This is a genomic window from Pseudonocardia sp. Ae717_Ps2 (assembly GCF_001932475.1).
Lineage (GTDB): Bacteria > Actinomycetota > Actinomycetes > Mycobacteriales > Pseudonocardiaceae > Pseudonocardia.
The window spans coordinates 1,683,224-1,739,677 of sequence record NZ_MCIS01000001.1; the positions used below are offsets into that span (position 1 = coordinate 1,683,224).

General features: G+C 74.8%; 51 protein-coding genes (2 of these 51 only partly in view). 22 read left to right on the top strand and 29 right to left on the bottom strand.

All coding sequences use genetic code 11. The annotated features are described in order from the left end of the window. Positions 1 to 949 carry the 5' portion of an amidohydrolase family protein gene (locus tag Ae717Ps2_RS08105; protein WP_233147487.1) on the bottom strand. 47 nt of this gene lie to the left of the window's left edge, so only the first 949 of its 996 coding nucleotides appear in the window; the start codon lies at positions 947 to 949; its stop codon lies off the left edge, out of view. Next, a complete protein-coding gene (locus tag Ae717Ps2_RS08110) occupies positions 946 to 1,839 on the bottom strand; it encodes an alpha/beta hydrolase (protein WP_139318670.1) in 894 nt (297 codons plus the stop codon). The genes Ae717Ps2_RS08105 and Ae717Ps2_RS08110 overlap by 4 nt, the downstream gene beginning before the upstream one ends. Before the next feature lie 90 nt (positions 1,840 to 1,929). Between Ae717Ps2_RS08110 and Ae717Ps2_RS08115 the strand changes: the two genes are divergently transcribed. The 3 genes from Ae717Ps2_RS08115 (at position 1,930) to Ae717Ps2_RS08125 (ending at position 3,929) form a co-directional block, all read left to right on the top strand. Further along, positions 1,930 to 2,496 (top strand): TetR/AcrR family transcriptional regulator, encoded by a 567-nt coding sequence (locus tag Ae717Ps2_RS08115; RefSeq protein WP_075305594.1) that lies wholly within the window; start codon positions 1,930 to 1,932, stop codon positions 2,494 to 2,496. 142 nt (positions 2,497 to 2,638) lie between these two features. Next, on the top strand, positions 2,639 to 3,433 hold the full coding sequence (locus Ae717Ps2_RS08120; RefSeq protein WP_083702296.1) for an MBL fold metallo-hydrolase: 795 nt from the start codon (positions 2,639 to 2,641) through the stop codon (positions 3,431 to 3,433). A gap of 10 nt (positions 3,434 to 3,443) precedes the next feature. Next, positions 3,444 to 3,929: a MarR family winged helix-turn-helix transcriptional regulator gene (locus Ae717Ps2_RS08125; protein ID WP_075311537.1), complete on the top strand. Its 486-nt coding sequence runs from the start codon at positions 3,444 to 3,446 to the stop codon at positions 3,927 to 3,929. A 42-nt stretch (positions 3,930 to 3,971) separates the two neighbouring features. On the opposite strand, the gene Ae717Ps2_RS08130 is transcribed toward Ae717Ps2_RS08125, so the two are convergent. Next, complete coding sequence (locus Ae717Ps2_RS08130; RefSeq protein ID WP_075305596.1) at positions 3,972 to 4,637, bottom strand: TetR/AcrR family transcriptional regulator; 666 nt, start codon at positions 4,635 to 4,637, stop codon at positions 3,972 to 3,974. Positions 4,638 to 4,734: 97 nt separating this feature from the next. On the opposite strand from Ae717Ps2_RS08130, the gene Ae717Ps2_RS08135 reads away from it, so the two are divergent. Both Ae717Ps2_RS08135 and Ae717Ps2_RS08140 read left to right on the top strand, forming a co-directional pair. Beyond that, a complete protein-coding gene (locus tag Ae717Ps2_RS08135; protein WP_075305597.1) occupies positions 4,735 to 5,649 on the top strand; it encodes an SDR family NAD(P)-dependent oxidoreductase in 915 nt (304 codons plus the stop codon). A gap of 48 nt (positions 5,650 to 5,697) precedes the next feature. Beyond that, positions 5,698 to 5,901: a hypothetical protein gene (locus Ae717Ps2_RS08140; protein WP_060712618.1), complete on the top strand. Its 204-nt coding sequence runs from the start codon at positions 5,698 to 5,700 to the stop codon at positions 5,899 to 5,901. Between the two features lie 66 nt (positions 5,902 to 5,967). Here the strand turns inward: Ae717Ps2_RS08140 and Ae717Ps2_RS08145 are convergent, their stop codons facing one another. The 4 genes from Ae717Ps2_RS08145 to Ae717Ps2_RS08160 are packed head-to-tail and all read right to left on the bottom strand — an operon-like array spanning position 5,968 to position 10,021. Beyond that, entirely contained in the window at positions 5,968 to 6,954 is a 987-nt protein-coding gene (locus Ae717Ps2_RS08145) for a cyclase family protein (protein WP_143510340.1), read from the bottom strand. Beyond that, a complete protein-coding gene (locus Ae717Ps2_RS08150) occupies positions 6,947 to 7,231 on the bottom strand; it encodes a hypothetical protein (protein WP_075305599.1) in 285 nt (94 codons plus the stop codon). The genes Ae717Ps2_RS08145 and Ae717Ps2_RS08150 overlap by 8 nt, the downstream gene beginning before the upstream one ends. A gap of 22 nt (positions 7,232 to 7,253) precedes the next feature. After that, on the bottom strand, positions 7,254 to 8,675 hold the full coding sequence (locus Ae717Ps2_RS08155; protein WP_075333189.1) for a TRAP transporter large permease subunit: 1,422 nt from the start codon (positions 8,673 to 8,675) through the stop codon (positions 7,254 to 7,256). Further along, positions 8,672 to 10,021, bottom strand: a complete 1,350-nt coding sequence (locus Ae717Ps2_RS08160; RefSeq protein WP_043280465.1) for an NAD(P)-binding domain-containing protein — start codon at positions 10,019 to 10,021, stop codon at positions 8,672 to 8,674. The genes Ae717Ps2_RS08155 and Ae717Ps2_RS08160 overlap by 4 nt, the downstream gene beginning before the upstream one ends. Before the next feature lie 139 nt (positions 10,022 to 10,160). Between Ae717Ps2_RS08160 and Ae717Ps2_RS08165 the strand changes: the two genes are divergently transcribed. Then, positions 10,161 to 10,931: an IclR family transcriptional regulator gene (locus Ae717Ps2_RS08165; RefSeq protein WP_158071475.1), complete on the top strand. Its 771-nt coding sequence runs from the start codon at positions 10,161 to 10,163 to the stop codon at positions 10,929 to 10,931. Between the two features lie 10 nt (positions 10,932 to 10,941). On the opposite strand, the gene Ae717Ps2_RS08170 is transcribed toward Ae717Ps2_RS08165, so the two are convergent. The 6 genes from Ae717Ps2_RS08170 to Ae717Ps2_RS08195 form a co-directional block, all read right to left on the bottom strand. After that, positions 10,942 to 15,048, bottom strand: a complete 4,107-nt coding sequence (locus Ae717Ps2_RS08170) for a Pls/PosA family non-ribosomal peptide synthetase (protein WP_075333190.1) — start codon at positions 15,046 to 15,048, stop codon at positions 10,942 to 10,944. A 399-nt stretch (positions 15,049 to 15,447) separates the two neighbouring features. Then, positions 15,448 to 15,732: a muconolactone Delta-isomerase family protein gene (locus Ae717Ps2_RS08175; protein WP_020628467.1), complete on the bottom strand. Its 285-nt coding sequence runs from the start codon at positions 15,730 to 15,732 to the stop codon at positions 15,448 to 15,450. After that, the gene (gene catA, locus Ae717Ps2_RS08180; RefSeq protein WP_075305603.1) at positions 15,732 to 16,571 is read right to left on the bottom strand and encodes a catechol 1,2-dioxygenase; all 840 of its coding nucleotides are present in this window, start codon (positions 16,569 to 16,571) and stop codon (positions 15,732 to 15,734) included. The genes Ae717Ps2_RS08175 and catA overlap by 1 nt, the downstream gene beginning before the upstream one ends. A 50-nt stretch (positions 16,572 to 16,621) precedes the next feature. Next, positions 16,622 to 17,725: a mandelate racemase/muconate lactonizing enzyme family protein gene (locus tag Ae717Ps2_RS08185; protein ID WP_020628465.1), complete on the bottom strand. Its 1,104-nt coding sequence runs from the start codon at positions 17,723 to 17,725 to the stop codon at positions 16,622 to 16,624. After that, positions 17,722 to 18,642, bottom strand: a complete 921-nt coding sequence (locus tag Ae717Ps2_RS08190) for a LysR family transcriptional regulator (protein ID WP_075333191.1) — start codon at positions 18,640 to 18,642, stop codon at positions 17,722 to 17,724. The genes Ae717Ps2_RS08185 and Ae717Ps2_RS08190 overlap by 4 nt, the downstream gene beginning before the upstream one ends. A 108-nt stretch (positions 18,643 to 18,750) precedes the next feature. Then, positions 18,751 to 19,941: an FAD-dependent monooxygenase gene (locus Ae717Ps2_RS08195; protein ID WP_043282996.1), complete on the bottom strand. Its 1,191-nt coding sequence runs from the start codon at positions 19,939 to 19,941 to the stop codon at positions 18,751 to 18,753. A gap of 167 nt (positions 19,942 to 20,108) precedes the next feature. On the opposite strand from Ae717Ps2_RS08195, the gene Ae717Ps2_RS08200 reads away from it, so the two are divergent. Next, positions 20,109 to 20,825 carry an alpha/beta fold hydrolase gene (locus Ae717Ps2_RS08200; protein WP_075333192.1) on the top strand — a complete coding sequence of 239 codons (717 nt, stop codon included), beginning with the start codon at positions 20,109 to 20,111 and terminating at the stop codon, positions 20,823 to 20,825. Positions 20,826 to 20,939: 114 nt separating this feature from the next. Here the strand turns inward: Ae717Ps2_RS08200 and Ae717Ps2_RS08205 are convergent, their stop codons facing one another. Then, positions 20,940 to 21,326: a hypothetical protein gene (locus tag Ae717Ps2_RS08205; protein WP_075333193.1), complete on the bottom strand. Its 387-nt coding sequence runs from the start codon at positions 21,324 to 21,326 to the stop codon at positions 20,940 to 20,942. Beyond that, a complete protein-coding gene (locus Ae717Ps2_RS08210; RefSeq protein ID WP_075333194.1) occupies positions 21,269 to 23,443 on the bottom strand; it encodes a hypothetical protein in 2,175 nt (724 codons plus the stop codon). Before Ae717Ps2_RS08210 ends, Ae717Ps2_RS08205 begins: the two co-directional genes overlap by 58 nt. Before the next feature lie 213 nt (positions 23,444 to 23,656). Between Ae717Ps2_RS08210 and Ae717Ps2_RS36010 the strand changes: the two genes are divergently transcribed. The 4 genes from Ae717Ps2_RS36010 to Ae717Ps2_RS08240 all read left to right on the top strand — a co-directional run bounded on the left by Ae717Ps2_RS36010 (position 23,657) and on the right by Ae717Ps2_RS08240 (position 29,198). Further along, complete coding sequence (locus Ae717Ps2_RS36010; RefSeq protein WP_143510341.1) at positions 23,657 to 24,964, top strand: MarR family transcriptional regulator; 1,308 nt, start codon at positions 23,657 to 23,659, stop codon at positions 24,962 to 24,964. Positions 24,965 to 25,138: 174 nt separating this feature from the next. Continuing rightward, positions 25,139 to 26,098 (top strand): MBL fold metallo-hydrolase, encoded by a 960-nt coding sequence (locus Ae717Ps2_RS08225; RefSeq protein WP_198932153.1) that lies wholly within the window; start codon positions 25,139 to 25,141, stop codon positions 26,096 to 26,098. A gap of 24 nt (positions 26,099 to 26,122) precedes the next feature. Further along, positions 26,123 to 28,024, top strand: a complete 1,902-nt coding sequence (locus Ae717Ps2_RS08230) for an FAD-dependent monooxygenase (RefSeq protein ID WP_233147488.1) — start codon at positions 26,123 to 26,125, stop codon at positions 28,022 to 28,024. Further along, complete coding sequence (locus Ae717Ps2_RS08240; protein ID WP_075305607.1) at positions 27,999 to 29,198, top strand: homogentisate 1,2-dioxygenase; 1,200 nt, start codon at positions 27,999 to 28,001, stop codon at positions 29,196 to 29,198. The genes Ae717Ps2_RS08230 and Ae717Ps2_RS08240 overlap by 26 nt, the downstream gene beginning before the upstream one ends. A gap of 13 nt (positions 29,199 to 29,211) precedes the next feature. Here Ae717Ps2_RS08240 and Ae717Ps2_RS08245 read toward each other — a convergent pair whose 3' ends face one another. Together Ae717Ps2_RS08245 and Ae717Ps2_RS08250 are read right to left on the bottom strand one after the other, a co-directional pair. Continuing rightward, positions 29,212 to 30,051 (bottom strand): arsenic resistance protein, encoded by an 840-nt coding sequence (locus Ae717Ps2_RS08245; RefSeq protein WP_233147489.1) that lies wholly within the window; start codon positions 30,049 to 30,051, stop codon positions 29,212 to 29,214. A 125-nt stretch (positions 30,052 to 30,176) separates the two neighbouring features. Continuing rightward, positions 30,177 to 31,142 carry a serine protease gene (locus tag Ae717Ps2_RS08250; RefSeq protein ID WP_139319293.1) on the bottom strand — a complete coding sequence of 322 codons (966 nt, stop codon included), beginning with the start codon at positions 31,140 to 31,142 and terminating at the stop codon, positions 30,177 to 30,179. A 215-nt stretch (positions 31,143 to 31,357) separates the two neighbouring features. On the opposite strand from Ae717Ps2_RS08250, the gene Ae717Ps2_RS08255 reads away from it, so the two are divergent. From Ae717Ps2_RS08255 to Ae717Ps2_RS08270, 4 genes are read left to right on the top strand one after another with little or no spacing between them, the layout of a single operon-like run. Then, positions 31,358 to 33,028, top strand: a complete 1,671-nt coding sequence (locus tag Ae717Ps2_RS08255) for an FAD-binding dehydrogenase (protein WP_075311545.1) — start codon at positions 31,358 to 31,360, stop codon at positions 33,026 to 33,028. A gap of 54 nt (positions 33,029 to 33,082) precedes the next feature. Continuing rightward, entirely contained in the window at positions 33,083 to 34,063 is a 981-nt protein-coding gene (locus Ae717Ps2_RS08260; RefSeq protein WP_051050057.1) for a PDR/VanB family oxidoreductase, read from the top strand. 46 nt (positions 34,064 to 34,109) lie between these two features. Continuing rightward, a complete protein-coding gene (locus Ae717Ps2_RS08265; protein WP_075305609.1) occupies positions 34,110 to 35,315 on the top strand; it encodes a cytochrome P450 in 1,206 nt (401 codons plus the stop codon). 15 nt (positions 35,316 to 35,330) lie between these two features. Beyond that, entirely contained in the window at positions 35,331 to 36,083 is a 753-nt protein-coding gene (locus tag Ae717Ps2_RS08270; protein WP_075305610.1) for an IclR family transcriptional regulator, read from the top strand. Between the two features lie 6 nt (positions 36,084 to 36,089). Here Ae717Ps2_RS08270 and Ae717Ps2_RS08275 read toward each other — a convergent pair whose 3' ends face one another. Both Ae717Ps2_RS08275 and Ae717Ps2_RS08280 read right to left on the bottom strand, forming a co-directional pair. Further along, a complete protein-coding gene (locus Ae717Ps2_RS08275) occupies positions 36,090 to 36,920 on the bottom strand; it encodes an alpha/beta fold hydrolase (protein WP_075305611.1) in 831 nt (276 codons plus the stop codon). 72 nt (positions 36,921 to 36,992) lie between these two features. Continuing rightward, on the bottom strand, positions 36,993 to 38,219 hold the full coding sequence (locus Ae717Ps2_RS08280; RefSeq protein ID WP_075305612.1) for a CdaR family transcriptional regulator: 1,227 nt from the start codon (positions 38,217 to 38,219) through the stop codon (positions 36,993 to 36,995). A 114-nt stretch (positions 38,220 to 38,333) separates the two neighbouring features. Here Ae717Ps2_RS08280 and Ae717Ps2_RS08285 point away from each other — a divergent pair, with 114 nt between their 5' ends. After that, the gene (locus Ae717Ps2_RS08285) at positions 38,334 to 39,113 is read left to right on the top strand and encodes an SDR family NAD(P)-dependent oxidoreductase (RefSeq protein ID WP_075334206.1); all 780 of its coding nucleotides are present in this window, start codon (positions 38,334 to 38,336) and stop codon (positions 39,111 to 39,113) included. Between the two features lie 9 nt (positions 39,114 to 39,122). Here the strand turns inward: Ae717Ps2_RS08285 and Ae717Ps2_RS08290 are convergent, their stop codons facing one another. Further along, complete coding sequence (locus tag Ae717Ps2_RS08290) at positions 39,123 to 39,755, bottom strand: TetR/AcrR family transcriptional regulator (protein WP_083696111.1); 633 nt, start codon at positions 39,753 to 39,755, stop codon at positions 39,123 to 39,125. A 154-nt stretch (positions 39,756 to 39,909) separates the two neighbouring features. Between Ae717Ps2_RS08290 and Ae717Ps2_RS08295 the strand changes: the two genes are divergently transcribed. Together Ae717Ps2_RS08295 and Ae717Ps2_RS08300 are read left to right on the top strand one after the other, a co-directional pair. After that, positions 39,910 to 40,704, top strand: coding sequence for an SDR family NAD(P)-dependent oxidoreductase (locus Ae717Ps2_RS08295; RefSeq protein ID WP_020627269.1), 795 nt, complete (start codon positions 39,910 to 39,912; stop codon positions 40,702 to 40,704). A 303-nt stretch (positions 40,705 to 41,007) separates the two neighbouring features. Next, on the top strand, positions 41,008 to 41,412 hold the full coding sequence (locus tag Ae717Ps2_RS08300; RefSeq protein ID WP_075305614.1) for an STAS domain-containing protein: 405 nt from the start codon (positions 41,008 to 41,010) through the stop codon (positions 41,410 to 41,412). Positions 41,413 to 41,465: 53 nt separating this feature from the next. Here Ae717Ps2_RS08300 and Ae717Ps2_RS40275 read toward each other — a convergent pair whose 3' ends face one another. The 7 genes from Ae717Ps2_RS40275 to Ae717Ps2_RS08335 form a co-directional block, all read right to left on the bottom strand. Then, positions 41,466 to 42,104 (bottom strand): C40 family peptidase, encoded by a 639-nt coding sequence (locus tag Ae717Ps2_RS40275; protein ID WP_075305615.1) that lies wholly within the window; start codon positions 42,102 to 42,104, stop codon positions 41,466 to 41,468. A gap of 147 nt (positions 42,105 to 42,251) precedes the next feature. Further along, positions 42,252 to 43,031: a hypothetical protein gene (locus Ae717Ps2_RS08310; protein ID WP_139318673.1), complete on the bottom strand. Its 780-nt coding sequence runs from the start codon at positions 43,029 to 43,031 to the stop codon at positions 42,252 to 42,254. A 124-nt stretch (positions 43,032 to 43,155) separates the two neighbouring features. Then, complete coding sequence (locus tag Ae717Ps2_RS08315) at positions 43,156 to 44,658, bottom strand: APC family permease (protein ID WP_233147490.1); 1,503 nt, start codon at positions 44,656 to 44,658, stop codon at positions 43,156 to 43,158. Positions 44,659 to 44,871: 213 nt separating this feature from the next. Next, entirely contained in the window at positions 44,872 to 45,270 is a 399-nt protein-coding gene (locus tag Ae717Ps2_RS08320; RefSeq protein ID WP_139318674.1) for a hypothetical protein, read from the bottom strand. 148 nt (positions 45,271 to 45,418) lie between these two features. Beyond that, a complete protein-coding gene (locus Ae717Ps2_RS08325; protein ID WP_233147491.1) occupies positions 45,419 to 48,307 on the bottom strand; it encodes an FAD-binding and (Fe-S)-binding domain-containing protein in 2,889 nt (962 codons plus the stop codon). Positions 48,308 to 48,360: 53 nt separating this feature from the next. Further along, a complete protein-coding gene (locus Ae717Ps2_RS08330; RefSeq protein WP_060712599.1) occupies positions 48,361 to 49,167 on the bottom strand; it encodes an enoyl-CoA hydratase/isomerase family protein in 807 nt (268 codons plus the stop codon). Positions 49,168 to 49,292: 125 nt separating this feature from the next. Then, on the bottom strand, positions 49,293 to 50,087 hold the full coding sequence (locus Ae717Ps2_RS08335; RefSeq protein ID WP_075333197.1) for a tetratricopeptide repeat protein: 795 nt from the start codon (positions 50,085 to 50,087) through the stop codon (positions 49,293 to 49,295). 290 nt (positions 50,088 to 50,377) lie between these two features. Between Ae717Ps2_RS08335 and Ae717Ps2_RS37260 the strand changes: the two genes are divergently transcribed. Then, complete coding sequence (locus tag Ae717Ps2_RS37260) at positions 50,378 to 52,018, top strand: hypothetical protein (RefSeq protein WP_158071476.1); 1,641 nt, start codon at positions 50,378 to 50,380, stop codon at positions 52,016 to 52,018. A gap of 38 nt (positions 52,019 to 52,056) precedes the next feature. On the opposite strand, the gene Ae717Ps2_RS08345 is transcribed toward Ae717Ps2_RS37260, so the two are convergent. Further along, positions 52,057 to 52,539, bottom strand: a complete 483-nt coding sequence (locus Ae717Ps2_RS08345) for a DinB family protein (protein ID WP_075333199.1) — start codon at positions 52,537 to 52,539, stop codon at positions 52,057 to 52,059. Positions 52,540 to 52,626: 87 nt separating this feature from the next. Here Ae717Ps2_RS08345 and Ae717Ps2_RS08350 point away from each other — a divergent pair, with 87 nt between their 5' ends. Genes Ae717Ps2_RS08350 through Ae717Ps2_RS08360 form a run of 3 tightly spaced genes read left to right on the top strand, consistent with a single transcriptional unit; the run spans position 52,627 to position 56,059 of the window. Beyond that, on the top strand, positions 52,627 to 54,081 hold the full coding sequence (locus Ae717Ps2_RS08350) for a heparan-alpha-glucosaminide N-acetyltransferase domain-containing protein (protein ID WP_139318676.1): 1,455 nt from the start codon (positions 52,627 to 52,629) through the stop codon (positions 54,079 to 54,081). Then, a complete protein-coding gene (locus tag Ae717Ps2_RS08355) occupies positions 54,078 to 55,385 on the top strand; it encodes a sensor histidine kinase (RefSeq protein ID WP_083702299.1) in 1,308 nt (435 codons plus the stop codon). Before Ae717Ps2_RS08350 ends, Ae717Ps2_RS08355 begins: the two co-directional genes overlap by 4 nt. After that, entirely contained in the window at positions 55,382 to 56,059 is a 678-nt protein-coding gene (locus Ae717Ps2_RS08360; protein WP_233147492.1) for a response regulator transcription factor, read from the top strand. Before Ae717Ps2_RS08355 ends, Ae717Ps2_RS08360 begins: the two co-directional genes overlap by 4 nt. 16 nt (positions 56,060 to 56,075) lie before the next feature. On the opposite strand, the gene Ae717Ps2_RS37265 is transcribed toward Ae717Ps2_RS08360, so the two are convergent. After that, positions 56,076 to 56,454: the 3' portion of a cupin domain-containing protein gene (locus Ae717Ps2_RS37265; protein WP_075305620.1), read on the bottom strand. 107 nt of this gene lie beyond the right edge of the window; 379 of the gene's 486 nt are visible here — the last part of the coding sequence; its start codon lies off the right edge, out of view; it ends in the stop codon at positions 56,076 to 56,078.

Below are 56,454 nucleotides of genomic sequence, written 5' to 3' on the forward strand. Positions count from 1 at the left end.
CGAGGGCACGGTCGGACGCGGGGAGCGGGGCCTCGGTGAGGAAGGCTCGGGCGTCGAAGTCGTGGGGTCCGTTGAACGGGTAGTCGGTCGCGTGCATGATCCGGTCGATGCCGACGACCTCGGCGCTCCACCGCAGGTAGCGGTGGCTGGCGATGCCGCCCGGAGTCACGAACACGTTGTCCCGCACGTAGTCGGCCAGCGGGCGGTCGAGCCCGGAGGCCCGGTCCAGCAGGGCACTGCGGTCGAGGAAGAACAGGACGGTCTCACCCCAGTGGCCCAGGACGACCTGCAGATCCGGGAACCGGTCGAACACTCCGGCCAGGACGAGCCGCAGCAGCGCGACACCGGTCTGGTGGTGCCAGCCGAGCCCGCCGGTGCGCAGGAGGCCGAATCCGTCGTAGTAGGCGTCGGTCACCGCGGGCGGCGGGACCGCGGGATGGAGGTGGATCGGCGCGCGCAGGTGCTCGGCGGCCTCGAAGATCGACCAGTACTTCTGGTCGTCGTGGAACACCCCGTCGGTGAGCGAGTGCAGCATCGCGCCGTCGAGCCCGAGCTCGGTGACGGCCCGTCCGAGCTCACGCGCGGCGGACTCGGGGTCGGGTGTGGCGAGCGTGGCGAAGCCCTGGAGACGATCGGGACGGCGGCGCACGGCGTCGGCGATGACGTCGTTCGTCGGGCCCTGCAGCGCGACGGCCTCGGCCCTGGGCAGGCTCTGCAGCCCGGGGGTGGTCAACGAGAGCACCGCGGTGTCGACGCCCGCGACGTCCATCGCGTGCAGCCGGTCCTCGCCGAGGTCGAGCAGCGGCGCCGTCACGGTCCCGGCGACGGTCCAGCGCAGCACCGGGTCGGTCAGGTCGGGATCGTGGCGGCGCCAGGCGGCGAGCACGTCGGCGGTCGCCATGTGCTCCTCCAGCGCGACGATCCGCGGGGTGGTCGGGGGCGCGTTCACCGGGACTCGATCCGGCCGAGGGGGCTGCCCGCGAACGCGGAGGACGCCTCGGACCACGCGGGATCGGCGGGATCGAGCGCGGTGCACAGGTAGGCGGTGCTCAGCTGCTGCAGGGCGGCGACCCGCTTGGGGTTCTCGTCGGTGGTCTCGGCGGCCTCGTAGCCGGGGATCCCGCCGAGCGAGTGCTCGGCGCCGTACAGCGTGAGCAGGGACTTCCCGGGCGGGCTGAGCCGGTACGGGTCCGCGCTCCACTGCGGGCCGCGGGTGGTCAGCGGGTTCGCGTCGGCGTCGCCCATGACGACGAGCGCGGGCCCGGCCATGGCGGAGAACTCGGCGTCCAGCCACGGGAGCTGCTCGATCACGCCGGGGGCGAGCGAGTCTCCGCCCCGGCCCGCCGTCGCCAGCAGGACGGCGGCCCGCACGCGGTCGTCGGAGAGATCGGTGACGTCGCCGGTGGCGGGGTCGCGGACCTGCAGGCCGAGCAGCATGCCCGCGGTCTGCCCGCCGAACGAGTGCCCGGCGGCGACGACGCGGTCGCGGTCGAGGCGTCCGTGCAGGGCCGGGGCCGCGGCCTCGACGGTGTCGAGCCCGTCGAGGATCCGGGTCATGTCCCGGACCCGGTGGCGCCACAGCTGCGGCCGGCGCGGGTCGTCCGGGGCGAGCCCGAGGGTGCGCGAGTCGAGGAACGTCGGCTGGATCACCGCGAACCCGTTCGCCGCCCAGTGGTCGGTGAGCGGGCCGTAGGCGCGCAGCGACGACCCGAAGCCGTGCGCGAACAGCAGGACCGGGACGGGGTCGTCGCCGACCGGGACCGACACGCGCAGCTGCAGGTCGGGACCGCGGTCCGGGGCGGGCAGCGTCACCGGTGCGACGGACAGGACGGGACTCATCGAGGTCACCCAACTTTCTAGAACGACTGTGCTAGGAATTATTCGTAGAACGATCGTGATAGAAAGTCAAGCCGACGAGGGGAGGGCGAGATGGTGGGACGACCGGTCGACCACCGGCGCCGCGCGGAGCTGCTGGACGCGGCGGTGGACCACGCGGCCGAGCAGGTGTTCACGGAGCTGTCGTTCCGGTCGGTCGCGGCCGCGCTCGGCGTGTCGACGACGACGTTGGTGCACCACTTCGGGACCAAGGAGCGGATGCTGGAGGCGATCCTGGAGCGGTTGCGCGAGCGCGTGGTCGTGGGCACGGCGACACTGGCCGGCCCGGGCGCGGGCCTCGCGACGGCGGCGCGCGCGGTGTGGGAGTGGAGCACCGACCCGCGCCGGGAGGCCACGTTCCGGCTCTTCTTCGCCGTCTACGGGCGGGCCGTGCAGTCGCCGGAGGCGTTCGCGGACTTCCTGGACCGGATCGGCGCCGAGTGGACGCTGTCGCTGCGTGCGGCGCAGGGGTCCGGCGTCGAGCCGGACGAGGCGGAGTCCCGGGCCACGCTGGTGGTCGCGACGATCCGTGGTCTGCTGCTGGACCTGCTCGCGGGGGGTGACCGGCGGCGGATCGAGCGGGCTGCGGAGCTGTTCCTGTCCGGCCTGGAGGACGGCTGAGCGATCCGAGCCTGCCCGGGAACAGGCGACGAGGAAACTAATCCGAGTCAGGATGATCTGAGTCGGTACTATCTGGGACCATGGTCACGATGCCGGCGTTCTGGACCGATCCCCTCCCTGTCGCGAACCCCCCCCTGCCTCGATGAGGCTGTACCAGCTGCCGACGGGGACCTACCGCACCCGGGCCGCGCTCGCGGTCACCGGTGGGTCCTTCCGGGACGTGCGCGCGTTCGCCGCGACCGCCGTCCTCGTCAGCCACCCGCACGGCGATCTCCTGATCGACGCCGGCTTCGGTGCGCACGTCGGTGAGCACGTGAGGATGCTCGCCCGAGTGGAGCGGGCACCCCTCGAACTCGGCAGGACGGTCGCGCAGCAGTTCGACGACGCCGGCTACGACCGCTCCCGCCTCGCGGGTGTCCTGGTGACCCACGTGCACTGGGACCACGTCAGCGGTCTCGACTCGCTCCGGGTGCCGGTCTGGATCAACCGGGAGGAGTTGCGCTACGCGCGGAGCGACCCTCACGGAGCAGTCTTCCGCGCCGTGTCCGCGGGCCTGGAGATCCGTGAGTACGACCTCGACGGGCCCGCCCATCTCGGCTTCCCCGCGAGCTTCGACGTCCACGGAGACGGTTCGGTCGTCGTCGCCCTCGCCGCCGGGCACACCCGCGGCTCCGTCGTCGTGTTCGTGACCCTTCCCGACGGCGACCGGTACGCGTTCATCGGCGATCTGACCTGGCAGATCGACGGCATCACCCGCGGGGCCGAACGTCCCTGGCCGCTGCGGCGGATGGCCGACGTCGACGCGGACACCGTCAGGCTCGGTCTGCAGCGCAGCATCGCGCTGAGCAGGCTGATGCGGATCGTCCCCTCCCACGACGTCGGCGCCTACGACTCTCTCCCTCGGCTGACCGGCCCCGTCGCGCCCGCCGGTGCGTGAGACTGCAGTGGTGCAGCCGCCTTCCGACTCAGCGCTCCACTCGCGCCCCACCCTCGGGCCGGGGCCCGATTCCGAGCTGACCTGGCTCCTCCACCGAGCGGCGCAACGACTGCACACCGTGGTGGGGGCCGCCGCCGCGCGGCACGGACTCACCCTCCGTGACCACATCGTCCTCAGTGCGCTCCACAAGACGCAGGGGCTCACCCAGATCGAGCTCGGGCAGGCCCTGGGCGTGGACAAGACGACCATGGTCGCGGAGCTCGACCGGCTGGAGAAGGCGGGCCTGATCAGGCGAGAGGTCGACCCGCGCGACCGGCGCGCTCGCATCCCCGCACTCACCGATGCCGGCGATCGCCGTCGCGAGAAGATCGCCGTCGACGCCGCCGCCGCGGAGGAGGCCGCCGTGCAGAACATCGACCCGGCCTCGCTCACCTCCCTGCGCACCGTCCTCCACGCCATCATCACCACCGCCGACGACCCGGGATCGTGCATCTGAGCCGCGACGACCGATCGATGTCCGCGGCAGCTCCTCCGAGGCTCACGTGCGGGGCAGCGCCCCCAGGAGCGTCGTCAGCACCACGCTTCGCAGTGTCGCTCTCAGGTCGAGCTCCACGACGGCGAGTTCCGGTTCGTCCGCGTAGGCGGCGAGAACGGCGGCTGGTGGAGGAACGTAGGTCGACAGTGCTCCGGCCGACACGAGGGTCATGAAGCAGAACCGCTGTGCGCCGTCGTCGAGCTCGGGGAGGAAACGGGTCACCAGCATGCGCATGGTCGCCAACCGGGCCAGCGAGGACCGCTTGTGCCGTCGAACGACCTCCGTGGACACGTTGTGCTCCAGAACGCCGCCCTGGGCGGCGATGAGGTCGCAGAGCACGCTCTGCTCCGCCAGGGACCGACTGAGCACATCGGCGAGCCGATGCGCTCGTGTCGTCATCTCCTCCCGGCCGTCGGCGCCGGTCGCCAGCTGCTCCTCGAGTTCGGACAGCCATGCCCCGAAGAACCTGTCCAGCAGCTCGAGGAGCACCGCCTCGCGGGACTCGAAGTAGCGCAGCACGTTCGACTTCGCCAGGCCCACGCGCCGGCTGAGCTCGTTCAGCGCGAGGTCCGAGACGGGCATCTCCCGGAGCATCGCCGCAGCGGTGTCCAGGATCGCCGTCCGCCGGATCTCTCGCTGTTCCTCGCTGCGCGCTCGTTGGAACTCCACCCCGGCACCCTACTAAAGACCGCCAGTCTCTTGACAAGGGACCGGTGGTCTCCTAGCGTCTCCGGAGCAACAGACCGGCAGTCTCTTAGGGAGCGTCATGAACCAGCCCTGGACCGAACAGCACATCCCCGACCAGCACGGCCGGGTCGCCGTGGTCACCGGCGCCAACGTGGGCCTCGGCTTCGAGACGGCACGCATGCTCGCCGAACACGGAGCACGGGTCGTCCTCGCCGTACGCGACATCGAGAAGGGCCGGCAGGCCGCGGCACGCATGGGCGGGGACGTCGGCGTGCAGGCCCTCGATCTGACATCGCTGGAGTCCGTCTCCATCGCCGCCGCCGAGCTGCGCGCGACCTACCCTCGGATCGACCTTCTGATCAACAACGCCGGCGTCATGTACACACCGAAGCAGACCACCGCCGACGGCTTCGAGCTGCAGTTCGGAACGAACCATCTCGGACACTTCGCCCTCACCAACCTCCTCCTGGAGCGGCTCCTGCCCGTACCCGGCTCCCGCGTGGTCACCGTCAGCAGCACCGGCCACCGCATCCGCGCAGCGATCCACTTCGATGATCTGCAGTGGGAACGCTCGTACAGCCGCTCCGCCGCGTACGGCCAGTCCAAGCTCGCGAACCTGATGTTCACCTACGAGCTGCAACGACGACTTGCCCCCCACGGCACGACGCTCGCCGTCGCCGCCCACCCCGGCGTGTCCAACACCGAACTCGCCCGGAACACACCCGCGGCACTGCGTGTGCCCATGGGATGGCTGGCACCACTGCTCACACAGACACCCGAGATGGGCGCGCTCCCCACCGTCCGCGCCGCAACGGATCCCGGCGTACTCGGCGGGCAGTACTACGGCCCCGGCGGCCGAGGCGAGATCCGCGGATACCCGACGCTCGTCTCCTCCAGCGATGCCTCGCACGACCATGCGGTACAGCAGCGGCTGTGGACCGTGTCGGAGGAGCTCACCGGGGTGAGCTTCCCCGTGGCGGCGGCAGGTCGCTGAACCCGACCACACCGGCGTCACCGGGCTGCCCTCGGTAGGCTCGCGGTCATGTCCGGAGCGACCGTGAACGACCCCATCGCCGAGCTCGTCGCGTGCCGGGACTGCGGCCGGGACTGCCTGCTGCAGGTCGCGGACCTCTGCGCCGACTGCATCGCCAGGATCGGCACCGCCGCCGACGACGCCGACTACCGCGCCTGGCGGACGGAGAACGAGCGCCGTGTGGTCACCGGGGAGCTGACCGGCGCGATCTGACCGGCGCGATCCGACCGAGGCGATCCGACCGGGGCGATCCGACCGCCCCGGTACGTCCCGCTCCGGTCAGCGGATCGCGGTCGCGTTCGGTGGCGAGCCGACGCCCCCGACGAGGTGCAGCGGCTTGACCACCGTCAACGACGTCCAGCCGCCCCCGGCGCGGCTGTCGGCGACCAGCGCGTCGAGGTTCCACAGCTCGCCCAGGACCACGCCGAGCTTGGCGATGAGCTCCTGGTGCATCATCCCGGCGTCCTCGGGGGCGGTCCCGGTGAACGGGCTGCCCGGGTCCACCGGCAGCACCTCGACGGCGAAGGTGTCGGTCGCGAACACCGCGACCCGGTGGTCCCAGATCCAGCGCGGCAGCTCGTGCGACTGGCGGAACCCCGTGGCGCGGCGCGCGGACCGGACCTCGGCGCGCAGCTCGTCGTCGGCGTCGAGGAACCAGCGGGCCCAGCCGGTGTGGACCAGGACGAGATCGCCCGGCCGGACCTGCTCGCCCTGGCGCGCCAGCGCACGGTCCAGGACGTCGGCGTCGAGCGCGGGCCCGGCCCGGTGGTCCAGCGGGGTGCCCTCCTCGGCGAGCAGCCCCGCCACGTCGATCAGCAGCCCGCGCCCGACGATCGGCTTCTCCGCCCAGCGCTGCACGCCCAGGGCGGGGCCGCCCGCGACGATCGCCGCGTCGGGGACGCCGTCGTAGAAGCCGTACCCGGACGCCCGCCGGTGCCGCAGACCGTCGACCTGCGACGTGGCCTGCAGGTAGAACCCGTGCAGCACGTCGTCGCGGGCCTGCGCGTGGGCGGAGAGGATCTCGTGTCGGGGCGCGGACCGGGCCCGCGCCATCGGCGGGTCGAACGCGTCGAGGGCGTGGTCGAGGCCGAACACGGCGCCGCGGGTGACCACCGCGGCGCTGGCCCGGACCTCGTCGGCGCCGGCGAAGTTGGCGGTGCCGCGCTCGGGATCGGTGGTGAAGACGCCCCAGCTCGCCCCGGGCGGACGGCGCCCGGCCAGCTCGGCGTGGGGGGGCACCTCCCACCGGGGCGGCGGCTCAGTCATCGTCGGCCACGTCGTCGCCGTGGCCGGGGCCCTGCCAGTAGGACAGGACGAACGACAGCAGGCCCGCCGCGGAGGCGCCGCCGAAGGCGTAGGGCGCCATCGTCCTCGCCCAGGCCCGGGCGGCGGTCGCGTCGCCGAGGCCGAGCAGTGCGGTCTGGCCCACCACGATCACCAGGCCGGCGAGCAGGAAGAACACCACCGTCAGGGCGAACAGGAACGTCGTGACCTTCGCCGCGGTACCGGTGGCGGGGTCGGAAGAGATCGTCGTCGAACTCATGGGTGTCTCCGATACGGGCGGGTCAGACCGGGAGCAGGCCGGTCGCGATCAGGACGCCGATCCCGAGGATCGGCAGGCAGTAGTATGTGAGCAGCGGGACGAACGTCTTCACCGGGTCGACGCGGGCGATGCCGGCGGCGACGTAGATCGGTGCCCCGGACGGCGGTGAGGCACCCTCGGTGGAGGCGAACACGAGCACCGCGGCGGCGGCGACCGGGGCGGGGATGCCCGCCCCGGCGAGCGCGATCACCGCGACCGGCCCGACCGCGGCCATGGTGGCGCTCGCGGTCAGCGGGATCGCGATGGCGACAATGATGACGCCGATCGCGATGGCCATGATCCAGCCGGGTGCGTCCAGCCCGGCGAGCACCGACTCGAGCTGCTCGGCGAGCCCGAGCTCGCCCAGCAGGTTCGCCGCGGAGAACGCCGCGACGATGGTGATGCCGATGACGCCGAAGGACGGCGCGGCCTTGCCGATCGCGGTCCACCAGCCCGAGGTGGTGCGGGGCAGGTGCTTCCGGCCGAGCACGAGGACCAGCACGATCATCAGCACCGGGATCCAGGTGATCAGGCTGATCACGTCGGGCATCGTGTACGGCTGGGCGGCCAGGGTGGTGCCGTCGGCCAGCTCGACCGGCTTCTTCATCGCGTCGGAGACACCGGAGTAGGAGCCGAGCGCGTCGGCGACCGGACCCCGGGTGAGCAGCAAGGGCACGAGGATCGGCCCGAACAGCAGCAGCGAGGTCCACCCGGAGCGCAGGCTGCGCCCGAACGGGATCCGGTCCTCGGCGGCGATCGACTGGATGCCGTTGCGGCGCACGAGGAACCACGAGAGGACGAACCGGTAGCCCAGGCACCAGAGTCCGGCGATCGCGAGCGGCTTCACGATCTCGTCGGGCTGCATGACGCCCTGCGCGGCCAGCCCGCCGACCAGGATGAACATGGTGGCCGAGAAGGGGAAGGTGACGCCCATGCCGGCACCACCGGCGACGACGGTCGCGGCCAGCTCGGGCCGCACCCCCGAGCGCTTCATCCACGGCACCGTGACCGAGCCGACCGCCGCGGTGACCGCGGCGCCGACGTGGGCGATGGCACCGAAGATGCCGCCGGCCGCGGTGGCGGTGTAGACCGGCCCTCCGCGCAGCCGCCCGAGCACCGAGTTGAGCAGGTCGATCAGCTTGTCCAGGACCGGGGTGCGGGTCAGCAGGTAGGACATGAACACGAACGCCAGACCGGCGAAGGTGACCTCCTCCTGCAGCGCGTCCAGCACCGATCCGGAGATGGCCGACCAGGCCGATCCGCCGTCGACGGTGCCGCCGAACAGGACGAACGCACAGACGGCCACGAACCCGAGGATCATGGCCTCGCCGATGTTGCGCTTGAACACCGCGTTCCAGACGATGATCACGCCGACGAACGCGACCAGCGCCCACACGGCTGTCATCGGGCCGGCTCCGCGAGGATCGCGGCACGGCGGCCGGCCTCGTCGGCCTCGACCGCGCGGCCGCCCAGCAGGCTCGCCGCGGCCTCGGCGGCCGGGACGACGATGACGCCGTCGTCGTCGCCGACGATCAGGTCACCGGGGTGCACCACGACACCGCCGACGGCCACCGGCACGTCGACCTGGCCGGGGCCGTTCTTGTAGGGGCCGGCCGGGGTGACCGCACGGGCCCAGGCGGAGAAGCCGATCTTCTCCAGCTCGACGACGTCGCGCAGGGCGCCGTCGACGACGATCCCGGCCACGCCACGCTTCTTCGCCCGCTCGGCCATGAGCTCGCCGAGCAGCGCGCGGGTGGTGTCGCCGTGCCCGTTCACGACGAGGACGTCCCCGGCCCGGCAGCGGTCGAGCGCCCGGTGCAGGGCCAGGTTGTCCCCGGCGCGGACCCACACGGTGCGGGCGCGGCCCACCGCGCGGACACCGCGCCAGAGCGCGTGGATGCCGCCGTCCATCATGCCCATACGCTCGCGGGCGTCGCCGATGTTGGCCACCGCCAGTCCGGCGTAGGCCGCCAGCAGGTCGTCGCCGGGGGCGAGGGCGGCGTCGGCGCGGTCGCGGTGCAGCTCGGCCGCCGCCGAGATCATGACCGGCCGCACGCCGAGGGAGTCCAGCAGCTCGGCCGACGCCACGGACTCGGCGGCCCGGCGGTCGGCGTGCTTGAGGGTGCCGTCGTGCAGGCGCTCGGTGGTCTCGTGACCGCCGGCGAGGGCGTCCGCGATCTGGCCACGCACCCAGTCCTCGGCGTCCGCGGCCGCGCCGGCGGCCACCGACTCGACGATCAGCGCGCCGAGGCCCTTCATGAAGCTGCTGCGCAGCAGCTTGCGCACCGAGGCCGCTCCCGGCTCGCCGCCGATGTCCTCGACCGGCGCGCCCAGGGCACGGAAGACCTCCGCGGCCCGCGCCGACGCCACGCCGCTGACCACGACACCGGTCGCGGCACCGTGCTCGGGCACCGAGCCGACGACCGCCACGTCGGCGAAGCGGTGCGGGCCGACGAGCTCGGCCGTCGCCCGCTTGGCGTCGGGGGCCATCGAGTTCATGTCGACGAACACCGCTCCGGGGGGCAGGTGCGCGGCGACCGACTCGGCCGCGGACCGGGCGACCTTCCCGCCGACCAGGCTCAGGACGAGCTCGGCGTCCCGCACGGCCTCGGCGGGGGAGTCGGCCCGCCGCGCGCCGTCGGGGGTCGCGGTGTTCGCGGGGTCGTACCCGGTCACGTCCCAGCCGCGGGCCACGAGCCCCGCCGCGTAGAGCGCCCCGGCCTCGCCGAGTCCCAGCACTGTCGTACGCACGCTGCCTCCTTGCAGGTTTACCGCAGAGTGATAAGTACTCTCGCACTATGGAGAGTGTGTGCACGGAGCGGTAATCTGTCAACGGGCGATGTGTCGGACGCTGAGCGCGGCCTACCACTGTGTGAGAATCGCGGGTGTGGTGGCGGAGAGCAGTGAGCAGGCCCGGGGCGAGCGGTCCACCTCGACCATGCGGTCGCTGGAGCGCGCGATCGACGTGTTGGAGGTCCTCGACGACGCCCGTCAGCCGCTGCGCCTCACCGAGATCGCCCGGCGGGCCGGGCTGCCCGTGGCGACCGCCCAGCGGATCCTCACCGTGCTGGAGGCACGCGACCGGGTCGAGCGCGACAGCACCGGCTACCGGCCCGGCGTCGCCCTGACCTTCGGGGCGCACGCCTACCTGGCGACGAACCCGTTGCTGCGCGCGGCGAGCCCGGTGCTGCTCGACCTGGCGGCCGAGACAGGCCTGACGGCGTCGCTGTTCCGCGAGTACCGGGACACCCGGGTGGTGCTCACCCGGGCACACGGGATCCGCCGGCTGCGCTACGAGCTCCCGATCGGGGCCCGGCTGCCGCTGCACGTCGGTGCCGGGAAGGTGCTTCTCGCCCAGCGCCGCCCCGAGGACGTGACGGCGGTGCTGGCCCGGGCGGCCGAGGCGGGGGAGCAGGTCGACGAGGTTGCCCTGGCCGCCGACCTCGACGGCATCCGCGAGCGTGGCTACTCGGTGGCGCGCGGCGAGCGGGAGCCCGGCGTCGCCAGCGTCGCGGCGGCGGTGCCCCTGGGCGGGGAGGTGCGCGCCGCGGTGCAGGTCGCCGGGTACATCGACGACATCCCGGAGGACCGCACCGCGGCGCTGGGCACGGAGGTCCGGCGGGCCGCCCTGGCGATCGGGCGGTCGCTGCCCGAGCCCTGAGCGGCCGTGGTCAGCCCGCCGGGACCGGCGCCGCCGTGCCCCGCGCCGGGGCGCCCGGGACCGTGGTGACCGGGACCGTGGTGACCGGGACGGTGGTGACCGGCGCCGCCGGGTTCCCGCCCCAGACGCCGCCCGCGCCGACGCGCTCGCCCTTCATCAGGAACGAGTCCGGGGCCAGCACCGCACCGTCGCCGACGACCGTGTCGTAGTGGACGAACACCCCGGCACCGAGCACACAGCCGTCGCCGATCCGGATGTGGTCGGCCTTGAAGACGCCGTCCTCCATCGAGTGCGCCTGCAGGATCACCCCGGCACCGAGCACGGTGTCGTCGCCGATCGCGACCAGGGTCTTCTCGCTGATCGCGGCGCCGTCGTCGAACACCCGACGGCCCACCCGGACCCCGAGCAGCCGCCAGACGAGTGGCTTGAGCGGGGTGCCGTTGAGCAGCGACGGCTGGATGCTCAGCTTCCAGAACCGCTCGTGCCACCAGAAGTAGCGGTCGTAGATCGAGCAGTGCTGCGGCTGCAACCGCCGGAACCCGGTCGCCGCCCGTTCGACGAGCACGCCGACGGCCAGGTCGGCGAGCCCACCGGCCAGGGCGCCGCCGGCGATCGCGAGCGGGCCCGCGGTCGCCAGGAAACCCGCCGCCACCAGCCCGACGGTCAGCAGCACGTGCAGCCGTACCCAGGTGACCAGCAGGAACAGCGCCATCGTGGCCAGGTTGTGCCGGTCCTTCGCGGCGAGCCTGCGGCGCAGCCGCTCCCCGGTGACGGCGAGCCGCGGGTCCTCGGGGCGGGCCCGGGGGATCTCGAACGCGGGCGAGCCGAGCAGGCCGACGTCGCGCCGGCGCGGCCCGTCGGTGGGGATCATGGTCTTGGTGCCGACCAGGCAGCCGTCGCCGATCCGGTCGCCGGCCGGGACGGTCAGGACGTTGCCGAGGAAGCAGTCCGCGCCGAGACCGACCGGCACGGTCCGGAACGAGGTGCTGGTGAACTCCGCGGTCCGCAGGAACACCCCGTCGGAGAGCATCGTGTTCGGCCCGATCGTCACCAGGTTCGGCACCTCGTGGGCGATGTCGGCACCGACGTTCGAGCCGGTCTGGCCGCCGCGGGCGATCCGGTAGCCGATCCGCCGCAGGTAGCCGACGACGAAGGAGCTGTCCCCGAACAGCTGGACGAACAGCGGCACGTTGCTCAGCCGCGCGACCGTGCGGTGGCACCAGTACGCGGCGCCGTAGAGCCGGTGCACGCGGCCGGGTCGCAGCAGCGGCCAGAGCAGCCGCGGCACCAGGGTGACCACCAGTAGACCGGCCACCAGCGCGGCGGCACCCGCGGCCAGCGACAGTCCGAGCCCGAGCGGGCTCACCGCCAGAGCGAGCAGGTCGCCGGGGTCGCGCCCGTCGACCAGCGCGGTGACCCGCGGCCCGTCGTCCAGCACGGCGACGGCGAGGGTCACCGTCGCGGGCCCGGCCAGGAACAGGGTGAGCAGCTGGACGGTCGCGAACACCGCCCGGCGGGCGGTCGAGCAGCGGGCCGGATCCGGGCCGCGGAAGTCCGACGTCGTCGGGACGGCCGGTGAGCCGTGCGCACGGGTGCCGTCGGGGATCCGGGCGCCCCGCGGCAGCGACGACGCGTGCCCCAGCTGGGCGTCGTCGCCGACGACGCTGTCGATGTCGAGGACGGTCGCGTCGGACACGACCGCGCCGCGGCCGATCGTGACCGGCCCGGTGACGATCCGGCCGCGCTCCACCCGGTAGCCGGTGAACGAGCTGCGCGACCGGACGACCGCGCCGTCGCCGATGGAGATCAGGTCGGTGCAGACTGGGACGGTGCGGGAGAACACGACCGCCCCGCGCCCCACTCGGGCCCCGAGCGCGCGCAGGTGCAGCAGGTAGAGCGGTGAGCCGGCGAACAGCACCATCGGGCTGGTCCGCACCAGCGTGGCGACGACCCAGAACCGCAGGTGCGCCGCGCTCCACAGTGGGATCTCCCCGGCCCGCCAGCGCCCGACGAGCAGCCACTTCGCCAGCACCGGCACGAGCGTGAGCAGCAGGAACGTCGCGACGAGCGCGGCGCCGGACCGCTCGAACAGGTCGAGCAGGCCGGTCGCGAGGTCCATCCACTCGATGTCGGCCCAGGCGACCACGGCGCCGGCGGCCAGACCGAGCAGCAGCACGAGCACCTGCACCGTCCCGCACAGGAGGTGCCGCGCCCGGCCCACCGGCGGGGGAGCGGCGGGGGCGACGGCCGGTGTCGTGCCGACGGTGCCGGGCCCGGTCCGGTCGAGCAGCGCGGCGAGCGAGCGCACCGTGGGGTGCTGGTAGAGCACCCGCATCCCGACCGGGCAGGACGGCCCGCGCCGGTGGCGGACGAGCGCCGCGAACTGGGCGAGCGCGAGGGAGTCCGCACGTAGGTCGTCGACCAGGTGGCTCTGCACGGACACCTCGGCGAGCCCCAGGGACTCCCCGAGCAGCGCCGCGAGCTCGGCCTCGGTCGCCGTCGCCGGTGCGACGACCGGTGCCGACGACGCCGTGCCCCGCCCGCTCGGCGCGGGCAGCGCCGCCCGGTCGACCTTGCCGCTGGTCGTGGTCGGCAGGGCGGGCAGGTGCTCGTAGCAGGCGGGGACCATGTGCGCGGGCAGTCGCGCCCGCAGCCCGGCGGCGACCTCGTGGTCGTCGATGCGCAGGCCGGGACCGGTGCAGTAGTAGGCGACCAGCTCCGGCACCGAGGGCCGCACCTCGTGCACGGTCACCGCGGCGGCGGCGATGCCGGGCAGGTCGGCGAGCACCGACTCGATCTCGGAGAGCTCGACGCGGAACCCGCGGATCTTGACCTGACCGTCGGCCCGGCCGACGAAGCTCAGTCCCTCCGGGTCGGCCCGCACGAGGTCGCCGCTGCGGTAGGCCCGCTGCGGGCCGAGCGCGGGGACCGGGGAGAAGCGGTCGCGGTCCTTGTCGCGGTCCAGGTAGCGGGCGGTGCCGACACCGGCGATCACCAGCTCACCGACCTCACCGGACCCGACCGGCGCGCCCGTCGCCGGGTCGAGGACCGCGAGCCGCCACCCCGCGAGCGGCAGCCCGATGCGGACGGGGCCGTCCTCGGTCAGCCGGGCGGCGCAGGAGACGACGGTGGCCTCGGTGGGGCCGTAGGTGTTCCAGACCTCCGGGCAGGCCCGGGCCAGCCGGTGTGCCAGCGGCTCGGAGCACGCCTCGCCACCCAGGATCAGCAGCCGGACCGCGCGGAGCTGCTCGGCGGTCCACAGCGCCGCCAGCGTCGGCACGGTCGAGACGACGGTGATCCCCAGCTCGACGAGCCGGTCCCCGAACTCGGCGCCGGAGCGTACGAGCGCGCGCGGCACCGGGACCAGACAGGCACCGTGCCGCCAGGCCAGCCACATCTCCTCGCAGGAGGCGTCGAAGGCGACCGACAGCCCGGCGAGGACCCGGTCGCCGGGGCCGAGCGGACGGTCCCGGGCGAACAGGCGGGCCTCGGCGTCGACGAACGCGGCGGCGCTGCGGTGGGTGACCGCGACGCCCTTGGGCGTGCCGGTGGAGCCGGAGGTGAAGATGACCCAGGCGTCGTCGCGGACGTCCGGGCCGCGCGAGGGGACGCGGCGCGGGTGCACCGGCCCGGGCACGATCCGCCCGCCGGCCTCGACCACGGCACACACCGCGGCCTCGGTGAACACGGTGCGTGCGCGCTCGTGCGGGTCGTCGGCGTCGACCGGGACGTAGGCGGCGCCGCGGCGCAGGACCGCGAGGATCGCCACGTACAGGTGCGGGGTGCCCGACGGCACCCGGATCCCGACCCGGTCGCCGCGGCCGACCCCGCAGGCGGCGAGCCGGGCGGCGGTCCGCTCGACGGCCGCCCGCAGCCCTGCGTAGTCGAGCCGGACTCCGCCGGTGTCCAGGGCCGGGGCGTGCGGGTGGTCGGCGACGGTGCGGGTGAAGACGTCCCACAGCGTGCGGGGCGGCGCGGGGGGTGCGCCGGTCAGGACGCTCCCGTGGGTCGCGTGCCGTCCCGGCGCCGCGGGCAGGCGGACGGTGACCCCGCCGAACGGGTCCCGCGGCGGGGAGCCCGGCCGCAGGGGAATCGTGCCGGGACCGAACTGCGACACCGAAGCCCTCCAGAAACGTCGTCGAACGGCCGGAGACTAACCCGTGGAATGAACACCCCCGATCCGGGTGTGCCCTTTCCAGTTCGACGACGCACGGCGCGTCACGCATTCTTCGCCCGTTGTCCACCGGGCGAGAAGTCCGGTTGCTTTACGTGTTGGTTATCTGCTCTTGGAGGAGTTCCAGCCGGCCGGCGCCGTTGTCCGGCAGCAGTTCGGAGAGCCTCTCCTGCGGTTCGCCGGCCGTCGTCCGGTGAACGCGTCGTCCGGTGCGGCGGGCGTCGGACGACCGTTCGGCGCGACCGTGAAGAGCGTCTCCCGGTTCCGGTAAAGGAATGGTCAGGAATTGACCGGGAATGCGCGGGGGCGCCCGTCACCGGGCCCGGGCGCCCCCGCGGGGTCTCAGGCGTGGATGTCCGACGGGTGCGTGGCCAGCGGGGTCACCTGCATGGTCATGTAGGGGAACAGCGGCAGCCCCCAGAGGATCTCGTGGAGCTGCTCGTTGTCGCGCACCTCGAAGATCGACAGGTTGGCGTACTCGCCGACGCAGCGCCAGATGCTCACCCACTCACCCGAGCGCTGCCACTGCTGCGACCAGGCCTTCTCCCGTGCGAGCAGGTCGGCCTTCGCCTCGGCGTCCATGTCGGCGGGGAGGTCGACCTCCATCCGCACGGCGAAGCGGGCCATCAGGCGGGGTCCAGCGCGAAGTCGTAGGTGACCTCGTTGCCGGTGCCGTCGGCGGCCGGGCCGGGGCGCAGGATCAGCTCCGGCTTCACGGCCTGGGCGACGTCGTCGGCGACGTAGTCGCCGCCGTCGAAGTACAGCTGGGTGGTGACGAGCTGCTTGCCGGGCGCGGACACCTTGAGGTGCAGGTGCGCGGGGCGCCACGGGTGCCAGCCGGCCGCGGAGATGAACGCGCCGGTCGAGCCGTCGGTCGGGATCTGGTATGGCGCGGGCTGCATGGTGCGGAACGCGAAGTGCCCGTCGTCGCCGGTGTGGATGACCGCGCGCAGGTTCCACTCGGGGATGCCGGGGGCGAACTGGGAGTAGTAGCCCTCGTCGTCGGCGTGCCACAGGTCGACCGTCGCGCCGGCGATCGGGGCGCCGTCGAGGTCGGTGACGGTGCCCTGGAACAGCAGCGGGGTGCCCTTCTCGCCGGGCCGCATCGGCATCGCGGTCCCGGACTCGATGACCGGGGCACCCGGGACGTAGTAGGGGCCCTCGATGGTGCCGACGGCGCCGCGGCGGTCGGCGTTGGCGACCTCCTCCACGACGTGCTCGACGAACACGTCGAGGAACAGCGGCCACTCGCCGTCGGCGCCGACCTGGATCAGCCAGGCCTTGAGCGCGTCGTACTCGGCGTAGGTCACCTGGTGCTTGCGGATGACCTCGTGCAGGGCCTGCAGCGTGTCGGTGGCGATGGCGGACACCCGGGCCGGATCGGCGGCGGCGCCGGCGCGCTCCTTCTTCGCGAAGGTGGCGGTGGCGTTCGCGCCGGAGCCGGCGGCGGTGGCGGTCTCGGTCATGTCCTACTCCTGTGGTGGGGCGGGGTCGTTCGGTCTCGGCGTGCGGGTGGTCAGGTGTCGGTGCGGTAGTGGGCGAGCTTGTCGGGGTCGACGTCCACGCCGATCCCGGGCCCGCCGGGGACGCGCAGCTCGCCGCCGCTGATCCGCAGCGGCTCGGTGAGCAGGTCGTCGGTCATGTCGAGGAAGTTCGACAGCTCACCGGCGCGGGCGCTGGTCTGCCGGTGCGCCGCGCCGAAGACGACCGTGCAGGCCGTGCCGAGCTGCCCGTCGATCTGGTTGCCCATGACCACCTCGGTGCCGAGTCCCTCGCACAGGTGCAGCACCCGTTGCGAGCCGGTGAACCCGGTCCGCGCGGTCTTGATGCTGATCATGGTGGCGGCGCCGTCGAGCAGCTCGCGGGTCACCTCGCCGGGCCGGGTCGCGGACTCGTCGGCGACGGTCGGGACCGTGGTGCGAGCGGTGAGCCAGCGGCGTCCGAGCACCTGGTCGGCGGGCATGAGCTCCTCGGACAGGGTCAGGCCGAGGTCGGCCATCTCGTCCAGGGCCCGTGCGGCCTCGGACGCGGTCCAGCCGCGGTTGCCGTCGACGTAGAGCTCGACGTCGGGCCCCAGTGCCTCACGCAGCGCACGGCAGGCGCCGGTGTCGAGGGTGACGGGGCGGCGGCCGACCTTGACCTTGAAGGTGGTGACGCCGTGCTCGTCGCGCATCCGCAGGGCCTCGGCGACCATCACGTCGTCGGGGGCGAAGCCGACCATGTGCGAGACCCGCATCCGGTCGGTGTACCCGCCGAGCAGCTCGGAGACGCCGACACCGAGCCGGCGGCCGATGACGTCCCAGACGGCCATGTCGATCGCGGCCTTCGCGGTCGGGTTGCCGATCGTGCGGTCGAGGACGGCGTGGATCCGTTCCCGCTCGAAGACGCTCAGGCCCACGATCTCCGGGGCGAACACGGTGTCGACCACCGCGCGGATGGAGGCCTGGGTCTCTCCGTAGGTGTAGGGGCGGGGTGGGGCCTCGGCGACGCCGACGACGCCGTCCTCGGCGTGCACCCGGACCAGCACGTGGTCGGCGGTGTGCACCTCACCGGAGGCGAACCGCAGTGGTTTGCGGTAGGGCACGGCGAACGGGATCGCCTCGACGGCCACGATCTTCACTGCGGTCCTCCGGGGACGGTGGCAGGGCGGGGGTCCAGCTCGTGCGCGCGCTCGGCGAGCACGTCGAGCAGCCGGACGAGGGCGGGGGAGTCGTCGTCGGTGCGCCAGGCCAGGGCCAGGTCGACGCGCAGCTCGCGGTCCAGGTCGGCGTAGACGACGCCTTCGGTGCCCAGGGCGCGCACCGACTCGGGCAGCAGCGCGACCCCGGCACCGGCGGCGACGTGGGTGAGTAGGATCGGGGTGTCGCGGGCCTCGGTGCGGCGCAGCGGGAGGAAGCCGGAGTCCAGGCATCCCTGGGTGGCGACCGAGTCGACCACCGAGCCGGGGGCGCCGTAGGCGACGAAGTCGTCGCCCCGGAGCTCGGCCAGGGTGACCGTCCCCGCCCCGGCGAGCCGGTGGGTGGCGGGCAGCGCCGCGATCAGCCGCTCCTGGGCGATCGGGCGGACCGACATCTCCGGGCGCACCACCGGCGGACGCAGTACGGCCAGGTCGATGCGACGCTCGTCGAGCGCGTCCTCCTGGGCCGCGGTGAGCAGCCCGGGCAGGAACCGCAGCGAGACGCCCGGCATCCGGCGGGCGGCGACCCGGGCCAGCCGGGGCAGCAGCCGGTAGGCGGCGAGGTCGGTGGCACCGACCGTCACCACGCCCTCGGTGCCGGCGGCGACCTGCTCGACGCGGCGCCGCGCGTCCTCGACACCGGCCAGGATCCGCCGCGCGTCCTCCAGCAGCGACGCCCCCGCCGGCGTCAGGTCGACCCGGCGGGTGGTGCGCTCGAACAGGGTGGCGCCGACCTGGCTCTCGAGCTGGCGGATGGCCTGGGAGAGCGGGGACTGGGCCATGTGCAGCCGCTCGGCGGCGCGGCCGAAGTGCCGCGTCTCCGCGACCGCCACGAAGTAGCGGAGCTGCCGCAGATCCATGCCCGTCACCTCCCTCGGCCCGGCGCGTCGCCTCACGGTAGGCGTGCGACTCTGTAGACACAAAGACCGGACAGCGCCCGATTGAGAGCTTCGACAGCTGAATGATGGTCAGGCCGGGACGGGTCGGGTGTCGGCCCGCGCGTCGACGCCGTGGATCCAGGTGAGCCACGGGTCCAGCCCGGCCAGTCCCGCGTTGCGGGCGTCGGTCTCGGGGCCGTCGGGCAGGTGCAGCAGCCCGCTGGTGACCAGGGAGCTGCGCTGGATCGACCGGGTCCGTGCCCGGCGCAGCCGCTGGTAGCGGTCGAACGCCTCGGCGTGGTCGCCGTCGAGAGCGCCGGGGGCGGCGAGCAGGTCGGCGAGCACCGCGGCGTCCTCGATGGACTGGTTCGCGCCCTGGCCGTGGTGCGGCAGCATCGTGTGCACGGCGTCGCCGAGGAGGACGACGCGGCCGCGGGACCAGCGCGTCATCGGGGGCAGCGTGTAGAGCGGCCAGTGCGGGGACTGCGGCACCGCGGTCAGCATCTGCACCACGCCCGGCGCCCAGCCGGCGAAGGCCCGTTCCAGGGTCCCCGGGTCGGTCTCGGTCGGGCCGGCACCGCCGGTCCACGGCTCCGGTCCCTCCAGCACGGCGAAGAAGTTGATCTGCTCGGCGTGCGCGCCGATCGCGTAGTGCAGCACGTGCGCGTCCGGGCCCATCCAGAACTGGATCGCGCCGGGATCAGGCAGCAGCGGCGCGTCTGCGACGTCGACGATCCCGCGGAAGGCCGAGGTCCCGGTGTAGCGCGGTCGGGCATCGGGGTCGACGACCGACCGGACACGGGAGTGCACGCCGTCGGCGCCGACCACGACCGCGGCGCGCAGCTGCTCACCGGAGGCGAGGGTGACGGTGCCGTCCGGGTCGACCGCGGTGACCTCGCAGTCGAGGCGGACCATGCCCTCCGGGCAGGCACCGGCCAGGACACGCTGGAACTCCGCGCGGTGGATGCCCAGGTAGGGGGCGCCGAAGCGGCGCCGGTAGCTGCCGTCGATCCCGACCGGGAAGGCGGACACCCGCTCGTCGTCGCGCCAGCCGCGGTGGATGAGCTCGGTCGGTTGCGCCGCGACCTTCTCCAGCTCGCCCAGCAGACCCAGCTCGTCCAGCGGGCGCAGCCCGTTCGCCGACAGCGCCACGGCCGCACCGACCTCGCGCAGCTCGGCCGCGCGTTCGAGCACGGTGACCCGGACGCCGCGGGCGTGCAGCGAGAGGGCCAGCGACAGGCCCCCGATCCCGGCACCGACGATCACCACTGATTCGTCCATGACTGTGATCCTGACACGGATACCGGGCCCTGATTCCTCTACGGATCGTCTCAGTCGGGACCGCTTTCGGCACGACCCCCTCGGCCCCTTCACCGGGGGTCCGGGGTCGGCCACGATCACTCGCCGAGGGGACCCGACCCCGTTCCGAACTCGACGAGGAGTGATCGATGTCCGAGACGTTCGTGCTGGTGACCGGCGCGTGGCACGGCGGCTGGGCCTGGCGCCCGGTCGCCGAGCGACTGCGTGCGGCAGGACACCGCGTGCTGACCCCCACCCTCCCCGGGCTCGCCGACGGCGACGACCCCACTGCCCTGCACCTGTCCGACACCGTCGACGCCGTGGTGGACCTGATCGAGTCCGCCGACCTGTCCGACGTGACGCTGGTCGGGCACAGCTGGGGCGGCTACGTGATCACCGGTGCGGCGCACCGGGTCGCGTCGCGGCTGCGGAAGCTCGTCTACTGGAGCGCGTTCGTCCCGGCCGCGGGCCGCTCGCTCTACGACGAGGTCCCGCCGGCCTACCGGGAGCTGTTCGACGCCCAGGCCGCGGCGTCGGGCAACGACACCGTCGCGCTCCCGCTGCCGGTGTGGCAGGAGGCCTTCATGAACGACGCGGGTGAGGAGGCGCAGAAGCTGGTGCACGAGCTGCTCGTGCCGCACCCGATGCAGTACTTCACCGAGACCGTGGAACCGCTCGACCCGGCGGCCCTGGGGGTGCCGGTGTCCTACGTGCTGTCCACCGACGACGTCGCGCTTCCACCCGGCGAGTACGGCTGGGACCGCTTCGCGGCCCGGCTCGGCGTCACGCCGGTGAGCGCGCCCGGCAGCCACGAAGGCTGCTTCACCGCCGCCGAGGGGCTCGCCGAGGCACTGCTGAAGGCCTGACCCCCGCGGCGCCTCGCGCACGGCGCCCCACGCGGGCGCCCTACACGAGGCGTGCGCACGAACGGCCCCTCGTACGAGACGTTCGTACGAGGGGCCGTTCGCGTGCGGCCGGGGTCAGCCGGTCGGGGACTCCTGCGCGCCGTCACCGGGCGCGGGGTCCTGGCCGAGCTGGTTCGGCGGGAACCGCAGCGGCGGGAGCCCCTGCAGCGGGGCCTGCGGGACGTTGCCCACCTCCGGCGGGAGCGGGGTGCCCTGCAGCGGGTTGCCCACCGGCTCGAGCGGGTCGACCGGCGCGAACGTCGCGGGCTTCGCCAGCCCACCGGAGTCGTTGCCGTCGAAGGACTCGGTCCGGTCGCAGCCGTCGAGCATGACGGTCAACGGGCCGTCGGTGTGCACGTCGAGGCGGGCGTCGCAGCCCACCCCGGCGCGCTCCGGGTCGACGGTCACGGTGCCGACCCCGGCCGAGCGGATCTCCAGCACGTTCTCGGCGTCGGCGTCCACCGGCGCGTCGAGGTGGCGGAACTCGGGTTGACCGGCGAGAAGGTCCCCTCGACCTGCCCGACCTCCTGACCGGCCGCCGGGACCGGCGCCTCAGCACGGCCCTGCCCCCGGGTGACCACGTCGATCGCGCCCAGCTCGTGCGGGTCGCGGCTCTGGATGCCCGACAGCCAGTAGGCGTGGTCCCCGACGAGGCCGGCCTCCGGGTCGTCCATGAGGGGGTTGCGCACGTAGGTGACGTGCGGCGGGTCGACCGCGCGGGGCTCGTCGCCCATCCAGCGGGCGGCCAGGTCCCACATGCCGTTCTTGCACATCACGAGGTGCTCGGCGGCGAGGCCGACGTGGCTGATGAACTCGTAGTCGTAGTCCCCGGCCTTGTAGAGGTCGGCCCGCTCGCGGGTGATGGGGTAGGGGATGAAGTCGTCGTTGACCCCGGCCCACTCCATCACCGGCTGGTTGCGCCGGCTGGGCAGCAGCTCGGAGATCTTCGACCCGGGCTCGTGCTTGGTGACGGTGTCGACGCCGGCCTCGGCCAGCTCGTCGGCCACCCCGTTGACGCCCGGCAGCGAGGGGGCCACGTTCAGCCCGTCGCAGATGAAGGCCTTGTTGAACACGTCGGGGAAGGTCAGCGACAGCTTGTTCGCGGTGTAGGCGCCGGAGGAGAAGCCGCCCATCGCGGTGCGCTCGCGGTCGAGGTCGTAGTGGCGACGGGCGTCGGCCAGCGCCTCGAAGACGATCGCGCCGCCCTCGCCGTAGCCCCAGTTGTCGGCGCCGCGGAAGTCGACGTCGATCACCATCGTGGGGTCGCCCGGCCGGTCGGCGAACTGCCGGTAGAGGTCACGGTCGCCGGCGACGTCGTCGCCGGGGCGCAGCGCGTAGCCCTGGGTCCAGAGCAGCGAGGCGTAGCCGTGCGACGGCGCGGGGGCCTCGGGGACGTAGACCGTGTAGCGCTGCATGCGGCCCGGCAGGTCGGGGACGCAGTCGTCGCGGCAGGGGTAGCCGAACGACGCGCTCGGCCGCTGGTCGCCGGAGCCCTCGCCGGAGCCGGTGGCGATGCCGCCCTGCTGCAGGCCGGTGCCCGGTGCGGGCCCACCCGGGTCCGACGGCAGCCGTCGGCCCTGTTCCTTCTCCGAGTGCGAGGCGAACACGCGGGTCACGTAGCCGGAGGTGGGGACGCCGGACTCGTCGTCGGCACCGGCGCGGAGCTTGCCGAAGTCGACGTCGGCGAAGAACTCCGACAGGTCGCCGTTCGCGATCGCGCGCTTCTGGTCGTTGTTGCGGTAGGGCGCCTCGAAGGGCTCGTGGAAGCGGAACGCCGCGTCGAAGAACGCCGACGGCGTCGGGTCGCCGAGGACCGCGCCGCCGGGGTGGGACTCGTCCGCGGTGACCTGCGGGACGAGGTAGGCGTCGGCGTCGCGGTCCCACAGCCCGGCCGCGGCGGCGAGGCGCTGCGTCCCGTCGGCGGGGTCCCACGCGGAGTGCGGCACCCGGATCTCGACCTGGCGTCGCTCGAGGTCGACGTGCACCTCGGGCGCGTCCGGCAGGGTCCGCCCGGTGGCCGCGTCGACGATGTCGCCCTCGTTGCCGTGCACCGTCACGAACAGCTGGGCCGGCATGACGGTGTTCGCGCCGTGCGGGGCCTCGCGCGGGGTGTCCGAGCCGCCGAGGGCGAGGGTCAGGCCGAGCAGCCCCGGGTCGGTCATCGTGTTCATCGTGACCCGGAACGCGGTCGCGTCGTCCTGCGGCTTCGCGCGGACCTCGAGGATGTCCGCGGCGTTGCGCCGGTAGGCGGCGTTCTCGGGGTAGGTGTAGTTGCGCAGCAGGGTGTCGTTGGGCCAGCGGTACTGGTTGCCGCCGCCCTCGTCGTCGTAGACGCAGCCCTGGTGCACGTACTCGCCGTGGCGGTAGGCGCTGGTCATGCAGATGCCGATCGGGTCGGCGGACCAGATGCCGGTGTTCTGCAGCTGGGGCGCGTCGACGGCGGGGGCGCGCAGCAGGTCGGGACCCGCCGTGTCCGCCCGCGCGTCCGGCGCCGCGAGCGCCGACCCGGCACCGACCGCCGCACCGGCGAGCAGGCCGGCGACGACGAGCGCGACGGCGGCTCGCTTCGTCTTCTTCATCGGGGAGCCTTCCACCGGTGCCGCCCGGTCGCGCCTCGCTGCGCAACGGGGTTCGAGCGGCCCCGTTGCCCACCTCAACTGATCCACTGCGACCCCGGTGACGTGCGACGACCACTTATCGTTAGCCCGAATGGACTAGGACCGTCGGGATCTGGATGCGCACCTATGTTTCTCCTCGTGTAGAAAAACGGTGAGCTACCACGAGGAGCGGCCGTGCCGAAGCGGGTGGACCACGAGCAGCGCCGGGGCGAGATCGCCGACGCCGCCTGGCGGCTGATCGCCGAGCACGGCCCGGACGCGGTCACGCTGCGGGACGTCAGCGCGGCGCTGGAGGTCGCGCACGGGGCCCCCGGGCACTACTTCGCCGGCCGCGCCGCGATCGTGGAGTACGCCTTCCGGCGGGCGCTCGACGGCCTCGACGCCCGGGTGGCGCAGCGCACGGCCGGGCTGGCCGGGCTCCCGGCACTGCGGGTGTTCTGCGACGAGGTCACCGCGCACACCGGGACGCCGTTCGCCCGGGTCGCGGCGTCCGGGGCAGGGCCGGCCGCGGTCCTCGCCGAGGTGACCGCGCGGTGGCGGGTCCGGCTGGCGGCCCGGATCGACGAGGCGCGGCGGGCGGGCGAGATCGTCGCCCCGGCGCCGGACGGGGTGCTCGTGGAGCAGCTGCTGGCGCTGCTCCACGGGGTGCAGGCGCTGGCCGCGCCGGGGCCCGGCGGACCGGGGTCGGCGCTCGGGCCGGACGGGGCGGCGGCGACGCCGGGGACCGGTGCAAGGGGGACGTCGCCGGGGTCGGGTGGCGCGGGATCGGCGGCGCGCGAGGTGGTCGCGGCGTTCCTCGCGGGGCTCGGCGACGGCCCGGCCCGGATCGGGACCGCCGGGCCGGGCGGGGGTCCGCCGGGAGCCGGGGTGCGGTCGTCGGACCGGTCGCCGGTCGCGCAGGACCGAGCCGACGGCGGCGGGAACAGCAGCGGGAACGACAGCGGGAATGACAGCGGGAACGGCGGCGGGGACGGGTTCCTCGCCTTCACCGACGTCGCCCTCGCCCGCACCGGCGAGCGCCTCCCCGGCACCGACCGCGCGGCCATGGCGCTGGTGCTGAACCTGCACCGGCTCACGAGCTCCCTGGTCTACGACCTCGAGTCGACCGTCCACCGCCCCGCGGGATGGAGCTGGTCGGCGTTCCGGCTGCTGTTCACACTCTGGGTCGCGGGCGGGCAGGAGGCGGGCCGGGCGGCGGAGCTGTGCGGGATGAGCCGGGCCGCGGTGTCCAGCCTGGCCAACACCCTCGCCGCCGGGGAGCTCGTCCGGCGCACGCCCGCCGCCGGGGACCGGCGGACCGTGCACCTGTCCCTGACCGACGCCGGTGCCGAGCGGCTGGTCGCCGCGTTCGGGACCCACAACCGTCGCGAGTCGGAGTGGGCGGCGCTGCTCGGCGCCGTCGACCTCGCGACGCTCAACACCCTGCTGGTCCGCCTCTCCCGGGCCGCGCACCGGGCGGACTGGATCAACCGGCGGACCTGAACCGCTCGGCGCGCGCCGCCGGATCGGCCCTGGCGCCGGGCCCCGCGGCCCTCTACGGTTCCGGACAAGTGCTTCAACCTTTGATCGTCGGGCAGGTCCGGCCGGTCACAGGTCCCGATGAGGGGACGCCACGGTCGCCGCCGGTGTCTCCCGGCTACCGAGAGGACACCTGCCGTGGCCAAGCCCTTCGCCTCCTCCGCCGACACCGCTGCCAAGGAGCAGACCCTCGATGTGCTCGCGGACGGCGTCTACGCCCTCACCGCCGAGGGCGACCCGAACATCGGCGCGATCGAGGGGGAGGACTTCCTCGTCTGCTTCGAGGCCCTCGCCACCCCGGTCGCCGCGCGGAGGTGGCTCGCGATGCTGCGCGAGCACACCGACAAGCCGGTCCGCCACCTCGTGCTGTCGCACTACCACGCGGTCCGGGTGCTGGGCGCGAGCGCGTTCGACGCGCAGACCGTCGTCGCGCACGAGGCGACCGCGGCCCTGATCGCCGAGCGTGGCATGGAGGACTGGGCCTCGGAGTTCGCGCGGATGCCGCGGCTCGCCGAGGCCGCCGACTCCGTGCCCGGACTGACCTGGCCGACGCTGACCTTCGCCGACCGGCTCACCATCGACCTGGGCGGGGACCGCGGCGAGCTGGTGCTGCAGTTCCACGGTCGCGGCCACACCGAGGGCGACATCACCGCCTGGCTGCCGCGGCACCGGATCCTGTTCGCCGGTGACCTCGTCGAGGCCCGGGCCGCGCTCTACACCGGGGACGCGTTCCACCGCGACTGGGCGGGCGAGACCCTCGACCGGCTCGCCGCGCTCGGCGCCGAGCAGCTCGTCGGCGGGCGCGGCGCGGTCAGCCGCGGGCGCGCCGAGGTCGACGCCGCGATCGCCCAGACCCGTGGGTTCCTGCAGGTCATGATCCGGGAGGTCGGCGCGGTGCAGGGGCGCGGCGGCACGCTGAAGGAGGCGTTCGAGGCCACCCACGCCGCACTCGTCGACGACTACGGGCACTGGCCGATCTTCGAGCACTGCCTCCCGTTCGACGTCTCCCGGCTGTGGGACGAGCTGTCCGGTGTGGAGCGTCCGGTGATCTGGACCGCGGAGCGCGACCAGGAGGTCTGGGCGAGGTTGCAGGGCTGAGGAGCCGGAGAGGGGAGAGCAGCCGTGTCGAGGTCCGTCGTGTCGAGGTCCGCCGCGCCGACCTGGCCGTCGTCGCCGGTCCTGGTGCTCGGTGCCGGGCCGGTCGGGCAGACCACCGCGCTGCTGCTGGCCCGCCACGGCGTCCCGACGGTCGTGCTGGACCGCCGCCCGGAGCGGGACCGGGTCGGATCGAAGGCGATCTGCCAGCAGCGCGACGTCCTCGACGTGTGGGAGTCCGTCGGCGCCGGCCGCCGGATCGCCGACGAGGGCGTCACCTGGACCACCGCGCGCACCTTCCACCGCGACACCGAGCTGTTCGCCCACACCGTCGCCGAGCCGGGGCGGCCCGCCTTCCCACCCTTCGTGAACCTCTCCCAGGCCCGCACCGAGGAGATCCTCGACGAGCGGATCGCCGACGAGACACTGGTGGACCTGCGCTGGGGACACGACGTCGTCGGTGTCGAGCAGACCGCCGACGGCGTCACGGTCACCGTCGACGACGGTGGCCGGGTCGCGGGGAGCTTCCTGGTCGTCTGTGCCGGCGCCCGCGGTGATGCGCTGCGGGAGCTGCTCGGGGTCACCTTCGAGGGCACCAGCTTCGACGACCGCTTCCTGATCTGCGACGTCCGCGCCGACCTCCCGGGGTGGGCGGCCGAGCGCCGCTTCCACTTCGACCCGGCCGCGAACCCTGGCCGCCAGGTGCTGGTCCACCCCTGCCCGGACTCGACGTACCGGATCGACTGGCAGGTCCCGGCCGGGTACGACCTCGACGCCGAGACCGCGTCCGGCGCGCTGGACGCCCGGATCCGGGCGGTCATCGGGGACGTCGACCACGAGGTGGTCTGGTCCTCGGTCTACCGGTTCCACTCGCGGGTGGTGGACCGGATGCGGTGCGGCCGGGTCCTGCTGGCGGGCGACGCCGCGCACCTGGTGTCCCCGTTCGGTGCCCGCGGCCTGAACTCCGGCGTCGCCGACGCGGAGAACGCCGCCTGGAAGATCGCCTGGGTCGGTCACGGCTGGGCACCGGAGGAGCTCCTGGAGAGCTACCACGCCGAGCGTCACGCGGCGGCACGGGAGAACGTGGCCGTGACCACCGCGACGATGGACTTCCTGGTCCCGCGCAGCGCCGAGCAGGTGCGTGCCCGCTCCGAGGTCCTCGCCGCGGCGGCGACCGACCCCGGGGCCAGGGCGCGGGTCGACTCCGGCCGGCTGTCCGAGCCGTTCTGGTACGTCGACTCCCCGCTGACCACCGCCGACGCCCGTCGTCCCTTCGCCGGGCGCCCCGCCCGCGGCAAGGTCCCGCCCGCGGGGCCCGGCGTGCTCGTCCCCGATGTCCCGGTCCGCACCCCGGCCGGCCCGGGACGGCTGCGCGCGCTCGCCCGCGACGGGTTCCTGCTGCTCACCGGGCCGCTGGCCGACGCGGACGCGGTCACCGCGGCGGCGTCCGCGGCGCCCGGCCCGGTCCGCGTGCTCGCCCTCGCGGAGCTGGACGGCGACCCCGACACCGACACCGACCCCGCCGTCACCGGGGGAGCCGCCGGTGCCGGAGCGGGAGCCGGCCCTGGATCCGCTGCCGACCCGGCCGGAGCGGGAGTCGGTGCCCCCGCGGGGGACGGAGCCGGCCCGACGGTGACCGCGGCCCTGGCCGCCCGGCCCGACGAGGTGTGGCTGCTCCGCCCGGACGCCCACGTCGCCGCCGTGCTCCCCGCCCCGACCCGCGACGACGTCGCGGCCGCCCTCGCCCGCGCGACCGCCCGCGGCACGACCGCGCGACCGACCCCGCCTCCGATGCCGCCCGGGCCACCGACGGGGCCGTCGTCCCCGCGGCCGGCGCCGGGGCGGGCGCCGAGGCGGGCACCGGGGCGGAGACCGACATCGACCGGACCGGAGGAGGGCCACGATGGCGTACTACAGGCGAGCCGGTGACGTCCCGCCGAAGCGGCACACCCAGCACCGACGCCTCGACGGCGGGCTGTACCGCGAGGAGCTGATGGGGGAGGAGGGCTTCTCCTCGGACTCCTCGCTGCTCTACCACGTGGGCGTCCCGTCGGCGATCGTCGACGCCACCCCCTGGGACCCGGGCGACCAGTCGCTGACCGAGAACCGGCCGCTCGTGCCGCGGCACCTGATGCTGCACGACCTCGAATCGCCGGACTGGAAGTCGGTCGACGTCGTCACCGGGCGCCGGCTGGTGCTCGGCAACGCCGACGTGCGGATCTCCTACGTCGTCGCGGGGGAGGTCAGCCCGCTCTACCGCAACGCCGTCGGCGACGAGGTCGTCTACCTGGAGTCGGGCTCGGCGACCGTCGAGACGGTGTTCGGTGCCCTGGAGGCAGGCCAGGGCGACTACGTGGTGCTCCCGCGGGCGACGACCCACCGGTGGGTGCCGACGGGGTCCGAGCCGCTGCGCGCCTACGCGATCGAGGCGTCGTCGCACATCACCCCGCCGGCGCGGTACCTGTCGCGTCACGGCCAGCTGCTCGAGCACGCCCCGTACTGCGAGCGCGACCTGCACGGTCCCACCGAGCCGCTGCTCGTCGAGGACACCGATGTCGAGGTGCTGGTGAAGCACCGCGGGGGGCCGCACGGGATCACCGGCACCCGCTACGTGGTGCCCACCCACCCGTTCGACGTCGTCGGCTGGGACGGCTGCCTGTACCCGTACACGTTCGACGTCGCCGACTTCGAGCCGATCACCGGGCGGGTGCACCAGCCGCCGCCGGTGCACCAGGTCTTCGAGGGCCAGAACTTCGTGATCTGCAACTTCGTGCCGCGCAAGGTCGACTACCACCCGCTGGCCGTGCCGGTGCCCTACTACCACGCCAATGTGGACTCCGACGAGGTCATGTTCTACTGCGGCGGCGACTACGAGGCCCGCAAGGGCTCCGGGATCGGGCAGGGCTCGATCTCGCTGCACCCGGGCGGGCACAGCCACGGCCCGCAGCCCGGCGCGGTCGAGCGGGCACTCGGGGCGGAGTCCTTCGACGAGCTCGCGGTCATGGTCGACACGTTCCGGCCGCTGGCCCTCGGCGAGGGCGGGCGGGCCTGTGAGGACCCGTCGTACGCGTGGAGCTGGGCGGGTCGCGGCCCCGGCAGCTGACGGGGCCGCCGGCTCACCGGGCGGGGACGAGCACCGGCACCAGCCGCACCAGCACCACCAGGGCGACGAGCTCGACCAGGGTCTGGGTGACGACGGCCAGCGGGGCGAGGGCGAGCGGGCCGGGCAGGGCGAGCGCGAGCGGCAGCACGACCAGGGAGTTGCGGGTCGTCGCCGAGAACACCGTCGCGCGGGTGGCGGGGACGTCCAGGCGCGCCACCCGGGCGGCGAGCAGGCCGACGACGACCGCCGCGACGGCGAACGCGGTGTAGAGCGGGACCAGCCGCAGCAGGGTGAGGGCCTGCGCGCCGACGTCGGCGATCTGCGACGCGACGACCAGGGCCAGGGTCGCCACCATGAGCGGCACCATCGCCCCGGCGGCGGCGCCCTCGACCCGGGCGACCCGCCCGTCCGGCCGTCGCCGGTGCAGCACCTGCACCAGCGCCGCCGCGGCCAGCGGCAGCAGGACCAGCACCACGAACGCCTCGGCGAACGGCCCGACCTCGACCACGGCGAGCGCCTCCGGCCCGGCGGCCAGCCACAGGTAGCCGGGCAGCAGCAGGAGCTGGGCCACCATGAGCAGCGGTGTCGCCGCGAGCAGCTGCGCCCGCGCGCCACCGGCGAGCCCGGTGAACACGACGACGTAGTCGACGCACGGGGTGAGCAGGACGAGCAGGACCCCCAGGAGCAGGCCGCGGTCGTCGGCGACGAACGAGGACAGCCCGAACGCGACCGGCGGGAGCAGCACGAAGTTCGCCACGAGCACGGTGACCAGGAAACGGGCGCCGGTGAACGCCCGAGCCAGGTCGACCAGCGGGACCGCGAGGAACGTCGCGAACAGCAGCAGCGCGAGCACCGGGGTGACCGAGGCCCCGAGCGCGGGCGCGGCCCACGGGACGGCGAGACCCAGGAGCGCCCCGGCGAGGATCGCGGCCAGGTACAGCGGGACCTGCTGACGGTCCCACCACGCGACGAGCCGGCTCAGTCGGTCCCCCCGGCCGAGCGGTACGCCGCCTGCGCGGCGGGGCCGAGGTCGGCGCCGTAGGAGACGTCGGGGGAGTCCCCGCCCTGCTGGTAGCCACCGGTGACGGCCAGGATCTCCGAGTCGTCCGGGCCGGTCAGCCACGGGCCGCCGCTGGCGCCCTGGTCCAGGCCGGGCTGGTCGAGCTGCCACTGGTCCTCGTCGAGCGTCCCGGCGGTGCCCGACACCGTCGTCGCGTCGTCGTCGCCGTCGTTGTAGCCGACCGCGGTCACCGGGGTGTCGTCGCCGTCGGTGCCCGGCGCGCCGAAGGCGATCCGGTAGGCGCCGGTGACCTGCTGGATCGGCGGTCCGTCCGGCCGTGAGACGGTCAGGAACGCGACGTCGGAGTCGGGATCGCCGCTCTCCAGCCAGCCCGGGGGGACCGCGGCGGCGGTGACGGTCCAGTAGCCGAAGGGGGCGGTGCCGTCGTCGTAGCCGGGGGCGAAGCTCATGCCCGTCCTGGCCGGCGTGCCGTCGCCGTCGGCGACGCAGTGCGCGGCGGTCACGACCAGGTCACCCGTGGCGGACTCGACCACCGAGCCGGAGCAGAAGTGGTCGCCGGGGTCGTCGGCCGGGCCGTCGAACAGGGCGCCGGTCGCGGGCCGCGCCACCGGCGTGCCGTCGGCACCGGTGACGACCGGGAGGGACGGTCCGGGCACGGCGGGCCCGGCGGGCGCGACCGTCGCCGGGCCTACCGGGGCCGGGGTACCGGCCGGGGCCGGCGCGGAGGTCGGCGGAGCCGGGGTGGCGGCGGAACCGGCCGCCGTGGCCGACGCCGCGGTCGCGACCTGGGGCGGCGGCGCGGGCGTCCACGACGGAACCGTGAGCACGAGGGCGGCGGACGCCGCGAGCGCGGCGGCCAGCAGTCCCGGCAGGCGCCACCGCGGGCGGGACCGGCCGTCACGGGGCCGGGGGTCGGTCCGCACGTCCACCTCCCTCGACTCACCTCCGCTGACCCGATCAACGGTAGAGGGCACCCCTGTGCCCCGTCGGGCGGACCGCTGTGGACGTGCTGTGAATCCGGCCCGGTCGGCGGCCCGCCCGTCTCCCGTCGTCCTGCGCGGATCTGAGCGGATCTGATACGTCTGTGTCCACCGGCCGCCCCGTCGGGGTGCGGTGGGCCGGCGACGAACGGAGTGGGATGGACGCGGACGTGATCGTCGTCGGGGCCGGGCTGGCCGGACTGGTCGCCACGCACGAGCTGACCCGGCGGGGCCGCCGGGTCGCCGTCGTCGACCAGGAGGGACCCGTCGACCTCGGTGGGCAGGCGTGGTGGTCCTTCGGCGGCATCTTCCTCGTCGACAGCCCCGAGCAGCGCCGCATGCGGGTGCACGACTCGGTCGAGCTGGCCTGGAGCGACTGGCAGGGCAGCGCCGGGTTCGACCGCCTCGACGACGAGGACACCCACGCCGCGCGCTGGGCCCGCGCCTACGTCGAGTTCGCCGCCGGGGAGAAGCGCTCCTACCTCACCGAGCTGGGCATCTCCTTCCTCCCCACGGTCGGCTGGGCCGAGCGCGGCGACCTCACCGCGACCGGCCACGGGAACTCCGTGCCCCGCTTCCACGTGAGCTGGGGGACCGGCACCGGCGTCGTCGGACCGTTCGTCGACTCCGCGCTGCGCGCCGCCGAGGCCGGGCTCGTGACCTTCCACCACCGACACCGCGTCGACGAGCTGGTCCGCACCGACGGCAACGTCACCGGCGTCCGCGGTGCCCTCCTCGCCCCGGACGACTCGCCGCGCGGGGCCCCCAGCAACCGCGACGTGACGGGGGAGTTCACGCTCTCCGCGCCCGCGGTGGTGCTGGCCACCGGGGGGATCGGCGCGAACCACGAGATGGTCCGCCGGTACTGGCCGGAGCGGATGGGCACGCCGCCGTCGTCGATGATCACCGGGGTGCCGGCCTACGTGGACGGTCGGATGCTCGACATCGCCGCCGACGCGGGCGTGCGGCTGGTCAACCGCGACCGCATGTGGCACTACACCGAGGGCGTCGTGAACTGGGACCCGGTCTGGCCCGGCCACGCCATCCGGATCCTGCCCGGTCCGTCGTCGATGTGGTTCGACGCGCTGGGCAGGCGGCTGCCCGCGCCGTACCTGCCCGGCTACGACACCCTCGGCACCCTGCGCCACCTGCGCACCACCCCGGACATCGCGCCCTACGACCACTCCTGGTTCGTGCTCACCCGCAAGATCATCGAGAAGGAGTTCGCGTTGTCGGGCTCGGAGCAGAACCCCGACATCACCTCCGGGCGCCGCGCGGCCTTCCTCCGCGAACGTCTGCTCAGCAGGGGCGCGCCCGGCCCGGTCCAGGCGTTCACGACCCACGGGGAGGACTTCGTCGTCGCCGACACCCTCGACGATCTCGTCGCGGGGATGAACGCCCGCACCGACGCCCCGCCGCTCGACCCGGCCCTGATCCGCGGCCAGATCGAGGCCCGCGACCGGCAGCTGGCGAACCCCTACAGCAAGGACGCCCAGGTCCAGGGCATCCACAACGCCCGCCGCTCGCTCGGCGACCGGATCGGGCGGGTCGCCGCGCCGCACCGGATCCTCGACCCCGCCGCCGGGCCGCTGATCGGGGTGAAGCTGCACGTGCTGACCCGCAAGACCCTCGGCGGGATCCAGACCGACCTGCAGTCCCGAGCCCTCGACACCCGCGGCGAGCCGATCCCCGGGCTCTACGCGGCGGGGGAGGCCGCCGGGTTCGGCGGGGGCGGGGTGCACGGGTACAACGCGCTGGAGGGCACGTTCCTCGGCGGCTGCATCTTCTCCGGCCGCGCCGCCGGACGCAGCCTCGCCGGGGCCCTCTGAACCCCGTCTCTCACTGAGCGAGACCCGCCTTCCCGGGCGGCGGTCGCGCGACGGATGCTCGGCTCCTCGACGACGAGGGGAGCAACGGTGACCGGTGCCGAGAACCGCACGGTCCGGGTGGCGGGCCGCCGGCGCGAGTCCGACGGCGTGGTGTCGCTGGAGCTGGTCGCCGCCGACGGCGGGCGGCTGCCGGACTGGACCCCCGGCGCGCACGTCGACCTCGTCCTCCCCGGCGGGCACACCCGCCAGTACTCGCTGTGCGGGGACCGGTGGGACGCCCACCGCTACCGCGTCGCCGTCCTGCGCGAGGCCGCCGGGCGCGGCGGCTCGGCCTGGGTCCACGACCGGCTCGCCGTCGGCGACGAGATCGGGCTCGGCGGGCCGCGCAACAACTTCGGGCTGGTCCCGGCCCCGCGCTACCTGTTCGTCGCGGGCGGTATCGGGATCACCCCGATCCTCCCGATGATCGCCACGGCGGACCTGCTCGGCGCCGACTGGGCGCTGCTCTACGGCGGCCGCACCCGCGGGTCGATGGCGTTCACCGCGGAGCTCGCGGCGCACGGGGACCGGGTCCGGACCGTCCCCCAGGACGAACAGGGGCTGCTCGACCTGCCCGGCTTCCTGGGCACGCCCGCGCCGGACACCCGGGTCTACGGCTGCGGACCCGCCCCGCTGCTCGCGGCGCTGGCACGGGCCACGGCCGGATGGCCGTCGCACACCGTGCGGACCGAGCGCTTCGTCCCGCGGGCGACCGGCGCCGTCCGCGACACCGCGTTCGAGGTCCACCTCGCCCGCCGCGGGACCGACGTGACCGTGCCACCCGGGCGCAGCGTCCTCGACGCGGTCGCCGACGCCGGCGTCGACGTGTTGTCCTCCTGCCGGCAGGGCACCTGCGGGACCTGCGAGACGACCGTCCTGGCCGGTGTCCCGGACCACCGCGACTCCGTCCTCGACGACGACGAGCGCGCCGCCGCCGACTGCATGCTCGTCTGCGTCTCGCGCTCGGTCGGCCCGCGCCTGGTCCTCGACCTCTAATGGGTCGTGTCTGAGCCGTACCCGCCCCGAACGGAAGGCAGCGCCCATGACGGCCGCGCTCGACCACCTGCCCACCACCGACGTCGACCCGTTCGCCCCCGAGGTCCTCACCGACCCGCTCCCGTTCCACGAGCAGCTGCGCGCGGCCGGCCCGCTGGTCCGGCTCACCCGCTACGACGTGCTCGCCCTCGGCCGCCACGCCGACGTCCGGGCCGCGCTCGTCGACTGGCAGTCCTTCCGGTCCGGGGCCGGGGTGGGGCTGGCGAACTTCCACACCGAGGCGCCGTGGCGGCCGCCGTCGCTGCTGCTGGAGGCCGACCCGCCGCACCACGACGCGCCGCGCCGGGTGCTGGGGAAGGTCCTCGGCCCCCGGGCGCTGCGCGTGCTGCGGGACCGCTGGGCCGCCGACGCCGCGGCGCTCGTCGACGAGGTGCTGGCCGGTGGGAACGAGTTCGACGCCGTCCCGGCGATCGCCGAGGCGTTCCCGCTGCGGGTGTTCCCCGACGCCGTCGGGCTGCCCGAGGCGGGCCGGGAGAACCTGCTGCCCTACGGCGACCTGCTGTTCAACGCGTTCGGGCCGCGCAACGCGCTGCTGGAGGAGAAGCTGCCGCGGCTCGGGGAGCTCTCGGCGTGGGTGAACGCGCAGTGCGCCAGGGAGGCACTGGCCGCCGACGGCTTCGGCGCCGACATCTGGGCCGCCGCCGACCGCGGTGACCTGACCCCCGAGCAGGCCCCGCTCGTCGTGCGGTCGCTGCTGTCGGCCGGGGTCGACACCACCGTCACCGGGCTCGCGGCGGTGCTGCACGCCGTCGCCACGCACCCGGAGCAGTGGGCGCGGCTGCGTGCCGACCCCGGGCTCGCCCGCGTCGCGTTCGACGAGGCCGTGCGCTGGGAGTCGCCGGTGCAGACCTTCTTCCGGACGACGGCGACCGACACCGAGATCGCCGGCGTGGGTGTCCCGGCCGGGCGCAAGGTGCTGATGTTCCTGGGGTCGGCGAACCGGGACCCGCGGTTCTGGGGACCCGACGCGGGCACCTTCGACCTGGGCCGCGACCCGTCCGGGCACGTCGGGTTCGGGATGGGCCTGCACCAGTGCGTCGGCCAGCACGTCGCCCGGCTGGAGGCCGAGTCGGTGCTGCGGGCGCTCGCCGCGCGGGTCGCGACCATCGAGCCCGCCGGTCCACCGCGCCGACGGCCCAACAACACCATGCGGGCCTGGGCGTCGATGCCGCTGCGGGTCACCCCCGCCTAGGTGCACACTCCACCCGTGGTCGCGGGCGAACCGGTACTGGCCCGGGCGGTGCGGATCCTGTCGGTGTTCGAGCCGGGGCGGCCCGAGCTGGGCGTCGCCGAGATCGCCCGGGCATCGGGGCTGCACGTCGCCACCGCGTCGCGGCTGGTCGGGCAGCTGGTCGAGCAGGGCCTGCTCACGCGGACCGGCTCCGGTCGGCTGCGGATCGGGATGCGGCTGTGGGAGCTGGGGCAGCGGGCGTCGCCGACGCTGACCCTGCGGGCCGCCGCGCTGCCGTTCCTCGGGGACCTGCACGCCGTCGTCGGGCACCACGTGCAGCTGGGCGTCCTCGACGGCGACGAGGTCATCTTCCTCGAACGCCTCTCCGCCCCCGGGGCGGTCGTCAACCTGACCCGGATCGCAGGGCGGCTGCCGCTGCACGTCTCGTCGTCCGGTCTGGTCCTGCTCGCCCACGCGCCGCCCGACCAGCAGGAACGCGTCCTCGCGGCACCCCTGGAACGACGGACGTCCGCCACGGTGACCGATCCGGCCCGGTTGCGGGTCCTGCTCGCCCGCGTCCGGCGTGACGGCCACGTCGTCACCGAGGGCCACGTGCACCCCGACGCGACCGGCGTCGCGGTCCCGGTGCGGGGCCGGGACGGGGCCGTCGTCGCGGCGCTGTCGACGGTGCAGCCGCGCGACGGCCGGGCTCGCACCCTCGTCCCGGCCCTGCGCGCCGCGGCCCACGGCATCGCCCGGGCGCACGCCGGGGGAGACCCCGCGCCGTGAGGGCGTTCAGCCCAGGAAGTCCTCGACCACCGCGTCGAACGCGGCGGGGTTCTCCAGGAACACGAAGTGCGAGTTCGCCTCGTCGGTCCCGAACACGTGCAGCCGCGCACCCGGGACGCGCTCGGCGATCCAGCGCTGCGACTCCGGGCTCACGTGGCTGCCCTCGCAGCCGACGACCAGCGTCGGGACGTCGATCCGGGGCAGTACGTCGCGCCAGTCCTGGGCGCAGTGGTCGAACAGCAGCGGCACTCCGGCGTGGGCGGGTGTGTGGGTGATCTCCCGGGCGACCAGGGACCAGACGTCCTCGGCGGGGGTGCCGGAGAACATCGAGCGGACGAACGCCTCCCGCACCTTCGGGCCCTCCGGTCCGGCGAGGTTCGCGGCCAGGTCGAGCAGGCCGCCGACGTCGAAGATCGCCCCCGACCCGGCCTGCTCGTCCACCGACATCCACGGCACCGCCGCGACGGCCGCCGGCTGGTCGACCAGCACCAGCCTGCGGATCCGGCCGGTGCCGTGGGTGTCGATGTGGCTCCACAGCACCGAGGCGCCCATCGACCAGCCGAGCAGGTCGGCGCGGTCGAGCCCGAGGTGGTCGAGCAGCTCGACGAGGTCCTGCGCGAGCCGGGCGATGCGGTAGCCGTGGTGGGGCTTGTCGGAGACGCCGTGCCCGCGCTGGTCGTAGGTGACCACGCGGCGGCCGGAGCCGAGTCCGGTGAGCTGGTGGGTGAACATCGCCTGGGTCTGTCCCCAGCCGTGCAGCATCACCAGCGGGACGCCGTCGCCGCCGGAGTCGCGGAAGTCGAGCGTCACACCGTCGGCGGTGGTGAAGGTGGGCATCGGTGTCCTCCTCGGGTCCGCGGAGAGTCTGGGGCGCTGTGGCTCCGGTCACCACCTCCGCCGGACGAGTGATCAGGCCGTTCCGTGCTCCGACTGTCGAAGGTGAGCCCGGGCCTCGATGACGTCGAGCGCGGTGAGCCCCAGGTGCAGCGCCAGCCGGGTCGCGCCGTCGGAGACGTCGAGGCCGGTGAGCCGGGTGACCCGGTCGAGCCGGTAGTAGAGCGAGGTGCGGTGGATGTGCAGGCGGGCGGCCGCGGCCGGGCCGTTGCCCGCCTCGTCGAGGTAGGCGCGGACGGTCGCGACCAGCCGCCCGTCGGGGTCGGCGGCGCGGAGCCGGTGCACCTCGGCCGGGAGGGTCTCCTCGGTCAGGTGGTCCGGCGGGACCGCGAGCAGCGGGCCGAGCGCCCCGAGCTCCGACCACCGGGCCACCGGGGGCCGCAGGCCCAGCTCCGCGGCCGTGCAGGCGGTCCGGGCCTGCGCGACCGACCCGGCGAGCAGTTCCGGCGCGGCGACCGGCCCGCCGATCCCGGCGACACAGCGGAACCGGCCGTGGGCCAGCTCCGCGACCCGGTCGACGACCCGGTGCACCCGCCCGGGAAGGTCCCCGGCGCCCGCCGCCGGGGGGTCGGCGAGCAGCACCGCGGTGCTGCCGGTGACCGCGGTGAGCCACCCGCACGGGTCGTCGGGGCGGCGCCCGGACAGGGCCGTCCGCAGGGCGATCCGGGCGTGCTCCCTGTCCTCACCGGCCCCGGGGACCGCGACGACGGCGGCGACCGCGCCCGGCCGTGGGGCCCGGCCCGTCCCGGCGAGCGCGGCGGCGGCCCGGGACCGGGCCGCCGGGTCGTCGCCGACGAGGTCGAGCACCCGGCGGTCGTCCTCGTGGGCCGCGTCGGCGGTGCGCGCCAGGTCCAGCAGCGGCAACGCGAGCCGGTCGGCGACCTCGGTGATCCGTCCGAGCTCGCCGGTGGTGAGCGAGCCGTCGGCGTCCATCACCATGAGCAGCGCCAGCAGCCTGCCCTCCCAGCGCACCGGGACGCAGACCCGGGCGTGCATGCCCAGCTCCTCGCTGGCCGGGATGATCCCGGCGCGGGTCCAGGTCAGGACCCCCTGGGACAGCACGTAGCCGCGGATCCGCGGCTCGGCGCCGCGGTTGAGCACGGCCGCGACGCGGGTCTCGTCGGCGTCGCCGTAGTGCGCGCTGGCGTAGAGGACCTGCACGGCGGGGTCGTCGACGACGACCGACCGGGACAGCTCGTCGGCGAGCCGGTCGATCAGCGTCGTCGCCGCGTCGCCGAGCACGCCGCGATCCTACAGACGGAGCACTCGGCGGCGGGGGTGCTCGTCGGCGGTCGGTGTCCGCGCTCCCCGTCGCGGGCGCAGGGTGACGGGGGACGGCGAGGCGAGGAGGGTCCGGTGCGGGAGCTGGAGGGCCGGGTGGCCGTGGTGTTCGGCGCGGGGTCCGCGGGGCGGGGGCTGAGCAACGGGGAGGCGGCGGCGCTGGCCTACGCCGACGCCGGCGCGGTGGTCGCCGCGGTCGACCGCGACGCCGCGGAGGCGGCCCGGGTGGCCGCGGCGATCACCGGCGCGGGTGGCACGGCGCTGGCCGTGACCGCCGACGTCACCGACGACGGCGCCGTCGCCCGCGCCGTCGCCCGGATCGTCGACACCCTCGGTGTGCCGCACGTGCTGCACAACAACGTCGGTGCCGTGGTGCCCGGCGAGGTCACCGGGCTGGACCTCGCCGACTGGAACCGGGGGCTCGCGATCAACCTGACCAGCGCCTACCTGACCTGCCGGCACACGCTGCCGCACCTGCGCGCCGCCGGCCGCGGGGCGATCGTGAACGTGTCGTCGCTGGCCGCCATCCGCGACACCGGCTACGTCTACCCGGTCTACAGCGCGGCGAAGGCCGGCCTGGACCAGCTCACGGTGTCGCTGGCGCTGACGTACGCACGCGAGGGGATCCGCGCCAACGCGCTCCTTCCCGGGCTGATCGACACCCCGATGGTGCGCGAGCAGGTCGTCGACGACCCCGATGCGCTGGCCGCCCGGCACGAGGCCAGCCCGACCGGCCGCATGGGGTCGCCACACGACGTCGCGCAGGCCGCGGTGTTCCTCGCCTCCGACCGCGCCGCCTACGTCAACGGCGTCTGCCTGCCCGTGGACGGCGGGCTGTCCGCGCGGTCACGGTGAGATCCGGGATCAGGCCCCGGCGCCCGCGCCGACCGGCACCGGGCGCAGGGTCAGCGGCAGCAGGTCGCGGACCTCGGTGCGCAGGGTGTCCAGCGCGTGCGGGTCGTCGCCGGTGAGGAACCCCAGCAGGGCCTGCTGGAACACGCCGTCGACCATCCCGTAGGCGGCGTGCGGGCTGAGCGCGACCGTGGTGCCGGCGAGCTCGGCGTACCGGGTGACGACCCGCCACACCATGTCCTCCAGGGTGCGGTCGATCTGCCCGACGGCCTCGCGCAGGTTCGGCTCGAACATGCTCTGGGCGCGCAGGTCGTACCAGAGGCGGTGCATCGGGGCCTCGTCGACGATCGTCTGGCACAAGGTGTCCGCGAACGCGGTGACCAGGCCGTCCGCGGTCGTCGCGTCGGCGACGGCGCCGTCGTAGCGGGTCACGCACACCGCCTTGTACTGCCGCACGCAGTAGACGATCAGCTCCAGCTTGTCGGCGAAGTAGTAGTGCACGACGCCGTGGCTGTACGGGGAGTTCTGGGCGATCTCGCGCAGCGACGCCCGCGCGTAACCGAGCTCGCCGAGGGTCTGCAGGGCAGAGTCCGCCAGTGCGCGACGGCGCGCGTCGTGCTTGTCGACCGGGTTCGCCCGTGCCACGCGGCCCCCTCCCGTCGTCCGCCAGGGGGCCACTGTAACCGACCGGCGCGCCTCCGACGCCGGTGTTCTGGACGCCCGACCGACAATGTCTTGACAACTGGTCAGAGATCGCGGCAGCCTGTGGCCCACATCACCGATCGACACTGGAGTCGCCGTGACGCAGATCGACCTGACCGGACGCACCGTGCTCGTGACCGGGGGAGCACAGGGACTGGGCGAGGGGATGGCCCGCGCGCTGGCCGACTCCGGTGGCCGGGTCGTCGTCGCCGACCTGCAGGACGAGGCGGGCGGCACGCTCGCGAAGTCCCTCGGCGAGCAGCACGGGTTCGTGCACCTGGACGTCACCGACGACGCCTCCTGGACCAGCGCCGTCGCCGAGACGGTGGAGCGGTTCGGCGGACTCGACGTCGTCGTCAACAACGCGGGCGTCGAGGTCACCCAGCTGCTCGCCGACACCGAGCCCGACGACGTCCGCCGGATGCTCGAGGTCAACCTGCTCGGCACGATGCTCGGCATCAAGCACGCCTTCCGCGCCATGCGCCCGGGTGGCGCGGCCGGCCGCGGCGGGGCCGTGATCAACGTGGCCTCGGTGGCCGCGACCATCGCTTTCCCCGCCATCGGCGGCTACTCCGCGACCAAGTCCGGCGTCGACCGGCTCACCCGGGTCGCGGCGATGGAGTCGGGCAAGCTCGGCTACGGGGTGCGGGTCAACTGCGTGTACCCCGGGCTCGTCCCGACCGCGATGGGGCAGAAGCTCGCGGTCGAGACCGCCGGGCTCGGGCTGTTCGAGAGCCCGGAGGCCGCCGTCGGCGCGGTGGTCGAGCTGACCCCGTCGGGTCGGCTCGGCGAGGTCGCCGACATCGCCGACGTGGTCGCATTCCTGGCGTCGGACGCCGCCCGGTTCGTCAACGGTGCCGGCCTGCCGGTCGACGGCGGCATGGGCATGTGACCCGCCGGGGTCCTCGCCGCCCGGGAGCGCCGGGCCCGGGCGGCGAGGCCCCCGCGGAGTGCGTCGGGGCGCCGGTCCGGCGGAGGAGCGGACCGCACCCTGGACACCCGGTGTCGACGACGGCTACGGTGACGTTCCGGGCTCGTCGATCCGACGACCGGATCTGCTCGATGCCTCTCACGGGCGACACCCTCTCGGGGGCCGTCGCCGTTCGGCCGTCCGGTACAGCTCCGTGCTCCGACGGCACCACGGGTCGACCCTCCTCGTAGTGGGGGACCGACCCCACCTCCCCCTGGCGGACACATGACCGCGCCCACGCCATCCCGTCGTCTCCTCGCCGTCCCGGCGCCCGACACCGTCACCACCGACCCGCAGGTCCACGTCGGACCCGGCGGCGCCGCGACCGTCGTCATCGGCGTGTCCGGCGAGATCGACCTCGCGACCGGCCCCTCGGTCGAGGCGCGGGTGCTCGCCGCGGTGGACTCCGCGCCCGGTGGCCGGGTCGTCCTGGACCTGAACGCGGTGGGGTTCCTCGGGCTGCGTGGTGTGGCGATGCTGCGTGCGGCCGCGGACCGCGCCCGGGCCACGGGCGCCTCCCTGGTGGTGGTGCTGGACCCGGCCGCGCCGGCGGCACGCGCGCTGCGGCTGGTCCCGGGCCCCGGTCTCACCGTGGTCGCGGTCGATGTGCCGGTCGCCGACGCGTCCTGACCCCGGCGCGTGGGCGGCAGCGTTGTCGTCGCGCGGGCCGGCGGGCCGCGCGGTCATCGGGGCAGCGGTGGCGCGGCGGGCGCGTCGAACCAGGGCTCGTCCGGGATCGACGGGTCCGGGGTCTCGCGCAGCGCCGGGTCCGGGACGCCGTCGGTGGCCTGCGCCGGGCGGGTCGCGCCGAGGTAGTCGTCGCCGCGCCACCGGTACCAGGAGGTCTGCACCGGCATCCCGAACGTCGGCGCGCTCACCATCCGGTCCTGCCCGACGAACAGACCGACGTGCTGGACCTTGTCGACGGTGCCGTAGAAGACCAGGTCACCCGGGTGCAGCGCGGCCCCGGCGGGCACCTGCGGGCCGCGGCGGTACTGAGCGTGCGCGGTCCGCGGCAGGACGACACCGGCCTTGCCGTAGGCGAAGGCGGTCAGCCCGGAGCAGTCGAATCCGCGGTCGCCGTTCTCCGGCCCGTTGCCGCCCCAGACGAACGGCAGCCCCACCTGGCGCAGGGCGACCTCGACCGCGGTCGCCGCCCGCTGCTCGGGCGTCCCCGGCGGCCCGGCCGCGGCGACACCGCCGGTGACGAGCAGCAGGACCACGGCCAGGAGCGTCGTCGCGAACGGGGACCGGAGCGGCACGGTGTTCATCCCGGTCGGTTCCTCCCGGTCGCCCGCGGTCGGCGGGTGCGACGCGGTCACCGGGCGGTGACCTGCGTCGAACCTAGGGACGGGACCGGGGCGACCGGTAGCGGAAGCGATCGAGCGGGTGAACGGGGCGACCCGGTCGGTGCCGCCACGGGATGCGCCGTCTCGGGACGCGCGCTCGGGGCTGGCCGGAGGGGCGGGTCAGCCGCCGAGGCCGGGGATGCCCGGCATCTGCGGGAGCACCGGCGTCGAGGCGAACAGGTCGAGGTACATCCCGCCGGAGACCAGCAGGCCCAGGACGCCGAGCACGAGGCCGCCGAGTGCGACCGGCCGGACCCAGGCGCCCGCGGCGGGCCGGGCGGCCGGGCCGAGGACCAGGACGAGCCCGACGAGCACCGCGACCAGCGCGACGACACCGTTGACCAGGGCGGCGACGTCCCAGGGCGCGCCGTAGAAGGACTCGATGGTGTCGCCGGGGCTGCCGGTCGCGGCCTGGATCTGCCCGACGAGCGACTCGCGCTCGCGCAGCATGTCGCCGACCGAGGTGCCGGTGAGCGAGGCGAGGCCGAGCCCCGCGGCGACGACGGCGCCGGCTCCGGCGAGCCCACCACCGGAGGTCGTCCCGGAGGTCGTCGCCGAGGTCGTCCCGGTGGTCGCCTCGGAGGTGGGGGTGGCCGCCGCGGTGTCGGCCGGGGTGTCGGACCCGGTCGGCGCGGGCGTCGCCGCGGTGGACGAGTCGCCCGTGGCCGCGCCGGTGTCGGTCGTGTCGGTCGCCTCCGTGCTCCCGGCGGCGGTCGGTGCGCTCCCGGCCGGGGTCGCGGGGGCGTCGGTGGCGGGGGAGTCGGCTCCGGTGCCGCCGGTCGTGTCGGTCGTGCCGGTCGTGGTCGTCCGGTCCGTCGCGACGGAGCCGGACGCGTCGTCGGTCTCCGGGGTACCGGTCGCGGTGCCGCTGTCCGTGGACCTGCTCGTGTCGGAAGCCATGGGCCGCACCGTACGCGAGGTCATGATCGTCGTGGCGGCCCCCCACCTGGGCGGATGCGTCGTCGGTCCGTTCCGTCGGGACCGTCACCGGATGGGGGCGGTGACCGGTCGCTCCCCGTGTGGTCTAGGAACCGCCGTAGGGCGGCTCACCGGTCTCCGGGACGAGCACCGGGGTGTTCTCGTCGAGGGTCTCGCCGCGGAAGAACGGCCGCAGCCGCACCGCGCAGGCCAGCATCAGCGGCACACCGAGCGCGATCATGCCGACGCCGATCACGAACACCCCGCCGACCGGGCCGAAGGAGGTCTCGCCGTAGCCGGGGTCGAGCATGTCGATCGAGCTCTGCACGAACGCCCACACCATGACCACCCCGCCGAGCAGCGGCAGCAGGCCGCGCATCAGCAGGTCGCGTGGTGAGCGCAGCAGGGTGCGCCGGAAGTACCAGACGCAGGCGAAGGCGGTGATGCCGTAGTAGAACGCCACGGCCAGGCCGAGCGAGGCGACGGTGTCGAGCAGCGCGTCCGAGCTGACCAGGCCCAGCACGAGGTAGAAGACCACCGCGGACAGGCCCATGACGACGGTGGCGAACCCGGGCGTCGCGTAGCGGGGGTGGACGCTGCCGAAGCGAGGCGGGACCGCCCCGTAGACGGCCATCGCCAGCGCGCCGCGCGCGGTGGGCAGGATCGTGGTCTGGGTCGACGACGCCGCCGACACCGCGACGGTCAGCAGCAGCACCGCGGTGAGCGCCGTGCCGCCCATCGGCGCGCCGAGCAGGGTGAGCACGTCCTCGGAGTGCTCGGGGTTCGCCAGGCCGATCCCGGTCGCGCCGAACCCGGCGTAGGACTGCAGCGCGACGGCAACGACGACGTAGATCGCCAGCAGGATCACCGTGGCCAGCAGCGCGGCCCGGCCCGGGGTGCTCGTCGAGCCGCGGGTCTCCTCGCCGACGGCCAGACAGGCGTCCCAGCCCCAGTAGACGAAGATGCACAGGATCAGTGCCTGCGCCGCGGCCGAGCCGGAGATCCCGGTCGGGTCGAACCAGCTCCAGCTGGGCAGCACGGCCTGCGGGCCGGCGTCGCCGGAGTACACCAGCCACAGCGCACCGGCGGCCAGCACGGCGAGCACCACGATCTGGAAGACGATCAGCGCGTTCTGGAACCGCTCGGACAGCACGATCCCGCGGTGGCTGATCCAGGTCATGACCAGGATGAACAGCACCCCGACACCGACCTTGACCAGGGTGTTGTCCGCGGCGGCGTCGAACCCGAGCGCGCGCAGGGTGTAGACGGCGGCGATCTCGGCGACGTTGGCCAGCACGATGATCGCCGACACCGCGACGCCCCAGCCGCCCATCCAGCCGACCCACGGCCCGAAGGCCTTGGTGCCCCAGGTGAACGTGGTCCCGCAGTCGGGGACCGCGCGGTTCAGCTCGCGGTAGGCGACGGCGACGAACAGCATCGGCACGAACGCGACGAGGAACATCGCGGGCGCCTTCTCGCCGACGGCGAGGACGACGTAGCCGAGCGTCGCGGCCAGGCTGTAGGCGGGCGCGGTGGCGCCGAGCCCGATGACGGTGTTGCCCCACAGGCCCAGCGCTCCGGTCCGGAGCCCCTTCGGGCCGGCCTCCACGAGGGGAGGCGGTGCGGCGGCGGTCAACCGCCGATCTCGGCGGTGAGGATGGTGGGCACGGTCGTTCCCCGTCTCGTCTGCGCCCGCCCGGGTCGGCGGCGGCACACAGGATGCGGCACGGGCGCACCTGAACGGAAACGCCGGTGTCGTGTCTCACGCCCCGGACCGGCCACCGGACCGGTCACCGGGTGGGCCGGCCGATCCGCCGGGGGTTCAGCACTGCCGGTGCGGCGTGCCCCGGACGCTGAACCAGTAGGCGCCCGCCTCGGCGCCGGAGATCTCGGTGCGGACCTCGGCGGTGGCCGGGCGGCCGAAGCGGCGCCGGATCGCCTTGCGGGCCGTCTTCTCGATGCGGGCGGCGAGCCGCTCCGGCTCGGAGTGCCCGGCCATGGTCAGCACGGCGACGAAGGCGTACCGGGCCGGTCCGCGACGTGGCCAAGGCCCGGTGCCGTCGGCCAGGGACAGCTCGACGGTCATCGGACGCTTGCGGTGCGTGTGCAGGGCACGGGTCAGCTCGGCCTCCACGACGTCCGCCTCGACGCCCGCGGGCGCCTCGATGCGGACGATGGCCATGACGGCGCTCGCCGCGGACCCACCTGTCACCACGGTCACGGTCATGTGCTCCTTCCGGGTGCGCACCGCCCCCACGAAGGCGCGCATCACGGACATTCATGCCCTGTCCACCCGGTTGTAAACAAGGACTTGACCGAAAAAGGTGCGTCAGGATCACGAGAACTGCTCATGGCGCCACCCGAACGGATCAGTGCGGTGTAGTCCTGGTCACTGCTGGACGTGCGGCACGGGTCAGGCGTTCGAGGATCTCCAGGACGTGTTCGTAGTCGCGGCCGGTGGCCCGGCTCATGCCGAGCTCGCAGGTGCGGTTGCAGGAGGCGTGGGCGTCGGCGTCGACCCCGGCGAGCTCCCATGCCTGCCCGGCGGTGGCCGCCGCGGTCAGCTCCGGGTGCAGCATCCCGCGGTCCCCGGCGAAGCCGCAGCAGCTCCACGAGTCGGGGACGACGACGTCGTCGGCGACAGCCGCGGCCAGGCGTCGCAGCGGGTCGAGCAGGCCGAGCTGGGTGGCCGAGCAGGTCGGGTGCAGGACGAGCCGGGCCAGCCGGGCGGGCACGGTGAGCGCGGGCAGGATCCGTTCGGCGGTGAACGCGACGGCGTCGAGGACATGCAGGCCGCGGTAGCGTTCCGGCCCGGACGCGACCATCACCCGCAGGCCCTCGGTGCACGACGACGCGTCGGACACCACCGGGACCGCCCCGCCGCGGCTCGTCGTCCACAGCGCGGGGAGGACCCGCTCGGCCATCGCGGCGAACCCGTCGTGCAGCCCCTTGGACTTCCACGGCGTGCCGCAGCACAGCGACCCCAGGCCGGCGGGTGCGCTCGCCCGCAGCCCCGCCCGTCCGCAGAGGCGGGAGAACGCCTCGCCCGCGCCGGGGCCCGCCGAGCCGAACATGGCACCGGTGCAGGAGGAGAACAGGACGAGGTCGGCGTCGGTGGACACCAGACCGCCGGGGACCCGGCGCCCGCCGCCGCGGGGCAGGTCGGGGCTCCACTGCGGCACCTGCTCGGGGTCGGCGACCCGGCGCAGCGCCGCCGAGACGGGTGCGGCGCCGGGCACGGCCCGCGCGACCGTGAGGGCCAGCCCGGCGGCCCGGGTGGTGGCGCCCCAGTGCTTCGCGGCGAGGGTCCAGCCCGCGCCGGCGGGGCCGTGGTCGCGTTCGCCGCGCAGCCGTCGCACCAGGTCACCGGTGTTGATCAGGACGGGGCAGGCGGTGCCGCACATGCCGTCGACGGCGCAGGTGTCGACGCCGTCGTAGGCGTAGTCGGCCTCCAGCTCGGCGAGCAGGGCGTCGTCGCCCGCGGCCCGGGCGGCGGCCATCTCGCGGCGCAGCACGATCCGCTGCCGCGGGGTGGTGGTCAGGTCGCGGCTGGGACAGACCGGCTCGCAGAACCCGCACTCCACGCAGCGGTCCACCTCGGACTCGACGGCCGGGTTGGTCTTGAGACCTGCCAGGTGCGCGGTGGGGTCGTCGTCGAGGACGACGCCGGGGGAGAGGACCCGCTGCGGGTCGCACAGCCGTTTGATCTCCTGCATGACCTCGTAGAGCTCGTCGCCGTACTGGCGGCGGACGAACGGCGACATCATGCGGCCGGTGCCGTGCTCGGCCTTGAGCGTCCCGCCGTGGGCCAGCACGAGGTCGACCATGTCGTCGGTGAACCGGCCGAAGCGGTCCCGGCCGCCCGCCGTGCCGGAGTCGTCGAGGGTCTCGGTCAGCATGAAGTGGACGTTGCCGTCCTTGGCGTGCCCGAAGATCACGGCGTGGTCGTAGTCGTGCTCCGCGAACAGCGCGATCAGGCCCTCGCAGGTCGCGAGCAGGTCCGGGACGGGTACGGCGACGTCCTCCAGCAGCGCCGCGGTGCCCGGCGGGCGGGCGCCCGCGACCTTGGCGTAGAGCGCCTTGCGCAGCTTCCACAGACCGGCCTTCGCGACCGGGTCCGCCGACAGCTCCCGCGGGCCCCGCAGTGGCAGCCCGGAGATCAGGCCGGAGGCGTCCCCGGCGAGCTGGGTGACCTCGTCGGCGGTGTGCCCGCGGTACTCCACGAGGAACGCGGCGTGCTCGTCGACGGTCAGTGCGCGCAGCCGCGGGTCGGCGTCGGTGTCGCCCTGCCCGACCCGCAGCGACGTCGCGTCCAGCAGCTCGATCGTCGCGGCGCCGGAGTCCACCAGGCCGGGCAGGGCCCGGTTGGCGGCGGCGAGGTCGTCGAACACCAGCAGCCCGGTACGGGTGTGGGCGAGCACCGGCACGGTGCGCATGGTGATCGAGGCGAGGAACGCGAGCGTCCCCTCGGAGCCGACGAGCAGCCGGGCCAGGATCTGCACCGGGTCGTGGTGGTCGAGGAAGGAGTTCAGGCCGTAGCCCATGGTGTTCTTCAGCGCGAACTGGCGCTCGATCTCGGTGCGCAGCGCGGTGTCGCCGCGGAGCCGGTCGCGCAGCCGGGCCAGGCCCGCCCACAGCCGCGGCTCGCGGGCGCGCAGCTCGTCGTCGGCGCCGGGTGCGCCGGTGTCCAGGGTGGTGCCCGACGGCAGGACGAGCTCGACCGAGTCGAGCAGCGCGTAGCTGTTCGCGGCGGTGCCGCAGGCCATGCCGGAGGAGTTGTTCGCGACGACCCCGCCCAGGGTGCAGGCGACCTCGCTGGCCGGGTCCGGGCCGAGCATCCGGCCGTACCGGGCGAGCCGGGTGTTGACCGAGCGCACCGTCGCGCCGGGCCCGACGCGCACCCGCTCGCCGCCGTCCAGGATCTCGACGTCGCGGAAGTGCCGGCGGACGTCCACGAGGATCCCGTCGGTGACCCCCTGCCCGGACAGGCTCGTCCCGCCCGAGCGGAACGTCACCGGCACCCCGCCCGCCGCGCGGAACAGCGCGGCGACCTCGGCAGCGCTCGACACCGTCACCACCGCGGCCGGGGTACGGGCGAAGTGCGACGCGTCGTGCGCCATCCGGAGCCGGTCGATCGCCCGGGTGGCGACGGCGGCCGGCCGGACCGCGGCGGCGAGCCGGTCGTGCAGGGCGAGCAGGGCCGGGCGGCCTGCCGGGTCGGTGGGCGATGTCTCCGCGGGCGATCCGGTGAGGGTCACGGTGGTGCTCCTGGCGTGTGGTGGGACGCGCGTGCACCCACCCTGCACCAGGCTCAGCCCCGTGCCGAGGGGAAGTCGGGGGGACGCTTCTCGCGCAGCGCGGCGGCGCCCTCCACCACGTCGGGGCCCATGAAGGTCAGCATCTCGTAGGCGGCGGACTGCTCGAAGGCCGGTCCCGCGCTGCGCAGCCACGAGTTCAACGCCCGCTTGGTGAGCCGGATGGCCTGCTGGGAGCCGGTGCCCAGGGCGTGCGCGACCCGCAGCGCCTCGTCGAGGACCTGGTCGCGCGGCACCGCCTTCGCGACCATCCCCAGCCGCTCGGCCTCGGCGCCGGTGACCATCTCGCCGGTCAGCAGGTAGTAGCGGGCCTTCGCCATCCCGGCCAGCAGCGGCCAGATGATCGCGGCGTGGTCCCCGGCGGCGACGCCGAGCTTCACGTGGCCGTCGCCCAGCTTCGCGTCCTCGGCGGCGATCGCGATGTCGGCGAGCAGCGCGACGACCACCCCGGCGCCGACGGCGACGCCGTTGATCGCCGACACGACCGGCTTCTCGCAGTCGATGATGTTCCAGACCAGGTCGGACATCTCCCGGAGCATGTGGGAGACGCGTTCGTGGTCGCCGGCCATCCGCTCGACCATGCCGAGGTCGCCGCCCGCGGAGAACGCCTTCCCGGCCCCGGTGATCACCGCGACCCGGGTGGCGGCGTCGGCGGACACGTCCCGCCAGACCCGCGCGAGCTCGCCGTGCAGGACCTCGTCGGCGGCGTTGTACTTCGCCGGGTTGTCGATGGTGATGAGCAGGACGCCGTCGTCGCGGCGCTCGAACCGCAGCTGGGTGTAGGTGCTCGGATCGAGGGTCATGGGGGTCCTCCGGGGGCTGCGGGCAGAGCGTGTCGAGGGGTCGAGGGCGTGCGCGACCCCGGCCACGACGACGTCGCCCGCCCCGTGGCCACTCTGCACCGGCGGGCCCGAGCCCGTCGGGCCGCTCAGCGCACGACGCGCAGCGGGCCGGAGGGCCGGTCGAAGACGATCGGGAGAGTGTCCTCGCGCGGGTCCGGGGTCCGGGGGAGGACCTCGGTCGGGGGCTCGGCGTCCTCGGGCGGACGGCGCATCCGGGGGAGGACGCCGGTCGGCGGGTCGGGCTCCCCGGTCGGCTCCGCAGCGCGCTCCGCGGCGTCGGCGGCGCGGCAGTCGGCGAGCAGCTCCCGCACGTCGTCGGTCACCGCGTGCCCGTCGCCGAGCGCCCGCTCGGCGACCTCGAGCGTCGCGGCGAGCAGGCCGGCCGCGCCGCGCAGGTCGCCGGTGTCGGCACGCGCGATCGCCACCGCGGCGCGGGAGGCGATCGTGCAGGGATGGGTCTCACCGAGCACCCGTGTCCGCCGGGTGACCACGTCCTCGTGCCGGCGGACCGCCTCCTGGGCGTCGCCGGTCTCCCGGTGGGCCGCGGCCACGGCGTCGGCGGCCGCGAGTGAGGCCGGATGGTCCGGGCCGAGCAGTGCCTCGCGGGCGGCGAGGTTGCGGGTGGCGAGCTCCAGCCCGCCGGTGCGGTCGTAGCCGAGCAGCAGCGCGACGGCGAGGGTCCCCTCGGCGACGAGCGTGTCGGGGTCGTCCGGACCCAGGTCGCGACGGGCGGCGGTGAGGACCTGCTGGGCGCGACGGGTGGCGTCCAGCAGCGCGGGCATGTCGCCCCGACGTCCCGCGGTGCGCACGTCGGTCGCGGCGCTGTCGTGACGGGCGCGCAGGTCCTCGCGCAGGGGGACGGTCACCCTCCGCTCGGTCATGAACAACCCGACCCCCCCGTACTCCGCGAACGAGCCATGATCACTCGAACGGCCCACTCGCCAGTAACGGAGCGTACTCGTTATCGGGATCAACGCGCACCCCGGAGGGGTGTTCGAGGAAAAGACTCGTTCTTTCGTCACTGTGTGTGACAGCGAGCGCGCGGACCGTCCGTGGGGTCACTCGGCCGTGCGGTCGGCGATCCCGAACGGGTGCACGGTCGTCGCGGCACCTGGAGTGCGGTGTCCGTGGGCTCGACAATCGCGTGAACGCCGTGCGGAGAGGGGACCTCGTGTCGAGGCAGGGGGACGCCGACCACACCGATGGTGAGGTCGCGGACGACGCAGGGGCGGTGCGGCGTCCAGACACCGGCGCCGACCCCGTCGCCGGTGACCGAGTGGACCGGCCGGTGCGCCGGCTCTTCCGCCCGCCGCCTCCACGGCCCCCGCTGCGGCCGACGTCGCCCTTCCTGGGGGTGGCGCCGCTCGTCGCCCCGCCCGCGGACGAGCCCGGTCCTCCGGGCATCGAGGCGTTCGGGGCCGGCGTGACGCCGCCCCGTGCGGTGCCGGAGGCCGCCGCACCGTCCTCCGACGACCCCGCGACCGCGGGTCCGGTGCTCACCGCCGAGGTGCCCACCGCGACGGGCGCTGCGCCGGATTCCGGCACGTCCGACCGTGATCGGGAGAGCACCGCAGAAGCCGGCCCGGCCTCCGCTGCGCCCGCCTCCGTCGAAGCAACCTCTGCTGCGTCGACCCCGGCTGCGTCGACCCCTGCTGGGGCGACGGTTGCTGGGGCGACGGTTGCTGGGGCGGCGGCCGCTGCGTCGACGGCTGCCGCGGGACCGGGATCCACGGCGCCCGCTGCCGCTGCGCCGGGCATCGCCGGGCCGAACGTGCCCGGAGCGACGCCCGTCCCACCGCCCGACGGCGCCCGCTCGCTGCCACCGCCGACCGGCCCTCACCCGACCCTGCCCGGTGTCCCCGCGGTCGGGCCGCGCGCGACGCCCCGGCTCACGGCAGTGGTACTGGTCGGATCCCTGCTGGCGGCCGCCGGTGCGGCCGCGGGCGCGGTCGCGCTGGTGTCGGAGCAGAGCGACGGCGCAGGCTGGCCCGGCGCGACCGACCCGACGGCGGTGACCCGCCCGGACGGGGTGACCGCGGGTCTCCCCGGGGGGCCGGGACCCCTGGTCCCGATGCCCGGGGTCTCCTCCGGTGACGGGGCGCCTGACCGGGCCGCCTCGCCGGAGCGGTACCGGGCCGACCCGGATCCCGACCGCGCGTCCCGCCCGGACCCGGCCGCGGGCCCGGACGAGCGGCGGGCCGGTCCCGCGACACAGCTCCCGGCATCGAGCGCGGCACAGCGCCCGGCACCGGGCGGCGGCCGCGCACCGGCGGCACCCGTCGCTCCGCCGGCTCCGGGCGGACCGGCGGCGGGCGGCCGGGTGGCACCGGCTGCCCCGGCTCCGGGCGGAGCGGCGGCTCCGGGCGGGACCGGTCCGGCCGCTCCGGGCGCGCCCGCCGGGGGGACGACCCCGGGGGCACCCGGCACCCCACCCGGCGGCACGAGCCCGGCCGGGCCCGGCACGCCCGGCGCCGGCACGACCCCGTCGGGCTCCGGCGGCACTGGCACGGGACAGCCCTCCGGTACCGGAGCCGCACCGGCCCCGGCGCCCCCGGCGGGAGCCGGGCCCGCGTCGGGCCCGGGACCGGGAGCAGGGACGGGATCCGGCACGGGGACCGGGAACGGGGTCCCGGACGCGACCGGCCCCGGATCCGGCCCTGGCACCGGCGGCCCGTCGACCGGACACCCGCCGGCGGTCGGCAGCGCGGGTGGCGGTTCTCCGAGTGGCGGCACCGCGAGCGGCGGCACCGCGGGTGGTGGGGCCGCGGGTGGTGGGGCCGCACCGACGGCCCCGGCCGGCCCCGGGGCCTGACCCGCCCGGGACCGACGGACGTGGCGGCGGCGGGCGACTCAGCCCGCCGCCAGGATCTGCTCCCGCAGGATGTCGGCGTGCCCGCAGTGGTGGGCCAGCTCCCGCAGCACCTGCAGCAGCAGCCAGCGGACCGTGATCGGGTACCCGCGTCCGGTCACGGTATCGTCGAGCGCCAGCCCGGCCACCGCGCCGCGGGAACGCTCGCACACCCGCAGGTAGTGGTCCCGGACCGAGCCGATGGTCTCGTCGTCACGGGGCAGGAACGACTCCTCCACGGTCTCGGGGATGCCGAGCTCCGCGCGCGTCGCGCCGTGGACCCCGATGCCGAACCACACCGTCTCCATGAACGCGGCGTGCCGGACCAGCCCCAGCAGCGTCGTCGCCGACGGGACCAGCCGCCGTCGCGCCTGCTCCTCGGTCAGCCCGTCGAGAAGGCCGGCGATCAGCGTCCGGTACTCCTCGACGAACGCCGTCAGCTGGGTCCGCTCGTCGCCGACCATTACCGCGAAGGGATCGCTCATGGGAGCGACCGTACGACCGTGGTCGGACGGCGCAGATCGTTCCCCGCTCCGACGCGCCCGGCCGGCCCGGGCCCGCACCGTTGCAGCATGAGCACGACAGACCGGATTCCCGGCCCACCGCAGGTGCCACCCGCCCGACCGGACAGCGGGTCGTGGCCGCGCGGCCGGCACCGGGCCGGGCGGACCCGGGTGGCCGGCCTCGACGCCGCCCGCGGTCTCGCGGTCCTCGGCATGATCGTCGCGCACGTCGCCGTCGCCGCGGGGTCGAGCTGGCTGGTGCAGGCGGTCACCGGGCGCGCCGCGGTGCTGTTCGCGGTGCTCGGCGGGGTGTCGCTGACCCTGATGGCCGCGCCCGTCCTCGCCGCGCCGACCGCGCGGAACCGGGCGTGGCTGCGCCGCCGGATCGCGGTGCGGGGACTGCTGCTGGTGGTCCTCGGGCTGCTCCTGGCCGAGATCAGCAGTGGACCGATGGTCATCCTCGTCGTCTACGGGGTGCTGTTCTGGCTGCTCCTGCCGGTGCTGTTCGCGCCGGCCCGGGCGCTCGCGGTCGCCGCCGCGGTCTGGGCCGTCGCCGGGCCACTGCTGTCCTGGGTGCTGCGTGCCCGGTTCGGGTCCACCCCCGACGCCGGCGGCCGGACGGTGCTCGGCGCGACCGTGCAGCTGTCCGACCTCATCTCGCCCGCCGGCCTGCTCCACGCGCTCGACACGGTGCTGCTCAGCGGCGCCTACCCCGTCCTGACCTGGATGCCGTTCCTGCTGCTCGGGATGGCGCTCGGCCGGCTCGACCTGCGCACCGCGGGCACCCGGCTGGTCGCCGGCGGGGCCGCCGGCGCGGTGCTCGGCTACGGCGGGTCCTGGCTGGCGCTGGACGTCCTGGGTGGGCGCGACGCGCTCCTGGCATCGGTCGCGCCCGTCGCCGACCGGCTCGGCGTCCCGGCCCAGCTCGCGTTGCAGCTGCTCGGCGGCACCGCCCTGGGCACGGTCGCCACCACCACACCCGCCTGGCTGCTCGCCGCGACCCCGCACAGCGGCAGCCCGTTCGACGTCGTCGGGGCGGCCGGGGTCGCCGTCGCGGTGCTCGGCCTGTGCCTGCTCGCCGCGCGGTACGGGGGACGGCTGCTCGACCCGCTCACCGCGACCGGCGCGCTCCCGCTGACCCTGTACGCCGGGCACATCGCGCTGCTCGCCGCACTCGGCGGGTGGCCGCAGGACGCGCCGTGGGCGGCGACGGCGCTGGTCGCGGGCCTGGCGGTGGTCACAGCGTGGACCTGGCGCCGGCTCGTCGGGCGCGGTCCGCTGGAGGCACTGGTGCACGGCGTCTCCGTCCGCGCCGCCGGGTCTCCGCCCACGGTCGGAGACCGGGGATCGGACCCCGCTCCGATGCCTCGCGCGGCCGCCCCGCGCGAGGCTGGGGACATGGACAGCGCGACGGCGGGCCGGGCGGCCGACACGATCGGGTATCGGACATCATCGACCACGGGGCCTGCGCGGCCGGCGCGACAGGTGCCACAGGCCCGTCCCGGCCGGGAGGAGACGCGATGAGCACCGCGACACGGCTGCGGGACGCCGTGCGCCGGCTGCCCGCGCTGCGCTCGTCGCCCTCGGAGGCCCCGACCCTCGTCGAACGTGCGGTGGCACTCGGCCGGCGCAACCCCGTCGTCGTCGACGCCGTGCTGGCCGCCCTGCTCATCTGGGTCGCGGTCAGCTGGACACTGGAGGGCAAGGGCGTCCGCTCGGACATGCGGATCGAGGCGCTGGTCGTCTCCGTGCTGGCGTCGCTGCCCGTCCCGCTGCGCCGGGTGTACCCGATGCCGGCCGCGATCGCGACCGCGGTCGTCGCGCTGGTCTGTACCTTCGGGCTGCCCGGCACGATGGCCGCGTTCCTGCTGCCGTCGCTGGTCATGGGGTACTCGGCCGTGGCCTACGGGCCCCGCTGGGCGGGCTGGCTGGCGCTGGTCGTGCTCATGGTGGGGGTGCTCGGACCGTTCGTGGCCCGCGGTCCGGCGTTCCTGTTCGCCTCCCCGGACATGACGCCGCTGGTGGCGCTGGCCCTGATCGGGGCGATGGCGACGGTCCCGCTGCTGGTGTGGCTGCTCGGGTCGCTGCGCCGCGCCGCCCACCGCCGGACCCTCGACCTGCGCGAACGCAACCGGCTGCTGGAGGAGAGCCGCCGCCAGGAGGTCCGCCTCGAGCTGCTGGCCGAGCGGTCGCGGATCTCCCGCGAGGTGCACGACGTCGTCGCCCACTCGCTGTCCGGGATCATCGCCCAGGCCGACGGCGGCCAGTTCGCCGCGCAGCGCGACCCGGCGAAGGCCGTCGAGGTGCTCGCCGGCATCGCGACGACCGGCCGTTCCGCGCTGTCCGACGTCCGCGGTCTGCTGTCGATGCTGCGCGACACCGGCCCGGACGACGGCACCGACACCGACCCGGCGCGTCCGCAGCCCGGCGTCGGCGACGTCCCCGCACTCGTCGAGCAGGTCCGCACCGGCGGGCTGCCGGTGGACCTGCGGACCGTCGGCACCCAGCGGGAGCTCCCGACCGGGCCCGGCCTGACCGTCTACCGGATCGTGCAGGAGTCGCTGACCAACGTCATCAAGCACGCGGGGACCGGCGTGCCCACCCACGTCGAGCTGCGGTGGACCCCCGACGAGCTGACCGTGCGCGTCCACGACGAGGGCGCCCGCGGCCCCGTCCCCACCCCGCCGCGCGGCGGGCACGGCCTGACCGGCATGCGGGAGCGCGCCGCTCTGCACGGCGGCTCGGTCGAGGCCGGACCGCGCGCCGACGGCGGCTGGACGGTCCGGCTGCGTCTGCCCCTCACACCCCCGGCCCGAGGAGAACGGTGAACCCCGTACGACTGATGCTCGTCGACGACCAGGAGCTGGTCCGCACCGGCTTCGCGATGGTGCTCGACTCCTGCGACGACCTCGCCGTCGTCGCCCAGGCCGGCGACGGCGAGGCCGCACTCGCCGAGCTGGACCGCACCGAGGTCGACGTCGTGCTGATGGACGTGCGGATGCCCCGCCTCGACGGCATCGCCGCAACCCGCCGGGTCGTCGCCGAGCACCCCGGGGTGCGGGTCCTGGTGCTGACCACCTTCGACCTCGACGAGTCCGTCACCGAGGCCATCGCCGCCGGTGCCAGCGGCTTCCTGCTCAAGGACGTGTCCCCGCAGGACCTCATCGAGGCCGTCCGCACCGTGCACCGCGGCGACTCGGTCGTCGACCCCGTCTCCACCCGGCGGCTGCTGCGCGCCACCCGGCCGCTGCTCACCGCGCCCGAGCCGGCCGCCGCGGAGCCGTCGGTGGACGCCGTCGCCGCGCTCGCCGAGCTGACCCCGCGGGAGCGGGAGGTGCTCGTCCTCGTCGGCAACGGCCGGTCGAACGCCGAGATCCGGGCCGACCTCGTCGTCTCCGAGGCGACGGTGAAGACCCACATCGGGCACCTGCTCGCCAAAACGCAGTCGCGTGACCGCGTCCAGCTCGTCGCGCTGGCGTTCCGGGCGGGTCTGGTCAGCTGAGCCCCGGCCGCCCCGCTCAGAAGCCCGGGTGGTCGCGCAGGTTGACCTGGTCGCAGGTCAGCGCGAACGCGTCGACCTCCTCCGGCGACGGCGGTGTCGCCCGTGCGGCGAACTCCGCCAGCCCCCGGAAGTAGCGTTCCCGCGGCGCGCCGGGCACGAACAGGATGAGGAACCGCGCGTCGCTGTCCGGGCCGGTGCGGAACGCGTGCACGCCCCGGTGCGGGACGTGCACCAGGTCACCCGGTCCGGCCTCGGTCCAGGTCTCGCCGGTCATGATCCGCAGCGCGCCGTCGAGGACGTAGAAGCTCTCGGTGAACCCGGTGTGCAGGTGCGGCAGCGCACCGGGGGAGTCCGCCGGGATCCACGACTCGAACAGGCCGAACCCGCCACCGACC

Excerpts from the sequence above, each read along its gene's own strand:
- Ae717Ps2_RS08345 (WP_075333199.1), bottom strand. The coding sequence starts at position 52,539 with ATGAGCGATCCCTTCGCGGTAATGGTCGGCGACGAGCGGACCCAGCTG.
- Ae717Ps2_RS08140 (WP_060712618.1), top strand. The coding sequence starts at position 5,698 with ATGTCCGGAGCGACCGTGAACGACCCCATCGCCGAGCTCGTCGCGTGC.
- Ae717Ps2_RS08330 (WP_060712599.1), bottom strand. The coding sequence starts at position 49,167 with ATGACCCTCGATCCGAGCACCTACACCCAGCTGCGGTTCGAGCGCCGC.
- catA (WP_075305603.1), bottom strand. The coding sequence starts at position 16,571 with ATGACCGAGACCGCCACCGCCGCCGGCTCCGGCGCGAACGCCACCGCC.
- Ae717Ps2_RS08260 (WP_051050057.1), top strand. The coding sequence starts at position 33,083 with ATGCTCGGCTCCTCGACGACGAGGGGAGCAACGGTGACCGGTGCCGAG.
- Ae717Ps2_RS08240 (WP_075305607.1), top strand. The coding sequence starts at position 27,999 with ATGGCGTACTACAGGCGAGCCGGTGACGTCCCGCCGAAGCGGCACACC.
- Ae717Ps2_RS08355 (WP_083702299.1), top strand. The coding sequence starts at position 54,078 with ATGAGCACCGCGACACGGCTGCGGGACGCCGTGCGCCGGCTGCCCGCG.
- Ae717Ps2_RS08210 (WP_075333194.1), bottom strand. The coding sequence starts at position 23,443 with ATGAAGAAGACGAAGCGAGCCGCCGTCGCGCTCGTCGTCGCCGGCCTG.
- Ae717Ps2_RS08195 (WP_043282996.1), bottom strand. The coding sequence starts at position 19,941 with ATGGACGAATCAGTGGTGATCGTCGGTGCCGGGATCGGGGGCCTGTCG.
- Ae717Ps2_RS08150 (WP_075305599.1), bottom strand. The coding sequence starts at position 7,231 with ATGAGTTCGACGACGATCTCTTCCGACCCCGCCACCGGTACCGCGGCG.
- Ae717Ps2_RS08155 (WP_075333189.1), bottom strand. The coding sequence starts at position 8,675 with ATGACAGCCGTGTGGGCGCTGGTCGCGTTCGTCGGCGTGATCATCGTC.
- Ae717Ps2_RS08110 (WP_139318670.1), bottom strand. The coding sequence starts at position 1,839 with ATGAGTCCCGTCCTGTCCGTCGCACCGGTGACGCTGCCCGCCCCGGAC.
- Ae717Ps2_RS08115 (WP_075305594.1), top strand. The coding sequence starts at position 1,930 with ATGGTGGGACGACCGGTCGACCACCGGCGCCGCGCGGAGCTGCTGGAC.
- Ae717Ps2_RS08275 (WP_075305611.1), bottom strand. The coding sequence starts at position 36,920 with ATGCCCACCTTCACCACCGCCGACGGTGTGACGCTCGACTTCCGCGAC.
- Ae717Ps2_RS08265 (WP_075305609.1), top strand. The coding sequence starts at position 34,110 with ATGACGGCCGCGCTCGACCACCTGCCCACCACCGACGTCGACCCGTTC.
- Ae717Ps2_RS08145 (WP_143510340.1), bottom strand. The coding sequence starts at position 6,954 with ATGACTGAGCCGCCGCCCCGGTGGGAGGTGCCCCCCCACGCCGAGCTG.
- Ae717Ps2_RS08335 (WP_075333197.1), bottom strand. The coding sequence starts at position 50,087 with ATGACCGAGCGGAGGGTGACCGTCCCCCTGCGCGAGGACCTGCGCGCC.
- Ae717Ps2_RS08190 (WP_075333191.1), bottom strand. The coding sequence starts at position 18,642 with ATGGATCTGCGGCAGCTCCGCTACTTCGTGGCGGTCGCGGAGACGCGG.
- Ae717Ps2_RS08120 (WP_083702296.1), top strand. The coding sequence starts at position 2,639 with ATGAGGCTGTACCAGCTGCCGACGGGGACCTACCGCACCCGGGCCGCG.
- Ae717Ps2_RS08255 (WP_075311545.1), top strand. The coding sequence starts at position 31,358 with ATGGACGCGGACGTGATCGTCGTCGGGGCCGGGCTGGCCGGACTGGTC.
- Ae717Ps2_RS08300 (WP_075305614.1), top strand. The coding sequence starts at position 41,008 with ATGACCGCGCCCACGCCATCCCGTCGTCTCCTCGCCGTCCCGGCGCCC.
- Ae717Ps2_RS08350 (WP_139318676.1), top strand. The coding sequence starts at position 52,627 with ATGAGCACGACAGACCGGATTCCCGGCCCACCGCAGGTGCCACCCGCC.
- Ae717Ps2_RS08200 (WP_075333192.1), top strand. The coding sequence starts at position 20,109 with ATGTCCGAGACGTTCGTGCTGGTGACCGGCGCGTGGCACGGCGGCTGG.
- Ae717Ps2_RS08175 (WP_020628467.1), bottom strand. The coding sequence starts at position 15,732 with ATGGCCCGCTTCGCCGTGCGGATGGAGGTCGACCTCCCCGCCGACATG.
- Ae717Ps2_RS08135 (WP_075305597.1), top strand. The coding sequence starts at position 4,735 with ATGAACCAGCCCTGGACCGAACAGCACATCCCCGACCAGCACGGCCGG.
- Ae717Ps2_RS08310 (WP_139318673.1), bottom strand. The coding sequence starts at position 43,031 with ATGGCTTCCGACACGAGCAGGTCCACGGACAGCGGCACCGCGACCGGT.